At 57.4% G+C, this 43,785-nt stretch carries 37 protein-coding genes and 1 pseudogene; 23 read left to right on the forward strand and 15 right to left on the reverse strand.

From position 1 onward, the window contains the following. Positions 1–167 precede the first annotated feature (167 nt). From ACCO56_RS32205 to ACCO56_RS32225, 5 genes are all read right to left on the reverse strand, one after another. Complete coding sequence (locus ACCO56_RS32205) at positions 168–1,142, reverse strand: Tim44 domain-containing protein (protein ID WP_433645057.1); 975 nt, start codon at positions 1,140–1,142, stop codon at positions 168–170. Positions 1,143–1,251: 109 nt separating this feature from the next. Next, entirely contained in the window at positions 1,252–1,545 is a 294-nt protein-coding gene (locus ACCO56_RS32210; RefSeq protein ID WP_433645058.1) for an acylphosphatase, read from the reverse strand. Between the two features lie 306 nt (positions 1,546–1,851). Beyond that, on the reverse strand, positions 1,852–2,964 hold the full coding sequence (locus tag ACCO56_RS32215) for a pyridoxal phosphate-dependent aminotransferase (RefSeq protein ID WP_433645059.1): 1,113 nt from the start codon (positions 2,962–2,964) through the stop codon (positions 1,852–1,854). A gap of 135 nt (positions 2,965–3,099) precedes the next feature. Continuing rightward, positions 3,100–4,290 carry a porin gene (locus ACCO56_RS32220; protein WP_433645060.1) on the reverse strand — a complete coding sequence of 397 codons (1,191 nt, stop codon included), beginning with the start codon at positions 4,288–4,290 and terminating at the stop codon, positions 3,100–3,102. A 435-nt stretch (positions 4,291–4,725) separates the two neighbouring features. Then, positions 4,726–5,769, reverse strand: coding sequence for a polysaccharide deacetylase family protein (locus tag ACCO56_RS32225; protein WP_433645061.1), 1,044 nt, complete (start codon positions 5,767–5,769; stop codon positions 4,726–4,728). 285 nt (positions 5,770–6,054) lie between these two features. Between ACCO56_RS32225 and ACCO56_RS32230 the strand changes: the two genes are divergently transcribed. The 14 genes and pseudogenes from ACCO56_RS32230 to ACCO56_RS32295 all read left to right on the forward strand — a co-directional run bounded on the left by ACCO56_RS32230 (position 6,055) and on the right by ACCO56_RS32295 (position 23,754). After that, on the forward strand, positions 6,055–6,993 hold the full coding sequence (locus tag ACCO56_RS32230) for a glycosyltransferase family 2 protein (protein WP_433645062.1): 939 nt from the start codon (positions 6,055–6,057) through the stop codon (positions 6,991–6,993). A gap of 235 nt (positions 6,994–7,228) precedes the next feature. Beyond that, on the forward strand, positions 7,229–7,870 hold the full coding sequence (locus tag ACCO56_RS32235) for a NeuD/PglB/VioB family sugar acetyltransferase (RefSeq protein WP_433645063.1): 642 nt from the start codon (positions 7,229–7,231) through the stop codon (positions 7,868–7,870). Next, positions 7,860–8,738, forward strand: a complete 879-nt coding sequence (locus ACCO56_RS32240) for a glycosyltransferase (protein WP_433645064.1) — start codon at positions 7,860–7,862, stop codon at positions 8,736–8,738. Before ACCO56_RS32235 ends, ACCO56_RS32240 begins: the two co-directional genes overlap by 11 nt. 167 nt (positions 8,739–8,905) lie before the next feature. Further along, positions 8,906–9,667: an ABC transporter permease gene (locus ACCO56_RS32245; protein ID WP_433645065.1), complete on the forward strand. Its 762-nt coding sequence runs from the start codon at positions 8,906–8,908 to the stop codon at positions 9,665–9,667. A gap of 12 nt (positions 9,668–9,679) precedes the next feature. Further along, entirely contained in the window at positions 9,680–10,429 is a 750-nt protein-coding gene (locus tag ACCO56_RS32250; protein WP_433645066.1) for an ABC transporter ATP-binding protein, read from the forward strand. Positions 10,430–10,460: 31 nt separating this feature from the next. Beyond that, on the forward strand, positions 10,461–11,567 hold the full coding sequence (locus tag ACCO56_RS32255) for a DegT/DnrJ/EryC1/StrS family aminotransferase (RefSeq protein ID WP_433645067.1): 1,107 nt from the start codon (positions 10,461–10,463) through the stop codon (positions 11,565–11,567). Between the two features lie 8 nt (positions 11,568–11,575). Then, positions 11,576–12,820, forward strand: coding sequence for a glycosyltransferase (locus tag ACCO56_RS32260; protein WP_433645068.1), 1,245 nt, complete (start codon positions 11,576–11,578; stop codon positions 12,818–12,820). Between the two features lie 60 nt (positions 12,821–12,880). Beyond that, on the forward strand, positions 12,881–14,914 hold the full coding sequence (locus ACCO56_RS32265) for a glycosyltransferase (protein ID WP_433645069.1): 2,034 nt from the start codon (positions 12,881–12,883) through the stop codon (positions 14,912–14,914). A 553-nt stretch (positions 14,915–15,467) separates the two neighbouring features. Continuing rightward, the gene (gmd, locus tag ACCO56_RS32270; RefSeq protein ID WP_433645070.1) at positions 15,468–16,535 is read left to right on the forward strand and encodes a GDP-mannose 4,6-dehydratase; all 1,068 of its coding nucleotides are present in this window, start codon (positions 15,468–15,470) and stop codon (positions 16,533–16,535) included. A gap of 10 nt (positions 16,536–16,545) precedes the next feature. Continuing rightward, positions 16,546–17,514 carry a GDP-L-fucose synthase gene (gene fcl / locus ACCO56_RS32275; RefSeq protein ID WP_433645071.1) on the forward strand — a complete coding sequence of 323 codons (969 nt, stop codon included), beginning with the start codon at positions 16,546–16,548 and terminating at the stop codon, positions 17,512–17,514. A gap of 1,113 nt (positions 17,515–18,627) precedes the next feature. Continuing rightward, the gene (locus ACCO56_RS32280) at positions 18,628–19,854 is read left to right on the forward strand and encodes a hypothetical protein (RefSeq protein WP_433645072.1); all 1,227 of its coding nucleotides are present in this window, start codon (positions 18,628–18,630) and stop codon (positions 19,852–19,854) included. Continuing rightward, the gene (locus ACCO56_RS32285) at positions 19,847–20,962 is read left to right on the forward strand and encodes a glycosyltransferase (protein WP_433645073.1); all 1,116 of its coding nucleotides are present in this window, start codon (positions 19,847–19,849) and stop codon (positions 20,960–20,962) included. The genes ACCO56_RS32280 and ACCO56_RS32285 overlap by 8 nt, the downstream gene beginning before the upstream one ends. 5 nt (positions 20,963–20,967) lie before the next feature. Next, positions 20,968–22,032 carry an FkbM family methyltransferase gene (locus tag ACCO56_RS32290; RefSeq protein ID WP_433645074.1) on the forward strand — a complete coding sequence of 355 codons (1,065 nt, stop codon included), beginning with the start codon at positions 20,968–20,970 and terminating at the stop codon, positions 22,030–22,032. Between the two features lie 398 nt (positions 22,033–22,430). Then, a pseudogene (locus ACCO56_RS32295) lies at positions 22,431–23,754 on the forward strand (IS5 family transposase). Between the two features lie 87 nt (positions 23,755–23,841). Here the strand turns inward: ACCO56_RS32295 and ACCO56_RS32300 are convergent. After that, on the reverse strand, positions 23,842–25,647 hold the full coding sequence (locus tag ACCO56_RS32300; protein WP_433645075.1) for a hypothetical protein: 1,806 nt from the start codon (positions 25,645–25,647) through the stop codon (positions 23,842–23,844). Positions 25,648–25,989: 342 nt separating this feature from the next. Between ACCO56_RS32300 and ACCO56_RS32305 the strand changes: the two genes are divergently transcribed. Next, positions 25,990–27,612 carry a hypothetical protein gene (locus ACCO56_RS32305; protein WP_433645076.1) on the forward strand — a complete coding sequence of 541 codons (1,623 nt, stop codon included), beginning with the start codon at positions 25,990–25,992 and terminating at the stop codon, positions 27,610–27,612. A gap of 61 nt (positions 27,613–27,673) precedes the next feature. Here ACCO56_RS32305 and ACCO56_RS32310 read toward each other — a convergent pair whose 3' ends face one another. The 8 genes from ACCO56_RS32310 to ACCO56_RS32345 all read right to left on the reverse strand — a co-directional run bounded on the left by ACCO56_RS32310 (position 27,674) and on the right by ACCO56_RS32345 (position 34,858). Then, positions 27,674–28,063: a GtrA family protein gene (locus ACCO56_RS32310; RefSeq protein WP_433645077.1), complete on the reverse strand. Its 390-nt coding sequence runs from the start codon at positions 28,061–28,063 to the stop codon at positions 27,674–27,676. 17 nt (positions 28,064–28,080) lie between these two features. Beyond that, complete coding sequence (locus ACCO56_RS32315) at positions 28,081–29,091, reverse strand: glycosyltransferase family 2 protein (RefSeq protein ID WP_433645078.1); 1,011 nt, start codon at positions 29,089–29,091, stop codon at positions 28,081–28,083. Positions 29,092–29,124: 33 nt separating this feature from the next. Next, positions 29,125–30,057 (reverse strand): Gfo/Idh/MocA family oxidoreductase, encoded by a 933-nt coding sequence (locus tag ACCO56_RS32320; protein ID WP_433645079.1) that lies wholly within the window; start codon positions 30,055–30,057, stop codon positions 29,125–29,127. Next, complete coding sequence (locus tag ACCO56_RS32325; RefSeq protein ID WP_433645080.1) at positions 30,054–31,295, reverse strand: class I SAM-dependent methyltransferase; 1,242 nt, start codon at positions 31,293–31,295, stop codon at positions 30,054–30,056. Before ACCO56_RS32325 ends, ACCO56_RS32320 begins: the two co-directional genes overlap by 4 nt. A gap of 77 nt (positions 31,296–31,372) precedes the next feature. Continuing rightward, the gene (gene rfbG, locus ACCO56_RS32330; protein WP_433645081.1) at positions 31,373–32,482 is read right to left on the reverse strand and encodes a CDP-glucose 4,6-dehydratase; all 1,110 of its coding nucleotides are present in this window, start codon (positions 32,480–32,482) and stop codon (positions 31,373–31,375) included. Further along, complete coding sequence (rfbF, locus tag ACCO56_RS32335; RefSeq protein ID WP_433645082.1) at positions 32,479–33,249, reverse strand: glucose-1-phosphate cytidylyltransferase; 771 nt, start codon at positions 33,247–33,249, stop codon at positions 32,479–32,481. Before rfbF ends, rfbG begins: the two co-directional genes overlap by 4 nt. Before the next feature lie 120 nt (positions 33,250–33,369). Beyond that, a complete protein-coding gene (locus ACCO56_RS32340) occupies positions 33,370–33,846 on the reverse strand; it encodes a methyltransferase family protein (protein ID WP_433645083.1) in 477 nt (158 codons plus the stop codon). Positions 33,847–33,862: 16 nt separating this feature from the next. Then, the gene (locus tag ACCO56_RS32345) at positions 33,863–34,858 is read right to left on the reverse strand and encodes a DUF1624 domain-containing protein (protein ID WP_433645084.1); all 996 of its coding nucleotides are present in this window, start codon (positions 34,856–34,858) and stop codon (positions 33,863–33,865) included. A 321-nt stretch (positions 34,859–35,179) separates the two neighbouring features. Here ACCO56_RS32345 and ACCO56_RS32350 point away from each other — a divergent pair, with 321 nt between their 5' ends. From ACCO56_RS32350 to ACCO56_RS32370, 5 genes are all read left to right on the forward strand, one after another. Further along, positions 35,180–36,004: an aldo/keto reductase gene (locus ACCO56_RS32350; protein WP_433645085.1), complete on the forward strand. Its 825-nt coding sequence runs from the start codon at positions 35,180–35,182 to the stop codon at positions 36,002–36,004. 166 nt (positions 36,005–36,170) lie between these two features. Beyond that, positions 36,171–36,485 carry a hypothetical protein gene (locus tag ACCO56_RS32355; protein WP_433645086.1) on the forward strand — a complete coding sequence of 105 codons (315 nt, stop codon included), beginning with the start codon at positions 36,171–36,173 and terminating at the stop codon, positions 36,483–36,485. Positions 36,486–36,700: 215 nt separating this feature from the next. Further along, a complete protein-coding gene (locus tag ACCO56_RS32360) occupies positions 36,701–37,093 on the forward strand; it encodes a hypothetical protein (RefSeq protein ID WP_433645087.1) in 393 nt (130 codons plus the stop codon). Positions 37,094–37,205: 112 nt separating this feature from the next. Continuing rightward, positions 37,206–37,574, forward strand: a complete 369-nt coding sequence (locus ACCO56_RS32365) for a GFA family protein (RefSeq protein ID WP_433645088.1) — start codon at positions 37,206–37,208, stop codon at positions 37,572–37,574. Positions 37,575–37,692: 118 nt separating this feature from the next. Continuing rightward, the gene (locus tag ACCO56_RS32370) at positions 37,693–38,346 is read left to right on the forward strand and encodes an OmpA family protein (RefSeq protein ID WP_433645089.1); all 654 of its coding nucleotides are present in this window, start codon (positions 37,693–37,695) and stop codon (positions 38,344–38,346) included. Between the two features lie 45 nt (positions 38,347–38,391). On the opposite strand, the gene ACCO56_RS32375 is transcribed toward ACCO56_RS32370, so the two are convergent. Next, positions 38,392–39,333, reverse strand: coding sequence for a carbohydrate kinase family protein (locus ACCO56_RS32375; protein ID WP_433645090.1), 942 nt, complete (start codon positions 39,331–39,333; stop codon positions 38,392–38,394). Between ACCO56_RS32375 and ACCO56_RS32380 the strand changes: the two genes are divergently transcribed. The 3 genes from ACCO56_RS32380 (at position 39,332) to alaS (ending at position 43,552) form a co-directional block, all read left to right on the forward strand. Further along, positions 39,332–39,544 carry a hypothetical protein gene (locus ACCO56_RS32380; protein WP_433645091.1) on the forward strand — a complete coding sequence of 71 codons (213 nt, stop codon included), beginning with the start codon at positions 39,332–39,334 and terminating at the stop codon, positions 39,542–39,544. The two genes, ACCO56_RS32375 and ACCO56_RS32380, sit on opposite strands and share 2 nt — an antisense overlap. Before the next feature lie 62 nt (positions 39,545–39,606). Then, complete coding sequence (recA, locus tag ACCO56_RS32385; protein WP_433645092.1) at positions 39,607–40,689, forward strand: recombinase RecA; 1,083 nt, start codon at positions 39,607–39,609, stop codon at positions 40,687–40,689. Positions 40,690–40,885: 196 nt separating this feature from the next. After that, on the forward strand, positions 40,886–43,552 hold the full coding sequence (alaS, locus tag ACCO56_RS32390; protein ID WP_433645093.1) for an alanine--tRNA ligase: 2,667 nt from the start codon (positions 40,886–40,888) through the stop codon (positions 43,550–43,552). Positions 43,553–43,785: the final 233 nt, after the last annotated feature.

A 43,785-nucleotide genomic window follows, 5' to 3' on the forward strand; every position in this document is an offset into this window, starting at 1 on the left:
GCACGCGGGGAGAGAGTCGATTTCATCAGGGCTTTCGCTAGTCGTCACCGTTGCCGGTTTGCGAAACCGAGGCGGCCAGCCTTTCTCTCCCCGCTCGCGGGGAGAGATGTCCGGCAGGACAGTGAGGGGCTACTGGGCAACCGGTCAAAAGATCAGCGCCGACGGGATCAGGCCTGCTGGATGGCCGAGAGCTGCCAATCCGCGCCCTTCTGGCGGACGAAGGTCCAGAGCTCGGTGGTCTCGCTCAGTTCGTCGGCATCGCCTTCGACGACGTCCCCGGTCTTGCGGTCGCGCATGACATCGCGCGATTCGTACCGCAGCGCCGCCGTGGCGTAATCGCGATCGCCTTCCCGCCATGCTTCGGCGATGTCGGCCTGGACCAGCGTGACATCGGTGACGTCGTTGCGCAGGCCGTTCTTGGCGTTGTCGGCGAGTTCCTCCGACAGGTAGGACACCATTTCCGGCGTGACGAGACGGCGAAGCGCGGGATGATCCTCGCGGCCGAAGGCCTCCTGGACTTCCGTCAGTCGACGCTGGAACATGTCGAGGTCGTCCTGCGTCAGCTGGATGTCTTCGCTGACTGGCGGAGTGGGCGCGGCACCCGTCCGGCCGCCGAAGCTCGGAACGGTGAACGGACGGTCGTTTCGTGACGGTGCGGCATCTCGGAAACTGTCCAGGCCGCCGGCGTTTCCGGCCATGGCGGGGGTAGGGGCCGAGCGCGAACGCAAAAGCCTGACGAGCAGGAAAATCGCCCCGCCGATCAGCAGCGCCTGGAGGAGGAAGCCGAACATGCCGGCCAGGCCGCCGAAGCCCTGGCCGAGGAGCAAGCCGATGAGACCGCCCAGCATCAGGCCCTTGAGCATGGAGCCGCCGAAGCCGTTCATGAAGCCGGGCCGCTGTGCGGCCGGCTGAGCCGAGCGAGCCGCGTTCTGCTGGCCCGTGTTCGGCGTCATCGAACGTTCGACCGGGGCAGCCTGCCGCGGCGCGGTGTTGGTGGCGGGAGCGGATTGGAAGGTGCGCGTGCCGCGGCTGCCGAAACTGCCGCCACGACGGGCTTCGGCCTGGTCGACGGCAACCATTGTGAATGCCAGGAAAAGTCCTGCAATCAGCGCAGCAAATCGGCTTGTCCTGGATATCGGCATGCGGTCTCCTCGTTTGTAGTAGAAATGTAGCGTCTCATATAATGATGAAAGCACGCTCTGTCAGGAGGCCCACGCCACAACCCTTACGAATTTTCCGGCGATGTCGAAATCAGACGACGATCCGGAAATCGGTCGACCCATCCGGCTTCGTCTCGGTAAAGCTGACACCTGTCACGGTCGCGCCGGACGGTCCCTGCCGAAGTCGCGCGATCATCCGCAGGATCACGCTTTCCGGTCCGCTTAGCAGCGCCGTCACCGACCCGTCTTCTTCGTTGCGCACCCAGCCGACGAGGCCCAGTTGCGTTGCTTCGTTGCGCGTCCAGACACGGAAGCTGACGCCCTGCACCCTGCCGGTGATCCTGGCCAGCACTGTCTTCCCACGACCGTCCGCTGCCGATGTCATGCTCCCTATGTGGTGCGCCGACCGCGGGAGGCAAAGATCCGGCACGTGGATTTGAACCCCTTTTCGTACCAGCAACCATTAGGAACGACCGGCAGCGCCTGCCCCTCATCGGCCTGCCGGCCACTTCTCCCCGTGAACGACGGGGAGAAGGACGCTGTCATCATCACTTTCGCCAATCGTCGGCGTTTGCGATTGGCGAAAGCCAAGCGGCAGGCGTCTCTCTCCCCGCAAATTGCGGGGAGAGATGTCCGGCAGGACAGTGAGGGGCCGACCAGCGCAGACGCCCGATCATTTAGCCCACCAATCTCACTTTCCACGCGCCGCCGCGAGGGCGCCGGGCAGCTCTTCCTCGAAGACCGTGAGCTCGTGATCCAGCCCGACGCTGACGCGGATGCAGCGGTCTAACCCGGGCGCCATGGGCTTGCGGATGAACACGTCGCGCGACAAGAGGTGCTGCAGCACCTTCAAGGCGAAGGCTCCGTCCTCGCCGCAATCGATCGTGACGAAGTTCGTGGCGGAGGGAACGGGGGTCAGGCCGTTTGCCCGGGCGATGGCCGCGATCCGGTCGCGACCGGTCGCGACCTTTGCCACCACGCCCTCGAGATAGGCCTGGTCCGCCAGGGCCGCCGCGCCTGCGATCAGGGCCATGCGGTTGACGCCGTAGTGGTTGCGGATCTTCTCGAATTCGCGGATCGTGCCGGCCTCGCCGATGGCGTAGCCGCAACGAATTCCGGCCAGACCATAGGCCTTGGAGAAGGTGCGCATCCTGAGAACGTTGGGCCGGGACACGTCGAGCGGCGGAAGCGCCGAGGCCGGCGCCGTTTCGCCATAGGCCTCGTCGAGGATGAGCATGGTCGTTTCGGGCAAGGCCTCGACGAAGCGGAGGATCTCCGGCGTTTCCCACCAGGTGCCCATCGGATTGTCCGGGTTCGAGAGATAGATGAGGGGCGCCCTTTCGCGGCGCACCGCGTCGAGCAGCGCGCTCAGGCTTTCGCGATCGTCTTCGAAAGGAACGGAGACGAGGCGGCCGCCGAAACCCGCCACGTGGAAATTGAAGGTCGGATAGGCGCCGAGCGAAGTGACGACAGGCGTTCCCGGCTGCACATACATGCGCACGACGAGGTTCAGCAGGCCGTCTATGCCCTCGCCAACGACGACATTGTCGTAGCCGACGCCGAGATGCGCGGCGAGCGCGCTCTTCAGCTCGTGATTGTCGGGATCGCAATACATCCACATGTCGCGCGCCGCTGCCGCCATGGCCGCGACCACGCTCGGCGAGGGGCCAAAGCTGCTCTCATTGGCGCCGATGCGCGCGCGGAATTTCGCGGCGCGGCTGCGCTCCTGGGCCTCCGGCCCGACGAAGGGCACGGTGGCCGGCAGGGCGGCGATCAAGGGTGTCAGGGCAGGGCGTGTGGTCATGATATCTCGCTGGCCGGAAACGGCGGTCGACCCGCCGGAAGTTCCCGCAGCCGAACTACCCCTCCGGCGGCGCCCAGGCAACAAAAAACCCGGCGGTTGCCCGCCGGGTTTGCCGTTCAAACGGTCGAAGGGCGATCAGAAGTTGCGCGTGAAGCGAAGGAAGCCAGAAACGGTGCCGTCCAGCTCCTCGATCTTGTCGTAATAGACTTCGGTGCGGATTTCGAAATTCGTGACCGGCGTCCACGCCATCGCGACTTCCAGCTCATAGCCGGAAAGACCCAGAGTCTCGTCGGAACCGCCGGCATAGAAATCGCTGAAATACTGTCCGCCCACCGAGGCGGCGAACTTCTCGTTGAACTGATGAAGGTAGGAGGCCAGGGCCGACCATTCGGCCGCGCCGTTGCCGCCGGTGAGCGCGGAGATCGGGGCGATGACGCCGAAGCGCGTGTCGCTGTCGGAATAGAAGCCCAGCAGGCGGAGCGAGGAGCCCGGCGCATTGGGAATGTTCCACTGCATGCCCACCTGCGCGCCCCAGCCGCTTTCGCTGGCCACGGCTATATCGTCGGGTACGTTGTTGATGGAGTCTTCCCAACCGAACTTCGCCCAGACGGCGCCCCAGGCCTGGTTGTAGCTGAGCACGCCGACGACATCGGGAATCCAGCCGTCGCCCTCGAGCGCGTCGTCTTCCAGCGATATCGTCGCCGCGAAGCCTTCGGCGGAACCGAAGGAATAGCCGAGCTGGTGGCGCTGGGCGTCGCCATAGGACATGCTGCCCCAGCTGTGCGAGCCGTACGCCGCGACGCCGCCCTTCTGCGATTCGACCCATGCGGATTCGCTGTAGCCCGCGCGGAAGCCGCCGAGGTCGATATAGGCCTGGTCGGTGCTGACCGGCCCGTCCGAAAACGGGTTGGCGCCGGCGGCACCGCCCCATGAGCCCTGGAAACGAATGCGTCCGCGCAGCGTGCCCCATTCGGTCTCCGAGCGGGCGTCGATATCCACGCGCGCACGCGTCTCCTTGATCCAGCCTTCCTCATCGGGATAGGCGCCGTAGGTCAGGAAGTCCGGCGAGCTGCCGGACACTTCGCCGGTGGCCGGATCGATCACGCCGCCCTTATAGTTCTCGGACCCCATCTGGTAGCGGATGTAGCCGGAGATCTGCAGGCAGGTCTCAGTTCCCGGTATGTAGAAGAACCCGGCGCCATAGGCGTCGCAGACACGGACATATTCGACCGGCTCGGGCTCGGCGACGACCACCGCATCGGCCGCCCGCGCCCCCGTCGCAACCACAAGTACAGCCGCAGACCCCAAAAGAAATCGCTTGATCATTCTGAACTGTTCCCCGTTCGCCTGCCCGTCACTTGCCGCGAGCAAATCCGAATGCTTCACATTTCTTCCGGCTTTGCTTGCCGGTTCAAGAAGATTGCATGGGCCGCATGATGTTTGCGGCGGAATGCATAGACAGTGTTGCCAAAGTGCAACGACCAGTTGAACGGAAAATGAGCAGCGCTTCATCGATGGGCAATCTGCCCTTCCAGGATGCCTATTATGCAGGCGACGGGAAGGGCCGTACCCGTGGACCATGGCGGCTGCCGCCCCCCCCTCCCTCAAGGGGGGAGATCGGCAGTTTTGATATCGGCGCCTCTTCTGTCACTACGACGATTAGCGAAATCATGCGTGACATCCAATCTCCCCCCTTGAGGGGGAGATGCCCGGCAGGGCAGAGGGGGGTGTCTCTCGGATACCTTCCGAGCAAGGCAAACATCACGGCATCAGCCCGAACGGCAGCCCCGAGATCAGCGCCTTCACGTAGCGCTTTTCCTGGTAGAGGCCGTTCAGCGAAACACGGTTGAAGGCGGTCGGGCGCTCGAGGCTCGATGTCCTGAGCACGCCGGGCTGCGTCGTCACCGCTATCTCGAAGCCGGCCTCGGCAACCGCCCGGATCTCGCGCTCCGACACGGCCGAGGGGAAACCGTAGGGATAGGCGAAGCTGCGGGGATATCGCCCGACATAGGCTTCCACCGCCTTGGCCGATTCCGCGATCTCCCGGCGAAGGCGCTGGTCGTCGACCCCCCGCAGATTGGCGTGGGTCAGCGTATGGGCGCCGAAGCGGGCGAGGTGGTCTTGCGCGAGGCGGCGCAATTCCCCGGCATCCATCGTCAGCTCCGCCACCAGGGCGACCGGGTCTATGCCATGATCTTGGGCCACCTCGTCTATGCGCGCCACGGCCTCGTCCTCCTGCCTGGCCTGGACGAATTCGGCGAGGCGCTCGAAGGCCGCCTGCTTGTGGGCGCTTGTTCCCAGATTGAGCGTTTCGGCTCCCCGCCCGAAATCGAACTCCAGGCGATCGGCTTTTGCGACCAGCCGGCCCGCCGTCTCCCACCATGGGGCCCGCGATCTCTCGACGAAGCCGGCGGTAAGGAAAATGGTGTAGGGCACGCCGTGTTTTCGGAACACCGGCGCGGCGAACTCCGCATTGTTGCGATAGCCGTCGTCCAGCGTGAAGCTCACGAAGCGCCTTTCGTCGCCCCTATCTGCAAGCAGGCGCGGCAGGTCTTCGAGCGCGACGGGCGTGAGCCCGCATTCCCCGGCCGCCAGGATTGCCTCTTCGAGGAACGCGGGCGTGACGGAGAGATGCGCGTTCGGATCGTAGGCCTTCCCCCCTCGCGGGCGCACGTGATGAAGCGTAAAGATCACCCCGCGCCCGCCGGCTGCAGGCCACAGCCTCCCCGCCCGGGAAAGCGCGATGGCTTCCAGCCCGACCCGGACGGCCGCCTGTTTGAGGATGTTTCGGACCGCGTGATTCAACGTCTGGCTTAACAGGTTTGGACGGGAAACCCATAAGATGCGCCCCGTTAATAAAGCGCTTTGCCGGGGCGGGGGCGATCGCATCGGTGGTCTCGACAGCGCCCGGCGTAACGGCTATCAGGCGTTGCCTTGCGCCGGCTGCCGTTAGGCGGGCTTTGCGACTGGTACGAAACAGAAACAAAAGCGGGTGGAAGCCCGCCACAGGTCTCAGGCGTGCTCGGCATCTCGGTCGGGCAAAGTGGCGCAAACGCGCGGTATAGCGCTTTGGTATCGCGAACATAGGCCATGCAGGTGCGTATATCCGTAGTTACAGTTACACTGAACCGTCGAGATCACCTTGAGCGAGCCATATCCAGTGTCGTTGCTCAAGGTCTTGAAGATGTGGAGCACATAGTGATCGATGGGGCGTCAACAGACGGCACCGTGGATCTGCTACGCAAGCATTCGCATCTCAACTGGATCAGTGAGCCCGATACCGGTATGTACGCAGCCCTCAATAAAGGGCTCAAGCGTGCCAGCGGCGACCTCATCTGTATCCTGAATTCAGACGATACGATCCCGCCAGGCGCTTTTGCTTGTGCGCGGAGGGCTTTGGCGGGCGCTCCCACGCTGGATATGATTTCCGGCCCGGTTGAAATGGTAAATCTGTCGGCCGAAGGCGAGAGGCGGGTAACCATTGTCGACGCGTCACAGTTTCTAACGCTCCGCGAGCAGGATATTGGCCCGGGGATAACGCTTACCAACGGTCGTTACTTGACGCGACGCTTGGTGGAGCGCGTCGGTCTGTTCGACGAACGGTACAAAATGGTATCAGACAAGGATTACCTGCTAAGAGTGCTGTTGACTAAACCTCACAACGTCTGTGTTTCACAGCCACTATATAGCTATGGCGTGCATGAGGGCTCGCTGACATTCTCAGGGGCATCAGCTGTCGAACGTCTGGCGAAAGAGTCGCTGATTGCGGCGCAAAATGGCCTGGCCGAAGCCAGTTCGGGGGCTGAGCGTGCTGCCTACGCCCGTTGGCACGCCTGGGCATTGTTCTATTGGGTGGGCCTGCAGGGACTGCGTGGAAACCTCTCTCAGGCATTGTCCAGTGTCTTGGATGGCAGCCGGAGAGATCCAGGTTGGATTTTGCGGCTGCCTGGACCAGTGCTACGTCACCTGAGGGAGCGGAGGTTGCGTGCCGGCCATGTTATGGCGCCCGCGCGATTTACTGCTACATAATCGACGGATTCTCGAACGGATTTGTGAAGACTATATCGAGCCGGTTTGTTGGCGAGGTGGTTGTCGTACGGCTTGCAACTTGAGGCACCGTCGATAAAAAGCACCTTTGCGTGTCAATGTGGAACACATGAGTCGATGGCACTACAGGCCTATAGGTCGACAGCGTGACGGAGCGGATCTACACCTTCGCACGACAGCTCGACGGCGATACGGCGCAGCTTAAAAGGTTCCTTTGATGGTCGAGGAATTCATCATTTATGGCTCCGGAGGCCACGCACGAGAAGTGCTTTTCCAGATGCGAGCGGATGGGTACGATGTCGTCGCGATGGTCGATGATCGCAATCCTGGCGGTGATCTGCATCAACTACCGATCCTTTCTTCGCCGGAAGCGAGAGCCAGCCATCCGCATGCGTTGTGGGTTGTCGCAATTGGAAATCCTGCAACTCGCCGCCGAGTAACAGTCGAACTGGCGTCGCATGGCGTGAAGTTTGGCAGCTATATCAGTCGGCGGGCTTTCATTGCGCCTACAGCCGTTTTGCACCATCCTGTTCAGATCTTCGCCAATGCAGTGCTTTCAGATTTGTGCGTGGTCCGATCCGGGGCGATCGTTCATTTCGGCTGCGTTATTTGCCATGATTCAATTATCGGCGAATATTCGACCGTCTGCCCGGGAGTGACGATTGCCGGGAATGTTGCAATTGGAAACGAAGTTTGGGTCGGGGTTGGATCCTCATTCCGGGACGGAACTACAGGCCAGCCTCTGGTCGTCGGGGATGGGGCGTTTGTCGGTGCCGGAAGCTGCGTGGTAGGCCCAATAGCTGCTGGCACCCTTGTAGTCGGTGTGCCAGCACGTCCGAAGGTGTCCGGTGCAGTCTGATATCGGCTCCAAAGGGATGAAGGTCTCCATTGTCACAGTCTGTAGGAACGCAAGCGATAGCATTCTGGATACGATCCTGAGTGTTCGCAAACAGACGCACCCGAATATTCAGCACATTTTTGTCGATGGGGCTTCGACCGACAGGACTGTCGAAATTATTTCGAATCATGATCCAGACGTACTGGTTTCGGAGCCAGACAATGGCATCTACGACGCTATGCAGAAATCGATAGCGTACATCGATGGGGATGTTGTATACTTCTTAAACAGTGGGGATATGTTTGTTGATAATAATGTTGTCAGTGATGTTGTAAATTATTTTATTGAGACGCGTGCAGATGCTGTTTTTGGAAATTTGCTTCCTGTTTACAGCAACACGGTGCAGGAGCACGACCATCCAGCTTTCAAATCTGGAAAGACACTCGATTTAGGGTATTTCGGTAATCGCCGACTATTTTATGATGAGTCGATTCATCATCAGGCTATTTTCTACCGACGCGAGTTGGTTCAGCGGTGCGGGTTTAAGGCGCGAGATCCCCGGGCCGATGGAGAATACCATCTCAATATGTGTGCTTTTGTCGCGGGTGGGGCGAGGGCCTGCTACCTGCCTCGAACAATTACTCGATTTGCCCTTGGTGGGCATAGCACGTCAGATTTTACGAGAGAATGGGCGCGCTTTTCTGATGCACGCGACCTTCTCAGAAGGGAGTTTTTTCCAGCAGGCAGGAACATCTCGGGTGTGCGCTATGACGAATACCTGATTCTTAAACCGAATTGGCGCAATCGAATAGGGCTTTTGCTGCACACCAAGGCTGGAAGATTCTTGCAGGCTGGTTTGGCTCGCATTCGCCGGCTCCGTGCATCTTAGTCTGCGACCTAGTTCACTGTTGCCACCCGAAAGGCGCAACTGTAAACGGGGTGCCCCAGCTGCTGAGTAAGCTAAAGAGCAACGAGGATACCTTGAGTATCAATGTGATTCATGTCTCCGATCGGCGAACCTCCGTCGTAGCGTATGCGAAGGACGGATTGGTCGACATGATCGCCGGCCTTGCCTTATGGCGAGTTTGGGGCATGTTGGCCGTGAATGATATCAGATTGCGCTATCGTCGATCTCGCTTAGGTCAATTCTGGCTCACCATATCGATGGCAGTTACAATCATAACGCTAGCTATAGTTTACTCGACAATTTTTGCGATTTCGCTGCGGGACTATCTCCCTATGATCGCGGTATCGTTAATCGCATGGGGGCTTATCGCTGGAATTTGCAACGAAGGGGCTGTGGCCTTTATAGAGGGCGAGGCGTATATAAGAAGCGTTCCTTTGCCGAAATCAGTATTTATCTATCGAATAATACTAAGAAATCTTATAACCTTTGGGCATAATGTGATTATCGCGCCCGTTGTGATGGTTCTTTTAGGTATAGTCCCAAATTGGAATTTGTTGCTTCTCATTCCAGCTATGTTCCTAACGCTCTTGACCGGGGCTTGCGTGGCGCTGATATTGAGCACGTTATCGGCAAGGTTTCGTGATCTACCTCCGATAGTATCTTCATTTATGCAAATTGCATTCTTTTTGTCTCCGATAATGTGGTCCGCGCATCAATTGCGTGGCCAGTTTCAAATTCTGACGGATTGGAATCCCTTCGCCGCCTTTCTCGACATCATGCGCAATCCTATCCTGGGCGTGCCCCCTAACCCATCGTCATGGTGGTTTGCCCTCGGCGTAACGGCTGTGACTTTTGCCGTGGCGGTGATTTTTTTTGGCCGGTTTCGTTCTCGCATCGCCTACTATCTGTAATCGTGAGCTGACATGGCACTTATCGACCTGCAGGCTGTCTCCCTCAGCTACCCGATCTATGAAGCCAAGGGGCGGTCCCTGAAGAATGCGGTGTTGCGACACGTGGGCGGTGGCTTGGCTCGTGACGACAGTGGACGGATTGAAATTCAGGCATTGAGGGATATTAACCTCCGTTTACAGGACGGAGATCGATTGGCGCTCATAGGCCACAACGGCGCAGGCAAGTCGACCCTGCTCAAGGTGTTGGCCGGGATTTATGAGCCACCAGTTGGTACGGTCAGGATCGAAGGAAAGGTCTCCTCACTTACGGATGTCAGTCTAGGTTTGGATATTGAAGCGACAGGCAGTGAGAATATCGTCTCCCGTCTCGTTTTTCTGGGGATGAACTACGCCGACGCCCGGAAGCGCGTGCACTCCGTCGAAGAATTTACTGAACTGGGCGATTTCCTCGAAATGCCTCTACGTACATATTCGACTGGCATGCAAGTGCGTTTGGCCTTTGCTGCTTCGACCGAAATCCGGCCAGACATACTCATTATGGACGAGATGATTGGAGCTGGGGATCTTGCATTCGCGGAAAAGGCTCGGAGGCGCTTGGATGAGTTCGTCCTCGACGCGAGCATCTTGATTTTGGCTTCCCACGACCTGGAGATTGTTAAGAGTATGTGCAATCGCGCGATTCTCCTGGAGGGAGGGGTGATAAGAATGAGCGGAAGCGTTGAAGATGTGATTCACGCTTACAAGACTGGGCAAATTAATTAAATCTCACATTCAAAGACTGGAGGGGGCGGCGTTGTCGTTCAAATATCCTGTATATCAGCCGCACTTTACCGGAAGAGAGCGGGAGTACGTTCTCGACTGTTTAGACTCGACGTGGATCTCTTCCAAAGGGAAATACATCGGCGAGTTCGAGGGCAAGTTCGCCAAGTATCTTGGCGCTGACCATGCGCTTTCTGTGTCTAATGGAACGGTAGCTCTTCACCTAGCCCTTGCGGCTCTTGGCATTGGGCCTGGTGATGAGGTGTTGGTTCCCACGTTAACCTACATAGCTTCGGCCAACGCGGTCACTTACACAGGCGCAAATGTTGTGTTTGTCGACAGCGAGCCCGACCATTGGCAGATGGATCTTGCGGATGCTGAGCGCAAGATTACTCCGAAAACACGAGCTATCATGCCGGTTCATCTCTACGGCCATGCCTGTGACATGGAGGGCATTAGGCATCTGGCGCGGGAGTATGGCTTGTTCGTCATAGAGGATTGTGCTGAAGCCATTGGAACGCGCTTCGACGGCAAGCTGGTAGGCACTCTTGGCGACGTCGGCTGCTTTAGCTTTTTTGGCAATAAGACCGTCACTACAGGCGAAGGAGGCATGCTTGTCACTAGCGACTTAAGCTTGGCCGATCGGATATCCCGCCTCAAGGGACAGGGATTGGCTAGGGATCGGGAATATTGGCACGACCTAGTTGGTTTCAACTATCGCATGACCAACATATGTGCCGCTATTGGTTCGGCGCAGATGGAGCATATAGAGCAGGTTGTTGCCCGAAAGCGGCAGCTTGCAAACATATACGGACAAGAGCTGGCCGGTCTGCCTGTGTCGGTTCATGGCGAGCGAGCAGGCACAGAGCACAGCTACTGGATGGTCACGATTTTGACTGACGCTGCGGAAGATCGGGATCCGTTGCGGAGTCATTTGCGGGAGCGAGGCATCGAGACTCGGCCCATATTTCATCCGGTCCATCGCATGCACATGTATTTGCGTCCCGGTCAGGCGTTCCCTGTGGCGGAAGATCTGTCTCGCCGCGGCATTAACCTGCCGAGCTATCCGGATCTGTCAGATGAAGATGTGGGCATCATCTGCTCCGAAATCAGAGCACATTTTAATCAGGTAAGGGGTTAGGGTCCGGAATGGCCAGGCCTGTGCGGATAGCGCTGCTCGCGCATGAGTTTCTGATCAACACAGGGGCCAACGATTTTCTAAAGAACATAATCAGGGGCTTGGGCCTCAATCCGGAGGTCGAACTTATCTTCCTTTGCCCTCGAGCCAACGAAAAGATTGAGGCAGCAATACCACCGGCTATCAAGAGTGGTCTCTCGCGGATCCCTTACCTAAAACGGCTGTTGAGGTTTGGAGGGCATGCTGCAGCCTCTGTATCGGAACTCGTGATCAAAAGCGATCCAGATGAATACGCCTTCTACGCTGAGGCTTGTTCGTCTATGCGATTTGTGACAACCGAAGCAGCCCCCCACGCATTAGCAATGGTTAAAGAAGAGCATCGGATCGATCTGTTCATGCCTTCGATCCATATATTACCTAAGACGTTGCCGTATATTACTTATTGGCCTGACGCGCAGCCAAAGTATTTCCCGGAGTTCTTCGATGATGAATCCCAGAGGGTGCGCGATGAGAGAATAAGAGGATTGCTCGCCTCGGGGAAGCCCATGATCATCAATTCTCAAGCAGCCAAAGCGGACATGGAGAAGTTCTATCAGGCTGATGTAGAGCAAGTCTTTGACTTACCCTTTGCTCCGATAATAGAGCTTGAGAAGCTAATTCCGCGCCCCGAATTGGCCCAGCGCTATCAGCTCCGCCGTCCCTATTTTCTTATTTGCAATCAGTTCTGGATCCATAAGTCCCAAGAGACGGTAATCGAAGCGGCAGAGATCGCCAAGCAGCGCGGCATGGACGTGGATTTTGTCTTTACGGGAAAGCTACAGGAACCGCGGCGGCCGGGCTATATCGAGAGCATCCACAAATTGGTGCGAGATCTCGGTGTGAGCGATCGTGTCCGGTTTCTCGGCTATGTGCCCAAAGATGATCAGATCGAGCTTATGAAGCAGTGTATTGCCGTCATTCAGCCAACATTGTTCGAAGGAGGCCCAGGCGGTGGGGCTGTTTACGACGCAATCAGCGTCGGCGTGCGTTCTGTGGTCTCGGACATTCCCATCAATTACGAATTGCCGCTTGGCGACGGACGAGTGTTGCTGTTCAAGACCAAAGACGCTGGAGACCTGTTCGACAAGCTGCAAAAGATTAGTGCCACGCCCTACGAACGGCCCTCAATTGAGGACCTGTATCAGCAATCACGCAAGTATACCGAGAGTCTTTCTAGGCGATTGTATGAAGCTGTCGATTGCGCGTTGGCCCGCTAGTCCCATCGTAGTTGTGAGCTTCTCCAGTCCGGCGACTTCAAGGGCCTGTTGATAGTAGAAATGATCATTTTTCGAAGAGTGCGCCCAGTCAGCAAAGTTAGTGTTGTTACTGTCACCTTAAACGTTCGCGATTCGCTTCGCTTGACGATGGAGTCGGTTGCGCAACAATCGTTCCCGAATATGGAACATGTCGTTATCGATGGCGGTTCGAGTGACGGAACGCAGGCGATAGCGAAAGAATATCCGCTAGGATATTTCGTTAGCGAACAAGATAACGGCGTCTATGACGCAATGGACAAAGGTGCGAAGGCAGCCACCGGAGATGTCGTTATCTTTTTGAACGCTGGGGACACGTTCTTTGACAAGAATACCGTGAGTGAGGTCGCGCGGTTTTTTGAGGAGTGTGATGCAGATATTGTTTTCGGTAACATCCTACCTGTGTACTTGGGGCCAGACGACAGCCACGATCATGGGGCATTTACGGCGGGGAAGATTGTCGATCTGAGTTATATGAGGGATCGCTTCCAGCTTCGCGAGGAATCGATCCATCACCAAGCGACCTTTTACCGGCGTCATATATTCGACAACAACACGTACGCGTGTATCGAGCCTGTTGCCACGGGCGAGTATAATCTCCTTCTTAGCGCTGCAATCAATAATGGCGCTAAGATTCGTTATATCAGTCGAACAATTTCGCGCTTTGTCTTAGGTGGAATTAGCACCAAGGATTTCGCAGCGGAGTGGCGGCGGTATACCCAGGCCAGGGAAGTTCTGCAAAGGCTGTATTTTGATGATCCCTTGAAACTTCAACGGATAAGACATGACGAATTTCATAGCGGACCACGAATAGGACGACGTATGTCTATACGCCAGCGGATCGGAAACATCGCTAGGCAAAGTAAGCTCTATAGAGGCTATGACCGGATCATGTCTTCTATGGCTGCACGTGTTGCTAGCCGAATAGAAGAGAAATTCCGAGAATTTTTTCAGAGTCAGGCACAGGAAGCGGTCACTGCTCTGCATGATGCAGGTGAAGCGAACCGCTTTGCGCTTGAGAAGGCGATTGTTGGCACCCTGCAGCGCACATTAGAGCGCGGTCAAGACCGCGTCGCATTGGATCTTGAAGCGCTTTGGACATCCGCGTCTGCAAGGCTGGAGCAGGTTGAGAGAGAGCTGGCCGCTACACGATCGGAAGTCAGGAAAATGGGCTCTGAAATTGAACGACGGCAAGTCACGATGGCTGCTGTACTCGAGAATATGCTCGTAAATCAGGCGCGTGGCCTCAGCAAGTTCAACGGGGGCGATAGCTTCGCATCGGCTGGTTACAAAATTTATTCCCAATGGGATGAAGATGGGCTGATTCAGTATCTTATTTCACATTGTGATATACCAAACAAGACATTTGTGGAGATCGGTGTGGATAACTATGCCGAGGCCAATACAAAGCTTCTGTTGTTTAAAGATAATTGGGCTGGCGCGGTAATTGATTGCGATTCGAGTAAAATTGAAGAGATTACTTCATCGGATTGGTTCTGGAAATATTCTATACGAGCGAAAGGTGCGTTTGTAACGGCAGAAAACATTAATGAATTAATATTGGAGGTAGGATATTCTGGGGATGTTGGTTTGCTCTCGATCGACGTTGACGGTATGGATTATTGGCTTTGGAGGGCTGTCCAGGTTATCAGCCCCAGGATTGTGGTTATCGAGTACAATGGGATTTTTGGCCCGAGGAATGCCGTGACGGTGCCTTACGCTAGTGATTTTGATCGCAGGCGGAAGCACTATTCTTGGCTTTACGCCGGCGCTTCAATGCAGGCTTTGGTCCGACTAGCTGAGCAGAAGGGCTACCGGCTGGTTGGCACGAATGTCGGTGGAAATAATGCGTTCTTCGTCAGAGATGATGTGTTCGAGGCTGCAGGTCTAACCCAATCGTCAAGACTGTTCGTCGAGCCGCAGTTTCGTGAATCTCGCAATCCTGATGGGAGCTTAAGCTTCTTAGGGGTCGAAGAAGGTCGCGCGTTGATAGCGGAATTGGAAGTTGTTGATGTCCGTACTGGGATCCAGACTAAGATTGGGGGTTTGTCCTATTGACCAAGTGTGTGCCAGCTCAGGTTGAAACCCCGGCTCTTGCCTTGCGCGGTGTCTGTCGATAGGTGTACCGCGCGCTCGTACGCGAGCTGTCGGCTAACGAAAGATTGTTGCGTGAGAAGGTTGTGATCATCGCTTAGGCGGTCTCATTAGCGCCTTGATAAAGCTTCAACGGATACGAGTTCCACAAACAGATGCCCCGGTACGATGTCATTTTTCCCCCTGCGGAGCAGTCGGCGGTTCGAGGCGAGTTTCCGGGTCGGTTCAGGCAGGGTTGAGATTGGTCGCCGTTAGAGAGCTAGCGGGCAGGCTGGCGATCGGATTTGGGGCAGATCTCGCAGGATATGAACGCCAAGGCCGCTGGGAGACCCCGCGACGAATATTAAATTGTTCTCGGCGGCTTATTGGGCTGGAGCCTTGCGCCGCTGGTATAGTGAGCCACGTTTTCCATGTAGAGCTCGCGGACAAAGGTGTATTCGCCCGGCCCCTATGGTGACCGGAACGAGGTGTGGTCAATCTTAGCCTCTAGGCGAGGCGCTTGAATGAAGGATCTACAATGCAAAACACGGCGTTGATCACTGGAGTGACTGGGCAAGATGGCGCGTACCTTGCCAAGCTCCTCCTCGACAAGGGATACATAGTTCATGGCGTGAAGCGCCGCGCATCGTCTTTTAACACGGAGCGGATAGACAATATCTATGTCGACCCGCACGAAAGTGGCGCGAAGTTCTTTCTCCACTATGGAGATTTGACGGATTCGACCAATTTGATCCGGCTGGTTCAAGAGACACAACCAACTGAAATATATAATTTGGCGGCGCAAAGTCATGTTCAAGTCAGCTTCGAAACGCCGGAGTATACTGGTAATTCCGACGCACTAGGAACGTTGCGCATTCTCGAAGCCATTCGAATACTCGGAATGGAGAAGACAGTTCGATTCTACCAAGCATCGACTTCTGAACTCTATGGTAAGGTTCAAGAAGTCCCTCAGTCCGAAACGACCCCGTTTTACCCGCGATCTCCATATGCTGCTGCTAAACTTTACGCATATTGGATTACGGTAAATTATCGCGAAGCCTACGGGATGTTTGCCTCGAACGGTATTCTTTTCAACCACGAGGGCCCGACACGCGGCGAAACGTTTGTAACTCGCAAGATAACCCGCGCAGTTGCTGGTATCAGTCAGGGGCTGCAGGAGGCACTATATCTCGGCAATTTGGATGCCAAGCGGGATTGGGGGCATGCCCGCGATTATGTGGAGGGAATGTGGCGTATACTTCAGCACGAGGAGCCGGATGATTTCGTGCTTGCAACAGGTGAAACTCACTCTGTCCGCACCTTCGTTGAGATGGCATTTGCAGAGGTTGGTCGCACTATTGAGTGGGAAGGAACTGGCGTGGACGAAGTCGGGCGTGACCAGACCTCTGGGCAGATCCTCGTGCGGATTGATCCGCGTTATTTTCGACCAACAGAAGTCGATCTGCTGATCGGCAATCCGAGCAAGGCCAAAGCCAAGCTTGGCTGGCAGCACAAGACCTCGCTTCGCGAATTGGTAGCCGAGATGGTAGCATCCGACATAGAACTGACTAAGAGAGAAGCCTGGCGCCGGAATCGTTGGGCATAGCGTTACTGTTATGAACGAGGTCTATTCACTTACCCGGAAGCGCGTTTTTGTGGCTGGCCACCGAGGCATGGTAGGCTCGGCGGTGGTGCGTCGTCTTGCAACAGAGGACTGCGAAATTCTGACCGTTAGCCGCGAACATCTCGACATGAGGGATCAATTCGCGGTCCACCACTGGATGAAGCAGAATAGACCGGACGCCGTAGTGCTCGCTGCGGCGCGGGTTGGGGGGATTTCGGCAAATGACAACTTTCCTGCCGATTTTCTCTATGACAACCTTGCAATCCAGACGAATGTCATTGAGGCTGCCTTCCGGACCGATGTGAGCAAGTTACTATTCCTTGGCTCGTCATGCATTTATCCAAAACTCGCGCCTCAACCCATTCCGGAAGACGCACTCCTCACTGGTCCCCTTGAGCCAACCAACGAATGGTATGCGATCGCCAAAATTGCGGGGCTCAAACTTTGTCAGGCTTACCGCCGGCAATATGGCGCCGATTTCATCTCCGCCATGCCTACGAACCTTTACGGTCCCGGGGACAACTTCGACCTGGCCAAGAGCCATGTTGTGCCAGCGCTTATCCGTAAGGCGCATGAAGCGAAACTGGCAGGGAGGTCAACGGTGACAATCTGGGGGTCCGGAACCCCGCGGCGCGAGTTCCTCCATGTCGACGATGCAGCCGATGCGATAGTGCATCTGCTTAAGACTTATTCGGAGGATAGCCACATAAATGTTGGCTCAGGCAAAGACATCTCTATCCTCGAATTGGCCCAAGTCGTGGCCGCAGTGGTAGGATTTGAAGGAGCAATTGAGACCGACCCGAGTAAACCAGACGGTACGCCTCAAAAATTGTTGGATGTTTCGCGCCTTAGCGAGACTGGGTGGCGCCCTCGCTATGAATTGAAAGTCGGTCTCCAGAGCGCCTATTCATGGTTTGTCGATAACCTTCAAACAGGGAACGTTCGGTTGAACGCGGACTAAGAGCAATTTCAGCAAAAGTGCGCAGCGGTGTTGCGCGTGGGTGTTTATCTGGGTGTGTGAGGGGCGCCCAAAGGGAACAAAATGCAAGACGAACTCCTGTCTCGCATTGAGCAGATAGAACATCAACTTCAATTAGCCGAAACCTATTCGGTTAAAGCTTTTTGGAGTGCGCTAGATGTCATTTATGCCGAGAGACGCTAGCATCGCGACATCAGATGCATCGTTTGCGGGCATACGGACAAGCACGACGGGTTTCGGATGCGAACGGACACATGTCGGTTCGGAGGCGGCGAATTGGGGCGATACGATTGCCCCCAAATGCGAGTGCATATGTTCGAGCACTGAAGTACCTCGATTTATCGGAATCATTCGTCACGCTGGCTACAAACTTCTCTACAGCCGCTATTCAGAAAGCGACTCGACGCTGAATGAGTTGAGAACGTTCAGGTCGTTAAGACCGCGACCAGAAGGGACATTTAGGGCTACGAGCCTACAGCTGAGAACGGCGCTCAGTTCGTCATTAACAGTCGAGAAGCAATTTCGGCCCGCTTTGACGGGATATTCTCGAACAACGTAATAGAACATTTCCGCCAGTCTCTCGAGCAATTCAAGGGGTTCCGCGAACTCCTCAAGGACGAGGGAACAATGGCCCATCGCCCTGTTACAATACTCATATCCATTCACACGGTCCGCACCCTGTTTTTGACAGGCCGCTCTTCGGACGTGTTGGCTGGTCGGACTGGCTTCGAGGTCGTTCACCGCGAGGAAGATGGCGAGTACATAAACTTGATATTTGCGCGCCGATAGCCCTGCAAGCCGGCCGGTTCTGGTCGCCTCGCGAGAATGCGGAAAATCAAGCCAATAGAGCGCCCTCCTGTGTCGGAATGGAGGCAGGAGGGCGCTCTTGCCGGTCTGTCGAGAAGTCATCCATTCGACGTGAAAAGAATATTGGCGAGACCGAATAATTCTTTTCGTTGCAACGGCCATCTTGACCTTCGAGTAGATCAACTACTAGGGAGAAAGCGCTGGCACTATAAGCGACTCCTGCAGCCACATCCGGGGCACCAAAGGGTGGCAGCAGCTGAACTCGTTATATTACTAGGGGGTGGCGGGGTGAAAGTTGCGATTCTGATGAGCGCGGCGTGGCGGGCCGGAATGCTGAGAAATGCCAGAGCACTTGCGAAGCTTTTAAGCGAGACGACCGAGCGTGAAGTCGAAGTTGTGATCGGCATAAGAAAGGACGGCCCTTACGACTGGAAAACACTTGAAGGTGAATTTTCAGGGCACGAGTTGATTTCTCTTCGGCGTTTCCATTGGGAGAGCGTGGCCGCGGCGGACGCGGCAAAGATCCATGGTTTCGAAGCACCGGAAAATCCGATCCTGATGGCTCCCCGCGACGGCACCTACGACTTCCTCGATTGTGATGCATGGATCATTTTTTCCTGTTCACTCGAAGGTTTCGTTGTACCTTGCCGACCGACCGGAATTTTTTGCGCTGACCTGATCCAGAAGTACGTTCCAGAGATTTTTGGCGGCGTTGATGCGCAGCCCATGTGGGCGAAGCAGGAGGAGACTTTTAGGGGGTGGCGTTCCGCAAAGTTTGTTTTCTCCACCACGCCTGCCACGCGGCAGGACGTTATTGAATATGCTCGAGTACCGTGCGAGCGATCGATTCTTGTACCAACGCTTATTGACCCGCTTGCTCGCAGCGCAACCGCACAGCTGGGTGCTCCGTCTCCGGAGCTTCCATCGAACTTCATCTTGTGGGTAACGAATGCATCGCCGCACAAGAATACGAAGTGCGCGATAGAAGCGCTTAAAGCGTATTATGAGGTGCTAGGGGGCGGTCTCGACGTCGTCATTTGTGGTCAGGATACTGAGCAGCTGAACCCCTGCGCGGATCAAAGGGGAGTCCTTGCTCAAGAATTCGCGCGCGAGCCCACTGTGCTGTCACATATTAAGTTTGTCGGTGAGGTTTCGGACGGCGACTACCTGAATCTCGTTCAGTCGGCAGCGGTAGTTTGGCACAACGTTGTCGTAGACAACGGAACTTTTGTTGCCTTTGACGCCGCACGTGCTGACCGACAGTTCGTGAGTAGCGACTACTCGCAGATGCGTTATCTTTGCGACAAGTACGGAGTGGTTGCTCGCTTCCATCCTTTCAGTGACCCGCTCCTCTCGGCTAATGCCCTGCTAGCGGCGGAAAGCGATTTCAAGGCTGGCACTTCCCCAGGGCACAACTTACAAGGCGAGTCCCCTGGCGCTCGCACGCGTGAGTATCAGGGTCTCCTTACGAGACTTTTTGAAACCCAACAGATGGCCAAGAGAAATCATGAATAGCCCTAATCCCACTGGCAGGAAAGCTGATGGCCATCGGCGGCTTCTCTGGATCGTCAATCACAAAACCCTAATGGATGCTGAGGTTCCAATTTTTCAGGATCTCGGTTTTTCCGTGTTCATTCCAAAAAGGGTGCCCAATGATCCAGGATATAGAAGCGCCAAGATCGACTATCAGTATGACAACGAACTAGAGTTGCCCCCGGCCGCCTTGGCGATCCTCAACGAGCACCACTTCTATACCTCTCCCTGGTCGCCGACATTGTCGCTCATCATCAATCGCTATTTCGACGCTCTAGTTTCAAGTGTATCTGGTTACACAACTCCGATCTTTGAAGCCATTGACAGATTTGAAGGCCTGATCGTCGCGCGTGTCTTCGGCCGGGAGAACCCTGCTCGCTATACGTCCTTCTTCAGCGATTGGCAGCTCGATGCAATCAAGACGTTGGACCACCGCTTCTTGCTCGGCCAAGGCTTCGGGAACCTTGCGCACATTGAGGATGGGCGTCTCGCTGCCAGAGCCAAGACGATTCCTCTGGCAATTCCGCAGATGATCTGGGAGCGATCGGACACCTGGACCGGTAAGCAGACGACAGCCCTGCTGCTTTGCCCAAATATCATGGATAGCCCCTATTACCGGAACGTCTACGAGGCGCTGAAGGACAGTTTCGGCCATCTGCCTCATGTGATAATGGGAAGGCAAAATATTCGGCCAACGGATCCGGCAGTCCTTCCATACATGACGGATGGAGAGTTGCTGGATCTTTATTCCCGTGTATCCGTATTCGTTTACCCCTCTACCGAGCCGCGCCACGTCCACTATTCTCCGATTGAGGCAATGATTGTCGGATGCCCTGTTCTTTATCTTAGAGGTGGCCTCCTCGATTTTCTCGCGGCGCAGGCCTTTCCTGGATGTTGCGAAGATGTCGAAGACATGCAAGAGAAGGCTTCACGCCTGTTGGGCGGGGATAAAGTGTTGAGTGATGCAATTCGAGAATCTCAGCACGCTATCGTTGATACCTTCTCGACGAGTGAATCCCGCCTCAAATGGCAGGAGGCATTGGCTTCCATTCGAGCCAAGCCGACATTGGCAGACGTGGCTTTTGGCTGACGCACATGGCTAGTAGATTTCGTCGCGTTGTTGATAAAGTAACGAGCCTTCTGAACGGTGAACAAACGGCTCACTTAGAACGCGGAATTGTTGCTCGATTTGAAGCACTAAATCAGCGGCTCGACGCCGGCGAAGCAACGTCGCATCTGGAACGGGGCATCGTCGCTCGATTTGAAGCGTTGAACAAGCGGCTCGATGAAGACGCTGCATTTCTCGGGAGTTTGCGATCGGAGATCAACCGGTTGGATGGCTATATGGTTTACCATTTTGGAGAGCTTAGTCGTGAGGTAGCGAAGTTGATAAGAGAGGACATCGTGTATACCTCTCCGAATACTGACGCTGTCTTGATAAACGGCGACTACGACATTGTTCTCCCCTCCGCTGAAGTTGGCTTGATAACTTATCTCGTTAGACACGGACCGCACACGATTGAGCCGGGAGTGACTGCGGCAATCCGTTCCCATTTGAAAGAGGGATCTGTAGCTGTAGATGTCGGGGCAAATGTGGGGCTGCACACATTGACCATGGCCGAATGCGTTGGTTCGGGAGGCATGGTACATGCCATTGAGCCCAATTCGTCAATAGCAGAAGCCTTAAGGCGCACTTTGCGGCTCAACGGCTTCGAGGCGCGCAGTTCCTTGACCTGTGCTGCCGCCGCCGAACGAGCGGGTTCTACTATGTTTTATCGAACTGCACACAGCCCGGAGAGCTCGTTGTTTCCTGTGCAGGGAGCAGAGGCCAGAGAAGTGGAAACGTTTAGATTGGACGATCTCATTCCGGCAAGTACGCCCGTCGACCTTGTAAAAATCGATGCTGAGGGTGCTGAACCGCTCGTATACCAAGGGATGACGAGAATTATCGGTGAAAGCCCAACCCTGCATATCATTATGGAATGGTCTGCATCCCATTTTGGGCGGACGGGTCTATCTTCCGAAGCCTTTCATAAACAGCTTTCTTCAGACGGTTTTGTGGGGTTCGTGATTGATGAAGAGAGGCCAGGTGAGCTTCACAAATGGACAGGTGCACCAGACAGCTTGGAAGGCGCTAACGTTCTTTTTGTTCGTAAGTGACCGATCTTGGCAAGGCACAACCAAGGATGCGCCCGTTCGATCTTCGGGACTTAGATTAGGTAATTCGCGCCGGACCCCTGTTAAAATCTGCGAAGCCAACCTGCCAAGACTGGTCAGTAGTTGGGGAACAAGTGCTGGGGATGGTTAAACCAATGATCCAAACCGCCCAAAAGGGCTAACCGTCGGAACCCATGAAAGACCACGTTGGAGCTGTGGAAGTCGGTCGTGAAGAATTCGAAAGTCGCTGATTTCACATAGGAATTGGCAGTTTCGAAGATTTCGAGATTGCAGGAAATGCTCTGTTTGTGGGCAGTTTTCTTGCAATTTCAATTTACGATTCCCTTGGCGGGCGCGGCGTGATTCACTGCCTTTATCGCGGTGAATCGGAGAGCCAGGGGATGGGCGAACGACGCGAGACGGGAGCACAGGATCTGTTCCGGGCCCGGCTCGATCAGATCCTCAACATGCAGCATGAGCTGGTGCGCCTGGCGCAGGCCATCGACTGGCCGGTGCTGGAGGCGCGCTTCGGCACGGTCTATTCGGACGGGCCGGGCATGCCGCCGCTGCCGACCCGACTGATGGCCGGGCTGGCGATCCTCAAGCACACCTTCAACCTGTCGGACGAGGCGCTGTGCGAGCGCTGGATCGAGAATCCGTATTTCCAGTATCTATGCGGCGAAGAGTTCTTCTGCCACGCGCTGCCGTTCGACCGCTCCTCGATGACCCGCTGGCGCCAGCGCATGGGCGAGGAGCGGATCGGCGCGCTCTTGCAGGAAAGCCTGGCGGTGGCGGTCAAGACCGGGGCGATGACGCCGCAAGACACGCGCCGGGTCATTGTCGACAGCACGGTGCAGCCCAAGAATGTGATGTTCCCGACCGACGCCAAGCTCATCCACCGCGCCCGCGAACGCTTGGTGCGGCTGGCCAGGAAGGCGGGGCTCGCGTTGCGTCAGACCTATGTCCGGGTCGGCAAGCGGGCACTGATCATGCATCAGCGTTACGCCCACGCCAAACAGTTCAAGCGGGCCGGCAAGGCGCTGCGCAAGCTGAAGACCTATCTCGGGCGGACCATCCGCGACATCACGCGCCAAGTCGGCGACGACGCGCAGCTGGACGCGCTCTTCAAGTGGCCGCTCTACCAGGCCTCGACGGTCCTCCAACAGAGGCAGCGCGGCCGCAAGATCTACAGCCTGCACGCCCATGAGGTCGAGTGCATCGGCAAGGGCAAGGCCCACGCGCCCTACGAGTTCGGGGTGAAGGTGTCGGTGGCAACGACGCTGAAGCGCTGCAAGGGTGGCCAGTTCGCCCTGCACGCCATGGCCCTTCCCCGCAACCCTTACGACGGGCACACGCTCGAGACGGTCATTCCCGCGATGGAAGCCACTATCGGCGCCGACATCGAGCGCATGCTCGCCGATGCCGGCTACCGCGGCCACAACGCGCCACAAGTTCAGGGTCTTCGCCGCCGGCCAGAAGCGCCGCGTGACACCTGCCATCAAGCGTCAGATGCGGCGGCGATCGGCGGTCGAGCCGGTGATCGGCCACATCAAGAACGAACACAGGATGGGCCGCAACTACCTCGCCCATGCCCAAGGCGATGCCGTCAATGCCATCCTGGCCCCCGCCGGCTACAACTTCGCCCTCCTGCTCAACTGGCTGAAGCTGTTTTTGTGCCTCGTCCTCGCGGCGCTTCAGAGCCGGCCCAAAGAGCGTCCCGCCTAGCCGCGCAATTGTTCACGATCGACTGTGGAAAGAAGCACTTCATCACGATTGTCAATGCCTGCCATCCCTTCATGCCAGGAAATTGCCTCAGCTAGGTGTACACTGCCGTGAAGTCAGACCAAACATAATCCGGAAATCGTCCTCATGTACGACACAGCCGCGTTGGGACCCGGTTATTATATCGCGCACCAACGTCGACAACTCAGTTGCTGAGTAGGCCGATTTTTCGATCATTATCGCGTCGAAGCCGAGCTCTATGGCCGCCTGAGGCAATCCTGTCCGGAGCCCTATGATTGCATTTATTTTTAGAAAGCTCTCCTGAGTGTAATAGCCCCCGAAACTCCATCTCGTTATGGAGTGAGGACTGTCCAAAACAAATGGAAATTCGAGAGAATACGGATCTGTAAGCCCGTTTATCGGAGCTGATTCAGGCCATCGGACGTGAGGCAGTTGCAAGACTGCTTGTATATGTGAGCGATCCTTCGCCGAAAGCATTTTGTAAATGCTTTCAATATTATCTTGGACTCCATGCTGAGCTAGAGCTAAGCGAGACTTGTTTGCGAGGACACCGAACGCAGGGGCTGCAGAAGCCGCGAGCGCCAAAAAAATGAGGAATGGGGCAACGCGCCTTGCGAAATACGTTTTTGACGAAAGGCAAATTTCTGAAATCGTCAACACGAACATAAGCGAGAAAAACGTCAAGAACGGCATTATACGTGCCGTCGCGCGAATTGCCGGCGAGACTAGCATATTAAAATAATATGCTAGTCCGCCGTTGATTGAATAAATAATCCCGATAACAATGCATGAGAGGCATGCAAAAAGTAGAGCGTTCCAGCGCGAGATGGCGGGTGGGTGCGAGAGCGCAGTGAGGGATAAAAGCAAGGGCGAGGTCAGCACAACGGCCGTTAGAAGAACCCCAGGCCACTCTGCCAATCCGGTGACGTTGGACAGGTAAGGTCGGGTGCTTTCATAGGCATCATACATCCAACTGAGAAAGGGGACGTCCGCTAAAACGTGCAGCCCCTCCGCTAAGCTTAGGCCCAGAGATAATTGCGACATGGCGTCGCGGGGAATCTGTGGTATGTCGCCGCGCAGCATCGCAGGAAGATCGATACCATATCCTGAGAAGAGGACGAGGGGAAATACGATAGATACTATCGCGAGGGCCAATAGAAGGGGCACCGCTCGCCGCTGCTTAACCGCGCCCAGCACTCCAAGAAAAACGCAAAAAAAGGCGGAAAAGAAAGCGTAGTATAACCCCGATGTTGCCACAACGATAACTGATATCCAGAAAAGAGGCTTGGCCAGAAAGGTGCGGAAATTCTCATGGTGTGAAAGAGTAAAAATCTTAAGGGCCAGCGCTGCACCTAGCGGCACGCTGAAATACAGTGCAAGGAAATCATGTACCAAAGAGCGGAAGCCAAAGTAAGGGGTAACTATGTATAAGGCCGCTCCTATCGTCGCAACCCAAGGCCTCATTCCTAGCCAGCGGAATGCCAACAGAGAAGTTACATACATGGCTGAGAAGCCAACAAGATACAGCGCGTAGTAACTTACGATCGGGTTATCTGTAAAAAAGCTTGTGAGCCATAAAAATAATCTATAGCTCAAGTCGAAAGAGGGGAAATAGTATGTGTCCTGGACACCTGGAAAGCCAAGCGCCGTATTGAAGCGGAATCCATCGCCGTTGATATAGCTCTTTGCGAAGGCGAAGTTTTGAACGTTGTCGCCTCCCATAAAAAGCAGTGAGCCCGGTGGGATTTGGAAAAAGCCAATCAAGGCCAAGCTGGCCAGCAAGCCCATCGTATATTCTGCGAACGAGAATCCGGCCTTGAGGCGGTAAGCGTCTGCCGAAGTTCGAACGTTCGTGAGATTGAATAAGGCAGCCACGACTTTTCCATTGGCTTGTGAATCAGCGACGCACTAGGCGCGAAGACGGCATAGCTTTTGCGACGAGCGTGGTCCACAGGCGATCTGTACCGCCCGAGTGAAAACCGTTATCCAATTTTGGGGCGAACTCGACCCACCACAATCAGCGCGGCAGTGCCCTGGTTGAACAAACGATTGACAGCTCGCAGGTGCTTCTTGTCTTTGATGCGTTCAGAAAGTTATTGGCGGGGCGTGTTCCTTCGGCCGATCAAGTCAGGCTCCTATACGACGCCCTCCCGTGCGGCGTTGATTGGCGGATCTTTGTTCTGCCTCGTCGCTTTGGCGCTTCTCTGGCGCCTCCCAATGGGTATCGATCTCTCAGACGAGGCATACTATGCCATATTCGTTGATGATTGGCTCAAAGGTGGGATCCGCACAAGCACATTGACAACCGCGCATCAGACAGCGTTGCTGCCGGCGTTCGCATTGCTTCGGGCCCGTGCTGAATTATTTGGAGAAAGCGATGGTTTGGTATTATCGCTAAGGTGGATATACCTCGCATCCTCGATTGTTTCTTGCATCGTCTGGCTTTCTTTGTTCATGAGGCTAAGCAACCCGATTTATGCTTGGCTTTGCGCGGCTTTCGCGCTGGCCTTCATTCCCTTCGGATTGCCGGCCGTTTCGTATAATACATTGGGAATACAGGGAATGGCGATCGCCTTGAGCGGTCTCGGCCACATGCTGCTGGATGAGCGTCCATTAGGATTAGGCTCCAATGTTTCGGCGGCCGGGTGGGCGATCGCGATTACGGCCTACCCATCGCTCTTCCTGCCGTTTGGGGTTTGCTTGGTCCTGGTATCCGCGATGTGTGGAGTTCGTTTCGGGGTACGATATGGGGTAGTGGCTCTGATCTTCCAGTTGATCGCTTGGCTGTTGGTAGTTGTGGCGCTCGCGCCTGAACACCTCTTAGCAAGCGTCGCCTACTTAGCCGCAATCAACGACGTAGGGGGGTGGGAACGCAAGCTCGACTACTCTCTGCAGCTTCTACGCGGCAATCCCACATTTCTAGGCGCATGCGTAGGAGCGATGGTGGTCGGGTTGCTGCGCACTCTGCTCGGACCAGCTTTGACCGGCTTCTTGATTGCTGTCCTTGTAGGGTGGCTCTTTACGGCGCCATATGTGCTTTTTTGCCGATCGCATGATGTGGTCACAGTCGTGGCACTGACCGGCATTGGCCTTATTTTCGGACTACGTTCCGGCGCACCTGACCGTCATCGCGTGATTGCCTTATTATGGTTGGTGTCACTCGCGGCAGGGCTAACTACGATGGCCTCTGCATTTAATAGCGTGCTAAATTTTCCTGTAGGCGCCGCCGCTGCGGCTGCGATTTCGCTTGTCGGGCTTGTGTCGGGCCCGGGGAGTTTGTGGCGTGCAAAGACCGTTGGCCAGTGGATCGCCACAATTTTGAATATCAGATCACGATGGATCGTATCCCTGGGACGCTCCACCGCGCTAATAGTGTCGATGGTTGCCGTGTTGGTCACATCCCTGTTTCACTATTATGGAGATTATCCAAACGTTTCTCCGTCCCGAACCCTTGTATCATCGGGAGCATATGCGGGATTGCGGGGACAACCAGAGCAAGTTGAGACAATTCGTTGGATGCGAGACACTGTCTCGCCCCTCATCGGACCCGATAAGCGGATCGCGTTCGTAGGACGAATTTATGGGCTTATCCTGGCAACCCCAGCCAGGCCTTCGATGCTAGCTGTCTTTCCGCTGAGCGACACGATGAACCCACGCGGACTTGCTCTTAGTCAAGCTTTCTTTGAAGAACCCGCTCATAGACCTAGCATAGTGGTTACCCACGCGGATCCTTATTATAAACCCTTCAATCCAATCGGTCCAAAGTTCGCAGACTGGTATCAGGAGATACTGAACAAGGAATTTCCTCTAGGCAGCTTCAAAGTGTACAGAAGATTATAATGCTGTGAGGGGAGATGCGGCGTCCGGCCCCCTTTGCTCGGTCGCGTCCAAGTGCATTCATTCAGGAGACGCTGCGAAATACGTACCGTGCATTGATCATATAGGAGGTGATCACAATTACCGGCAGGGCAGCCGCTTGTGCGAGTAATGGTGTCACGCCGGCGTAAACAAGAGAATTCAGGACGACGAAATTGAGTGCGAGGGCGGCACAATAGGAAAGAAAGAATGGAGGAAGTGCTCGCCAACTTCTGTTCGAAAAAACAATGCGTCCGGTTGTGAAAAAGTTGAAAATAGTTCCAATAACCGTTGAGAGAAATAACGCAATATTGTAATTTAGTGAGATCACATAAATAAAAGAAAAAACAGAATATCCAAACGCTGTGTTAAACAAGCCGACTAGAATAAACTTAGAAAAGCGGTGCTTGTAGAGTGTCTTTAGGGAGTTGCTCATGTGATCTATCGGCAACATTAGCCGTTGCCGTCAAAGTTAATTCGTTCGCGCTCGATCACGAGAGGTTTCTTTCTTACCTGATTGAATATCGCAACGATATACTCTCCGATCAGGCCGAGAAAAAAGAGCTGAACACCCCCAAAAAAGAAGAGAGCCGCAATTATTGTAGGGACTCCGCTGATCGTCGCGACGTGGCCGGTCAGCGTTAGAACCATCACGGCAAACGCATAAACTACGCTCAACGCTGAAATCGCGAAGCCGCAGAGCAGCGCAATTCGAACCGGAGCCCCTGAGAAGCTAATGATTCCATTCAACCCCTGCCCGAACATATGGGAGAGTTGATTTCGAGATTTTCCGTGCTTGCGCGCGCGCCAGGTGTATTTGACGCCCTTTGACCTGAATCCGACATCAAACGTCATGAGTCGCATGAAGGGCTGCGCATCATCGATACGCCTCATCGCGTCGAGGACCTTCCGGTCCACAAGCTGAAAATCTCCTGCATCGGGAGGGTAGTTGACATAGGTGAGCCGGCTAAGCAGGCGGTAGTATAGTTTGCGGGCCGATTTAAGAATCAGATGTTCCTCTCTCTGCGCGCGCATCCCGTAAACTACTTCATAGCCGTCTCGCCAGTATCTTAAAAGCTCCGGCAAAAGTTCCGGGGGGTCTTGAAGGTCAACTGGGAGAAACAATAGTATTGCATCGCCTGATGTTGCTAAAACCCCATTGTAAGTATTCTTGAGTATTCCGAAATTCCGCGAATTGACGATGATCTTTACGCGGGGATCCTCTGACGCAATCTTCTTTAGAATGGAGAGGGTTCCATCCGTGGAGCAGTTGTCGCAAAAAATATGCTCGTAATCGTATTCGCTTAGTTCGCTAGAGAAGATCGCTCTGATCGACTCAACGCAATCTACGATGCTGTCTTCTTCGTTGTAGAAAGGGGTGACAATGCTGATCAGCTTGCGGTCAGCATGTTCCGGAGCCTTCGTACGGCTGTTAGTCGGTTCCAACAATGACTTAGCTTCCATTAGCCTTTTACCTTGAGGGTCGCGCCTGACAACCTATTCATTGGGCGCGTTGCCAGTTGCGCCTTTCTCGGCCGCAGTCCACAGGTCAATCGAGTTGTAGTACCAGCTAGAACTCTCAGGCGTCCCATCGAGCAGCGATCTACAAAGTGTTGAGAGAACCTCAACCCTGCGATCGTAGCCTCCTTCGTTCGTTGCCTGGTCAAATGGATCACGTAAGGTAACTACCGTGTGCTCCTGAGACCGACCGTCAGCCAACCGCACGTGAAAGCTCGCACTCGGGGCATCGCTGTCCAGGTAAGTGCTGCAATTCGGCAAGCGAGGCCCAGCAAAAGTCGCCTCCCAGCGGCGGGCATCATCGTCGCCCGCGCCTTCTATGCAACTGGCCGTAGCTTGGCGATATCCCAGTTCGGCAAGCAGCGCGATCACGTGTATGCCGTAAAAACGCAATGCTCCTCCACCTTGGCTGTGATGCCTTTTCCAGGTTTCTGCGTCCGTAGCGTAGTGATGTGCTCTAAAGCGCCATTCAATCAGTAGCCGATCATCCGGGCTTGCTTGAGCCAAGACGGCCTTTAACCTAGCTGCCCAAGATGTGAAACGAAAAGTGTAACCGATGCGGACATTGTTTCCTGCTCCGAAGAGGAGCTCTAGAAGTGTTCGGGCCTCGGTTGGGGAAGGAGCTAAAGGTTTTTCTAACAAGTAGTGGGTGATATCTGACGAGCTGATTGCAAGCTCGACCCAACTGACCTGGTCACAAGGTCGCTGTGAAATGACAAGTGCATCAGAGGAGGCAAGTAGCGCCTCCTCGTTCTGTACCCACTTTATGTGGGAATCTAGATGTGCAACGTCGTTGCGACCCATCAGCTTCTGACGATAACGAACAGGCAATACGACTTCTTTACGCAAGCCTATCAGCGCCGGAAGATATCCGTACAACCCAAACCCAGAGCCTAGGATGCCAACTCTCATCGGTTCTCAGGGAAATCGCCAGGAGCTATGATATCGATGAGTTGGCCTCGGTACCCCCTGTCGCGCATGTAGGCTTCGATCTCTGAAGAGATATGCCAGGCCATGTTGATGATCGGACCACTTTCCGTGGTCGGATCGAACTCATCGTCTGAGCGAATTGGAATTCGCGTTCCAGGCACAAAATGTCCAATTTTGGCCGAAGCCGGCTTCTCATACACTGCCGAAATCATCGTTTCATCGAGATTCAGCAGCTTGATGGGTATAGCGGCGCGGCCGGGGAAGGCCTTCGCCACCAGCTTGCCGCGTTTGGCCAATTCATTTTCCAACTCAGCCTTCTTTGCCGTTTTCCAAGCGGCAATATCATGCTCCATCTGCTCCAGCATCGCGCCGAAATTTTGCTCGCGATTGTGAACTTCGTTCCAGCGGTCATGAACTTTCTCATCATTCTCCGTGGGCTGGATGAACACACGAATATTGCCGCCATATCGGCTCGGGAATTCTAACTTGGCGATGCGGCCACCCAGTGACTCCGCGATGAATGTGAATGACGTATAGCTGTAAGTTCGCGGGTGCTCATGATAGAAAGTATCGAACTGCCTCCGCTCAACAATTGCGCCGAGATAGTGATTCTCGATTACTATCGTGGTTTGTTTGTGAGCTAAAACTAGCAGTGACCGAATGACGGCTGCGAGATCTTCAATATGTGCGAAGACATTTGTGAAGGTGATGATATCCGGATGGCCATTCTTCTCGACGAAGTTTGCCGCCACCTCTTCGCTTAAAAAATCATTCAGTACGTTATGACCAGCTGCTTGCGCGTCGAAAGCCGCGCCTGTTGGTTCGATACCATAGGTTCGGGCGCCAGCTTCTCGAAATTTTGTAAGTAGACTTCCGTCATTGCATCCAACGTCGAGAACTATCTTGTCAGCTAGGCTCCCAAGCTCGCCACTGCAAGCAGCAACTAGTTGTTCCATCCCCGCTATTACATCCGCAGTGTGACGGGAGCGATAATGATAGGTGGACGGAAAAAGTTCCTGTTTTGGGATTTGGTAGCGTTGATGAGCAGTGATGCATCGATCGCAAAAGAGAATCTCGATCGGATACTCCCGGCACTGACGATCCTCTCCAATTGCAACAAGATCGTCGCACATCGGATGAGCTCCGAGATCAAGGACCTTTCTTAACTCTTTTCCGCCGCAAACCTCGCAATGGTTGATGATATGCAACCCTTTGGTCATGTTCTTTGATCCCGTACAATTCGGCCGCGTCCTATCTGGCCATCTGTCTGTGGTTTGAGGGTCAATGGTAGAGACCTTCACGAGAGGGCCTTATGAGCCCGTGCTTCGACCTTACCAGTGCTTTGATCGCTGTGACCCAAGACGGCTTCTATCTGGGCGAGGGTGAGTGCTCGTAGGTCCTCCCCGCGCTGGAAAGCACGATACCAATCAACTGTCAGTTGAAGCGCTTGGTCAAGATCGACGGCTGAACGCCAACCAAGGCGGGTCGCAGCCTTGGAACAATCCAATCGTAAATAGGAGGCCTCATGCAGTTGCTCTCGACCATCGACTTCCCAACTCGCGTTGTTTCCCCAGAGCGCCGCCACCCTGTCCACGATGTGCCGAACAGGCACCTCACTATCTGCTGATGGGCCAAAATTCCAGCCCTCTGCGAAATCTCCCTCTCTGGCCACAAGATACTCGGCGAGTCGGAGGTAGCCGATGATCGGATCGAGCACATGCTGCCACGGTCGAATTGCCTCGGGATGCCTAATACGCAACGACTGGTTCCCAATGAATGAGCGAATTGCATCTGGCAGAAGTCTGTCCGCGGACCAATCTCCTCCTCCAATGACATTGCCTGCGCGCCCAGTGGCGATTTGGGTGGCTCCTGGCTTGCCGAAGAAGCTACGCCTATATCCGGACGTCACTAGTTCTGCACATCCCTTACTATTGCTGTAGGGATCATGGCCGCCCATTTCGTCCGTTTCGCGGTACCCACGGGAAGTGCCAGTGTTCTCGTAGCATTTGTCGCTAGTTACAATCACCACCGCTCGCACGGATGAAATGTGGCGAGCAGACTCGAGTACATGCACTGTCCCCATTACGTTGGTCGCATAGGTGTAAACGGGTGTTGCATAAGAGGCCCTGACGAGTGGTTGTGCGGCCATATGGATAACGATGTCCGGTGCTGCCTCAACCATCGCAAGTTGCACGGCTTCACTATCACGTATGTCGCCAATGCGGTGGTGGATATCGCGCTCTAGGTTTGCCGCGACGAACAGGTTGCGCGGATCGGTGGGGGGCTGAGAAAAGCCGTAAACATCAGCTCCCAATGACTTCAGCACAAGTGAGGCCCAAGACCCCTTGAATCCTGTATGTCCTGTAAGTAGGACACGTTTCCCATTCCAAAAGAGTCGATCAATCACCAGCGCCTCCACTTTGCCCGGTTAAAAGCCCATTCCTCCTCGAGAAACTGCCGGTCACGCAAAGTATCCATTGGGTGCCAGAAGCCATTGTGCACAAAAGCCCGCATCTGGTCCTCCCGAGCTAACGTTTCCATTGGCTCACGTTCCCAGACGGTATCATCACCAGAGATGAGATCGCCAACTGACGGCGAGAGGAGAAAGAAACCGCCGTTAATCCACCCCCCATCGCCTTCCGGCTTCTCTTTGAAGCTGCTTACGCGATCGCCTTCGATCGAAATTGCTCCGAATCGCTTGGCTGGTCGAACTACGGTCACCGTGGCATGCCGGCCATGGGCCATGTGGAATTCGATTTCCTTCCCAATATCGATGTCCGCGACACCATCTCCATAGGTCAAAGCAAAGAATGGGTCGTTTGCCACATAGGGCAGTATCCTCTTCACGCGACCGCCGGTCATGGTCATATCGCCTGTATCAACCAGAGTAACGCTCCAGGGCTCTGCCGTCTCGCGATGAACTTCCATCCTGTTCTCGGCGATATGAAAGGTGACATCTGACATGTGCAGAAAGTAATTCGCAAAGTATTCCTTGATTGTATATCCCTTGTATCCGAGGCATACTATAAATTCGTTGAAGCCGAACGAACTATAGATCTTCATGATGTGCCAAAGGATAGGCCGGCCGCCGATCTCGACCATGGGCTTCGGCCGGACATTGGTCTCTTCAGCCAAGCGTGTACCGAGGCCTCCGGCTAAAATCACTACCTTCATCGATGTCCCCTTCGATCCCGTTTGCGGGCTTTCTGCTTTTTCTGATACCGGAGAGCAAGTGAATTCGGCTCTTCGACACGTCAAGGGACAAGAGCTAGCCGTATTTTTAGCGATGGGATCTCACACCCACCGCCGCACCCGCTTCGCATAGTCGCTGTACCGCTTCCCGAACCGCCCCTGCAGGTGCCGTTCCTCGCGCTCGATGGCCAGCTTTTGCGTGGTGAAGGCGGCGATCACGGCGAGGATGAGGAACCAGGCGATGCCGCTGATCAGGCCGATGCCGATCATCAGCAGCGTGTTGCCGAGATAGATCGGGTTGCGCGTGAAGGAGAAGGGGCCGCTCGTCACCAGGTGCTCGCTGGCCTTGGTCGGCAGGATGGTGGTCTTGGCGCGCGAAAGCGCGCGCATGGCCGCATATTCCATGGCAACGGCCGCGATGATCGCCAGCCAGCCCGCCGCGAACAGCAGGTCGGAGAGCGGCGCGCCGATCCAGGGTAGCGGCAGGAAGAAATGCGCGACGATGGCAACCGCGATCGCCGCGATATAGACGATCGGCGGCCACGGAATCCTGTTCGGCCGGATCTGCGTCTCGCTCATTCGCTGCCTCCCTTCATCAGCGCCCCTCCATCAATGCTTCGCCCGTCTCGGCCGTGCAGATCATGGCGAGGTCTTCCAGCCGTGTCTGCAGGCCGGCATCGGCGCGGCCTTCGAAGACCTGTTCCACGAGACCCTCCCGCTCGATCTCGCCCAGCATGCAGCCACAATAGCGCGTGCAGAACGCCGCGTCGCGGGTTTCCGTGCATTGCCGCTCGCAGGCTCTGGTGAAACCGGCCTCGCGCGTCTCGGCCTGGGGCGGCATGAGCTGGGAGAAGACCCAGATACTGGCGATCAGCACCGGCTGATGGATGAGATAGACCGCGAGGCTGTGCCGGCCGGCAAATCGCAGCGGCCTCGACCACGAGCCCGGCTTCAGCGTGGCGAGCCAGGCAATGAAGCCGGCCGATTGGGCAAGCTTCGTGGCGCCGATGCCGGCAAGCACCGCGCCGAACCAGGGAAAGAGCGGCACATAGTCGTTGGAGCGCGGCATGGCCGTGGAAAGCCCCACCCACCAAAGGGCCGGATGGTCGAAGAATGGCGAGCGCAGATACCAGGGCGCGGCGATGAAGAGGGCGGCGGCGACGAGTGTCAGCGCGCCGGGCAGAGGCAGGAAGGCCAGGCCGAGCAGGCTCGCCAGCGCGATCTGATGCAGAATGCCGAAAAAGATGAAGCCGCCCGGCACCGCGAGGTAGGTGACTACGGAGATGGCAAGTGCTGCCGCGGCCACCATGGCGAGCCGCCGCCAGAAGCCCCTCCAGCGAATGCCTCGTCCGTGAGCGAGCACGAGGCTCACGCCCACCAGGAACAGGAAGGACGAGGCGATCGAGCGCGCGAAGAGCTTCCAGCCGCCCTGGGCGACAAGGCCGGGCTCGGCATAGCCGAAGAATTCGAGATCCCAGGTGAAATGGTAGATCGCCATGGCGAGCAGGGCGAGGCCGCGCGCCAGGTCTATCGCCTCGATGCGGAAGGCCGGTTTGGCTGGCGGCGGGGCAAGCGTCATGTCCTGGGTCATCGGCTTTTGTTGCAGGGCTTTGCGATAATGTGCAAGCTTTCTCAGTGGGGCAGCGGCAAGGTCACGGAATGGATCCTCGGGTCACGTCGCCATCGCTTCGCTCGGCGCCGGCCCGAGGATGACGAAGCTTCTATGTTCGATGCCAATCGCCAGCGTTGGTGACTTAGGGCAAGCCTTTAACGCGGTCGTCATCCTCGGACGGGAGCCCGCGCCAGCGGGCGAGCTGATCCGAGGATCCATTCCGTGACGGAGCTGGACACGCGACGCTGGAGAAGGGGCTCTCCGTGCGGTTAAACGGAGCGCAAGAAGGAGGATACCGAAATGAAGGTCGTCGAGGCGAATGGTGCACGCATCCCCGCGCCGGGCATGGGCACATGGACCCTGCGGGGCAGGCAATGCTCGTCGCTGGTCGCGCATGCGCTCGGCGTCGGCTACCGCCACGTCGATACGGCGGCCGCCTATGAGAACGAGGAGGCGGTCGGCGAAGGCCTGCGCGCCTCCGGGGTTCCGCGAGACGAGGTCTTCGTCACGACCAAGGTGTGGTGGACAGAGCTCGAGCCGGCGCGGCTGGAGAAATCCGCCGAAGCCAGTCTCAGGCGGCTCGGCCTCGATCATGTCGACCTGCTGCTCATCCATTGGCCGAACCCGCAGGTGCCGGTCGCCAGCTCGATCGCGGCGCTGAACAAGGTGAGGGCGAGGGGCCTGGCCCGCAACATCGGCGTCTCCAACTTCCCCACCGCCTTGCTGGCCGAGGCGATCGCCGCTTCCGAGGCGCCGCTGGCCGTCAACCAGGTCGAATCGCACCCCTATCTCGATCAGGCCAAGGTCTACGCCGCCTGCCGGAAGGCAGGCATGGCGATGGTCGCCTATTGCCCGATCTTCCGCGGCGGGTCGCTTTTCGCGGAAGCCGCCGTCGCCGATGCCGCCCGGCGCCATGGCCGGACCCCGGCCCAGGTGGTCCTGCGCTGGCACGTCCAGCAGGATGGCGTCGTGCCCATTCCGCGCACGACGCGCGCGGAGCGCCTGGAGGAAAACCTGGCGATCTTCGATTTCGCCCTGTCGGATGAGGAAATGCGAGCGATTTCCAGTCTTACGGGCGCTAACGACCGGCTTTGCGATTTCGGCTTCTCGCCGCGCTGGGATTGACGCCCTTGGGAGACCAGCCTTTCGAGCAAGGGAACATTCCTTGTTTTGGCGAGTTGCTGTCTCGCCGACCGGAAGCAAAGTAGCTTGTGCGCCAGGCGGGAGGAGCACTTTCTGGGCGGCAACCTAGGGAAAGCAACCTATGTTGAGCTCAGGAAGAACCCCTTTGATGGCTGTGGCGCCCCTTCTGGCGCTCCTCTCGGTCGGCCCCGCAAACGCCCATGACGCCATGCCCACGGCGGCTCAGCCGAATGGCTGGACTTATCCCTTTGCCTGCTGTTCCGGCTACGACTGCCGGGCAGTCAGCGAAAAGGCGATAAGCGAGCGGCCGGAAGGTTATGTCATCAACGGAACGGGCGAGGTGGTGGGCTATATGGATGCCCGCGTGAAGAACTCGCCCGACGGCGAGTTCCATTGGTGCTCGGTCGCGGGCTCCAACGAAGGTCGTACCATCTGCCTGTTCGTGCCGCCGCGCGGCTTCTGAGAAGCCTCGATTCCTCGAGGCACTTCACCGACCGTTAAACCCTGCGACACTCGGTTTCTTGCGCTGCCTAAAGAATCGGCACACCATGCATCAAGCATTGGAAAAGCATCCATGCTGGCGTGCGGGCCTCCGCTATCCGGCATGTTCGATCTAGGGAAGTTGCGTTCCAGGAAAGGGCCGGCAATTGCTTGGAGCCTCGTTCAGGAATGTCGCCAATGTCAGGATACATGACTTTCATGTCGCCGCGGCAGGCAAGGGCTGCCGCTTCAATCAATTTCGCGAAAGCCGGCCACGCCCTGGCTGGCGTGGTTTTCTGCGCCTTGGCCGCCACGCCCGCCCTGGCGCACGACGCCATGCCCACGGCTGCGCAGCCTGAGGGTTGGACCTACCCCTTCGCCTGCTGCTCCGGCTACGACTGCCGCGCGGTCAGCGACAGGGCGATCAGCGAGCGGCCGGAAGGTTATGTCATCAAGGGAACGGGCGAGGTCGTCGGCTACACCGACGCGCGGGTAAGGAACTCTCCGGATGGAGAATATCACTGGTGCTCGGTGGCCGGCTCCAACGAGGGCCGCACGATCTGCCTGTTCGTGCCGCCCCGCGGCTTCTGAGCACGCTTCTCCGAAGTCCTTCTGGAATCGCCGACGTGCTCCTGACAGAAAGCTGTCAGGAGCGGCGGGTTAGATTGCGTCAGGATTGCTCGAGCGCGAGAGGAGGACCGTCATGGCCATTCGGGGAAGCTGCCACTGCAAGAAGACCGTGTTCGAAGTCACCGAGGCGCCGGAAACGGTGACGGCCTGCACCTGTTCCTACTGCTCCAAGAGCGGCGCGCTCTGGGCCTACTACAAGCCGGATCAGTTCAAGCTGGTAACGCCGCAGGAGGATGTCGCGACCTATAAATGGCGCACCTTCACGGTCAAGCACCACTTCTGCGCGAACTGCGGCTGCAGCACCTATGGCGAGTCGCCGGACTGGTCGACCGGCGAGCCCGATTTCGACAACCCCCAGATCGGCGTGAACGCGCGGCTGTTCGACGATTTCGACCTGGACAGCGTCGAGGTCGTCGTCATCGACGGCAAGAACCTCTGGTAGCCGCCCGCGGCACCCGGCAGGGGTTCCGCATTTCCTCCACAATCGTGCTACACTCCGCCCCGGAGGGGTGATTCATATTGCCTTGATGTTTTGCCGTTTTTCGAGAGGGAATAATCTCATGAAGAAGACTGTGCTTGCCGCGCTTGCCGGCGCGATGTTGGTCAGCGCCTGCACGACCGATCCTTTCACCGGCGAGCGGAAGATCTCGAGTACGGCAGGCGGCGCCGCATTGGGCGCGGGGCTTGGAGCCGGAATTGGCTTGCTGGCCGGCGGCGACGACCGTCGCAACGCGCTGATCGGCGCCGGCATCGGCGCGCTGGCCGGCGGTCTCGCCGGCAACTACATGGACCGGCAGGAGGCCGAGCTGCGCCGCCAGCTTCAGGGCACCGGCGTGAGCGTCACGCGCGTCGGCGACCAGATCGTCCTCAACATGCCCTCCAACATCACCTTCGCCACGGATCAGGACCAAGTGATGCCTGGCTTCTTCCCGACGCTGAACTCGGTGGCGCTGGTCCTCAACAGGTTCAACCAGACCATCGTCGATGTCCACGGCCATACCGATTCGACCGGCAGCGACAGGCATAATTTCGATCTCTCGCAGCGCCGGGCGCTGTCGGTCGCCAACTATCTCAACAGCCGCGGCGTGGATTCGCGCCGCTTCGCGGTCACCGGCTTCGGCCCGACCCGTCCGATCGCCACCAATGCGACGGAAGCCGGCCGAGCCCAGAACCGCCGCGTCGAGATCCAGCTCTCGCCGCTGACGCAGGGGTGAAGAGCGAAAATGGTGAATGGTCGCAGGTTCTCAACCTGATGCCATTCACCATTCACCATTCACTTCCGGCACCAGCTCCAGCGCTTCGGCGAAGGCTTCACCTGAAAGATCCGCGACTGCGGCGTGCGCTTCGACCGTCAGCAACGCCGCGGCCATGCCCTCGCGCAGCGCGGCGCGCAGGTCGGCGCCCTTCATGAGAGCGGCGATCGTGCCGCCGGCCAGCGCGTCTCCCGCGCCGGTCACATCGGCGATCCGCCGGGCGGGCGGCGGCGTGATCTGGAACGTGCCCGCCTCGTCGAAGCCGGTTACCGGACCGCCGCCCGCGGTAATCACGCCGCGCTTCAACCCTTTGGCGCCGAGCTCGCTTGCGAACTCGGCCACCGTGGCGGGCGTTTTCGGTGCGCAGAGCGCCCGGGCTTCGTGGCCATTCATGAACAGGCACGAGAGCGCCGGCAGCAGCCCAGCGAGCCGCGTCGCCTTCGCCGGCGATATGGCGATGGCGAAGACCGGCCGCCCTTCGGAAACGGAGAGAAGTGTCTCGAGCGCCGATACGGGCATGTTGGCGTCGCACAGCACGGCGTCGGCCGAGGCGACCGCCTCGCGCAGCTTGGCGCGGCGGACTTGCTTCGGAAGGGCAAGCTCGTAAAGGCCCATGTCGGCCAACCCCGCGATGAGCTCGCCGTCAGGGTCGAGCAGCGCCGTGTAGCTCGGCGTTGTCCGGTCGAGGAAGACGGCCGAAAGGTCGGCAATGCCTACCTCGGCGATGGCCCGGCCAACCGCTTCGCCGGCATTGTCGCCGCCGCGCACCGAAAGGAGGGATGCCGTCACGCCGCGCTGCACCGCGTTGCGCAGCGCGTTGAAGACCACGCCGCCAACTTCCTCGCTGAGGGTGCCGGGATTGGACGTGCCGGGCACGTAGGTGCCGGAAACCCGGCCCCGCCGATCAATATGGGCGCCGCCGACGGCGAGGAGATGCGGTGAGGACATGCGGGACCTGACGGGCTGGAATGGCGAAGCGGCGACCATAGGGACGGCGTGGGCGGGTCGCAACGGGCCGAATGCGAATCGCGATGGTCTTCTGAAATTGCGCCGCCGAAAGCCTGCACGCGTGACGGGCGTCGGTACAAAAAAAGAACAAATCGGATTTTTGTCTTTAATTCAGTTCGTTATGGCCTCTTGCCAAATGAGAACAAAATAGGTACAGATTATCTATCTCGCCGGACAGTCCGGTCTTCATTGACGACCACGGGGTAATGTATCATGGCTCAGAACACGTTACGGCTTGTAGAGGACAGTTCGGTGGACAAATCAAAGGCCCTGGATGCGGCGCTGTCGCAGATCGAGCGCGCTTTCGGCAAGGGCTCGATCATGCGGCTCGGCCAGAACGAGCAGGTGGTGGAAATCGGAACGGTGTCGACCGGCTCGCTCGGCCTCGACATCGCGCTCGGGGTCGGCGGCCTGCCGCGCGGCCGCATCATCGAGGTCTATGGACCGGAAAGCTCGGGCAAGACGACGATGGCGCTGCATACGGTCGCCGAGGCGCAGAAGAAGGGCGGCATCTGCGCCTTCGTCGACGCCGAGCACGCTCTCGATCCGGTCTATGCCCGCAAGCTGGGCGTCGATCTCGAAAATCTCCTGATCTCTCAGCCCGACACCGGCGAGCAGGCGCTCGAGATCTGCGACACGCTTGTGCGCTCGGGTGCGATCGACGTGCTCGTGGTCGATTCCGTCGCGGCGCTCACGCCGCGCGCCGAGATCGAAGGAGAGATGGGCGATTCGCTCCCGGGCCTGCAGGCCCGCCTGATGAGCCAGGCGCTGCGCAAGCTCACCGCGTCGATCTCGCGCTCGAACACCATGGTCATCTTCATCAACCAGATCCGCATGAAGATCGGCGTCATGTTCGGCTCGCCGGAGACGACGACGGGCGGCAACGCTTTGAAATTTTATGCTTCGGTCCGCCTCGACATCCGTCGCATCGGTTCGGTGAAGGATCGCGACGAGGTGGTCGGCAACCAGACCCGCGTCAAGGTGGTCAAGAACAAGCTGGCCCCGCCTTTCAAGGTCGTCGAATTCGACATCATGTATGGCGAGGGCGTGTCGAAGATGGGTGAGCTCATCGATCTCGGCGTCAAGGCCGGGGTCGTCGAAAAGTCAGGCGCCTGGTTCTCCTACAATTCGCAGCGGCTCGGTCAGGGGCGCGAGAACGCCAAGCAATTCCTCCGCGACAATCCGGAACTGGCCCGCGAGGTCGAGACGGCATTGCGCCAGAATGCAGGGCTCATCGCGGAGAAGTTCCTGGAGAACGGCTCGGAAGGCGGCTTTGACGAGGCGGACGAAGCGTAACCGGCTCTCTCCCGCCATCAGGGGTATGCCGCCGGCTTCACGCCGGCGGCTTTTATTTTGGGAACAAGTCCGGCGAGTGCAAAAGCCTGGGTTTCAGGCTTATTGCGCCTTTCTGGACAGTGTCCGAAGCTGCCGCTAAAAGGCGCTATCCATTTTCGCCGGCACCGGCTGGCGGTTCTCTGAAAAGGCAGTTTTCATGAGTGGCGTGAACGAGATCCGGTCGGCTTTTCTCGACTATTTCAAGAAGAACGGACATGAGGTCGTTCCGTCGAGCCCGCTCGTGCCGCGCAACGACCCGACATTGATGTTCACCAATGCCGGCATGGTGCAGTTCAAGAACGTCTTCACAGGGCTGGAACAGCGCCCATACAGCCGTGCCGTCACGGCGCAGAAATGCGTTCGCGCCGGCGGCAAGCACAACGACCTGGACAATGTCGGCTACACTGCCCGCCACCACACCTTTTTCGAGATGCTCGGCAACTTCTCCTTCGGCGACTACTTCAAGGAGCGCGCGATCGAGCTTGCCTGGAACCTGATCACCAAGGAGTTCGGGCTTGCCGCCGACAGGCTCCTCGTCACCGTGTATCACACCGACGAAGACGCGGCGTCCTACTGGAAGAAGATCGCCGGCCTGCCGGACGAGCGCATCATCCGCATCGCCACCTCCGACAATTTCTGGGCGATGGGCGACACCGGTCCTTGCGGCCCCTGCTCGGAGATCTTCTACGATCACGGCGAAGGCATTGCCGGCGGCCCTCCGGGAAGCCCGGACGAGGACGGCGACCGCTTCATCGAGATCTGGAACCTCGTCTTCATGCAGTTCGAGCAGATCACCAGGGAAGAGCGGATCGACCTGCCGCGGCCGTCGATCGATACGGGCATGGGGCTCGAGCGGATCGCGGCGGTGCTGCAGGGCGTGCACGACAACTACGACATCGACCTGTTCAAGACGCTGATCCACGCTTCCGAAGAAGCGACCGGTGTCCGGGCCGAAGGCAAGAACCGGGCGAGCCACCGCGTCATCGCCGACCACCTCAGAGCGTCGAGCTTCCTGATCGCCGACGGCGTCCTGCCTTCGAACGAAGGTCGTGGGTACGTTTTGCGCCGCATCATGCGGCGCGCGATGCGCCACGCTCAGCTCCTCGGCGCGTCGGAGCCGCTGATGTGGCGGCTGGTGCCGGCGCTGGTCCGCGAGATGGGCCAGGCCTATCCCGAACTCGTGCGCGGCGAGGCGTTGATCACCGAGACGCTCAAGCTCGAGGAAACACGTTTCCGCAAGACGCTGGCGCGCGGTCTCGGCCTCCTTGCCGAAGCAACGGAAGAACTGGACCAGGGCGGCCGGCTCGACGGCGAGACGGCCTTCAAGCTCTATGACACCTATGGCTTCCCGCTGGATCTCACGCAGGACGCGCTGCGTCAGCGCGGCATCTCCGTCGATCTCGAAGGTTTCGATGCAGCCATGGCGCGCCAGAAGGCGGAGGCCCGCGCGAGCTGGGCCGGTTCCGGCGAAGCGGCGACCGAAACCGTCTGGTTCTCGGTCAAGGACAAGACGGGTGCCACCGAATTCCTGGGATACGATACCGAGCAAGCCGAGGGTATTGTCGCGGCTCTCGTCAAGGAAGGCGCCGTGGTCGATGAGGCCGGCGAAGGCGACATCGTCTCCGTGATAGTCAACCAGACGCCGTTCTACGGCGAATCGGGCGGCCAGGTGGGCGACACCGGCTCCATGACCGGAGAAGGCTTCGAGCTCGAGATCACCGATACGCAGAAGAAGGGCGACGGGCTCTTCGTGCACGCGGCCCGCGTGATAAAAGGAAAGGTCCGTGTCGGTGCCGCCGTCGAGATGAAGGTCGACCATGGCCGCCGCACGCGGATTCGCTCCAATCACTCGGCCACCCATCTCGTGCACGAGGCGCTGCGCGAAGTTCTCGGCACACATGTCGCCCAGAAAGGCTCCCTGGTGGCGCCGGACCGTCTGCGCTTCGACTTTTCGCACCCCAAGCCCATGACGGCCGAGGAGTTGGAAGCGGTCGAGCGCATGGCCAACGAGATCATCCTGCAGAATGCTCCGGTGACGACGCGGCTGATGGCTGTCGACGACGCCATTGCCGAAGGCGCTATGGCGCTCTTCGGCGAGAAATATGGCGACGAGGTCCGCGTGGTCTCGATGGGCAGGGCGCTTCACGGCGACAAGGCCGGCAAGGCCTATTCGGTCGAGCTTTGCGGCGGCACGCATGTCTCCTCCACCGGCGATATCGGCCTCGTCAGACTGCTCGGCGACGGCGCTGTCGCTGCCGGCGTGCGCCGTATCGAAGCTCTGACCGGTGATGCGGCCCGCCGTCATCTCGACGAACAGGACAGGCGCCTGAAAGCCGTCTCCGCGGCCCTGAAGGTGTCCCCTGCCGATGCGTTGGGCCGTGTCGAAGCACTCCTCGACGAGCGCCGCAAGCTGGAGCGCGACTTGGCGGATGCGCGCAAGAAGCTTGCGCTGGGCGGCGGCGGTCCGGCCGGTGCGGGCGCGGAAACCGAGACGGTCGCCGGTGTCGGCTTCATGGGCAAGTCGGTGTCGGGTGTCGCCCCGAAGGATCTGAAGCCGCTGGCCGACGAAGGCAAGAAGACGCTCGGCTCCGGCGTTGTCGTGTTCATCGGCGAAGCCGACGGCAAGGCAAGCGTCGTCGTCGGGGTCACGGAGGGTCTGACCGGACGTTTCAGCGCGGTCGACCTCGTGCGCGTCGCCTCGGCCGCTTTGGGCGGGCAGGGCGGTGGCGGTCGCCCGGACATGGCGCAGGCCGGCGGGCCCGATGCATCGAAGGCCGGCGAGGCGATCGCCGCGGTAAAGGCTGCGATGGAGGCGAAAGGCTAAGGCGGCGTCCGAGATCGATCGAATCGTCTTGACAGACCGGTGCCCTGCGAGACCCCCCTCTGTCCTGCCGGACATTTCCCCCACAAGGGTGGAGATTGGCAGCTTCAGGTGCCGGCGCCTCTTCCGCTACGTTGACGATTGGCAAGAACATACGTGACAGCCGATCTCCCCCCTTGTGGGCTACGAGATTCACACATCCGGCGGAGCTTTCTGGAGCACCCCTTGTATGAGGC

Source organism: Mesorhizobium sp. 1B3 (assembly GCF_050958605.1).
Classification (GTDB): domain Bacteria; phylum Pseudomonadota; class Alphaproteobacteria; order Rhizobiales; family Rhizobiaceae.

Excerpts from the sequence above, each read along its gene's own strand:
- ACCO56_RS32205 (WP_433645057.1), bottom strand. The coding sequence starts at position 1,142 with ATGCCGATATCCAGGACAAGCCGATTTGCTGCGCTGATTGCAGGACTT.
- ACCO56_RS32210 (WP_433645058.1), bottom strand. The coding sequence starts at position 1,545 with ATGACATCGGCAGCGGACGGTCGTGGGAAGACAGTGCTGGCCAGGATC.
- ACCO56_RS32215 (WP_433645059.1), bottom strand. The coding sequence starts at position 2,964 with ATGACCACACGCCCTGCCCTGACACCCTTGATCGCCGCCCTGCCGGCC.
- ACCO56_RS32220 (WP_433645060.1), bottom strand. The coding sequence starts at position 4,290 with ATGATCAAGCGATTTCTTTTGGGGTCTGCGGCTGTACTTGTGGTTGCG.
- ACCO56_RS32230 (WP_433645062.1), top strand. The coding sequence starts at position 6,055 with ATGCAGGTGCGTATATCCGTAGTTACAGTTACACTGAACCGTCGAGAT.
- ACCO56_RS32235 (WP_433645063.1), top strand. The coding sequence starts at position 7,229 with ATGGTCGAGGAATTCATCATTTATGGCTCCGGAGGCCACGCACGAGAA.
- ACCO56_RS32245 (WP_433645065.1), top strand. The coding sequence starts at position 8,906 with ATGATCGCCGGCCTTGCCTTATGGCGAGTTTGGGGCATGTTGGCCGTG.
- ACCO56_RS32250 (WP_433645066.1), top strand. The coding sequence starts at position 9,680 with ATGGCACTTATCGACCTGCAGGCTGTCTCCCTCAGCTACCCGATCTAT.
- ACCO56_RS32260 (WP_433645068.1), top strand. The coding sequence starts at position 11,576 with ATGGCCAGGCCTGTGCGGATAGCGCTGCTCGCGCATGAGTTTCTGATC.
- ACCO56_RS32265 (WP_433645069.1), top strand. The coding sequence starts at position 12,881 with ATGATCATTTTTCGAAGAGTGCGCCCAGTCAGCAAAGTTAGTGTTGTT.
- gmd (WP_433645070.1), top strand. The coding sequence starts at position 15,468 with ATGCAAAACACGGCGTTGATCACTGGAGTGACTGGGCAAGATGGCGCG.
- fcl (WP_433645071.1), top strand. The coding sequence starts at position 16,546 with ATGAACGAGGTCTATTCACTTACCCGGAAGCGCGTTTTTGTGGCTGGC.
- ACCO56_RS32285 (WP_433645073.1), top strand. The coding sequence starts at position 19,847 with ATGAATAGCCCTAATCCCACTGGCAGGAAAGCTGATGGCCATCGGCGG.
- ACCO56_RS32290 (WP_433645074.1), top strand. The coding sequence starts at position 20,968 with ATGGCTAGTAGATTTCGTCGCGTTGTTGATAAAGTAACGAGCCTTCTG.
- ACCO56_RS32305 (WP_433645076.1), top strand. The coding sequence starts at position 25,990 with ATGGGTATCGATCTCTCAGACGAGGCATACTATGCCATATTCGTTGAT.
- ACCO56_RS32310 (WP_433645077.1), bottom strand. The coding sequence starts at position 28,063 with ATGAGCAACTCCCTAAAGACACTCTACAAGCACCGCTTTTCTAAGTTT.
- ACCO56_RS32315 (WP_433645078.1), bottom strand. The coding sequence starts at position 29,091 with ATGGAAGCTAAGTCATTGTTGGAACCGACTAACAGCCGTACGAAGGCT.
- ACCO56_RS32320 (WP_433645079.1), bottom strand. The coding sequence starts at position 30,057 with ATGAGAGTTGGCATCCTAGGCTCTGGGTTTGGGTTGTACGGATATCTT.
- ACCO56_RS32325 (WP_433645080.1), bottom strand. The coding sequence starts at position 31,295 with ATGACCAAAGGGTTGCATATCATCAACCATTGCGAGGTTTGCGGCGGA.
- rfbF (WP_433645082.1), bottom strand. The coding sequence starts at position 33,249 with ATGAAGGTAGTGATTTTAGCCGGAGGCCTCGGTACACGCTTGGCTGAA.
- ACCO56_RS32340 (WP_433645083.1), bottom strand. The coding sequence starts at position 33,846 with ATGAGCGAGACGCAGATCCGGCCGAACAGGATTCCGTGGCCGCCGATC.
- ACCO56_RS32345 (WP_433645084.1), bottom strand. The coding sequence starts at position 34,858 with ATGACCCAGGACATGACGCTTGCCCCGCCGCCAGCCAAACCGGCCTTC.
- ACCO56_RS32350 (WP_433645085.1), top strand. The coding sequence starts at position 35,180 with ATGAAGGTCGTCGAGGCGAATGGTGCACGCATCCCCGCGCCGGGCATG.
- ACCO56_RS32355 (WP_433645086.1), top strand. The coding sequence starts at position 36,171 with ATGGCTGTGGCGCCCCTTCTGGCGCTCCTCTCGGTCGGCCCCGCAAAC.
- ACCO56_RS32360 (WP_433645087.1), top strand. The coding sequence starts at position 36,701 with ATGTCAGGATACATGACTTTCATGTCGCCGCGGCAGGCAAGGGCTGCC.
- ACCO56_RS32365 (WP_433645088.1), top strand. The coding sequence starts at position 37,206 with ATGGCCATTCGGGGAAGCTGCCACTGCAAGAAGACCGTGTTCGAAGTC.
- ACCO56_RS32370 (WP_433645089.1), top strand. The coding sequence starts at position 37,693 with ATGAAGAAGACTGTGCTTGCCGCGCTTGCCGGCGCGATGTTGGTCAGC.
- ACCO56_RS32380 (WP_433645091.1), top strand. The coding sequence starts at position 39,332 with ATGCGGGACCTGACGGGCTGGAATGGCGAAGCGGCGACCATAGGGACG.
- ACCO56_RS32375 (WP_433645090.1), bottom strand. The coding sequence starts at position 39,333 with ATGTCCTCACCGCATCTCCTCGCCGTCGGCGGCGCCCATATTGATCGG.
- recA (WP_433645092.1), top strand. The coding sequence starts at position 39,607 with ATGGCTCAGAACACGTTACGGCTTGTAGAGGACAGTTCGGTGGACAAA.
- alaS (WP_433645093.1), top strand. The coding sequence starts at position 40,886 with ATGAGTGGCGTGAACGAGATCCGGTCGGCTTTTCTCGACTATTTCAAG.